Below are 56,560 nucleotides of genomic sequence, written 5' to 3'. Positions count from 1 at the left end.
GATACCCACCACGCTGGTCGGCCTGGTCGACGCCGGGGTCGGCGTCAAGACCGGCGTCAACCACGGGCAGGGCAAGAACCGGCTCGGCACCTACGCGCCCCCGGTGGCGACCTTCGTGGACCGCTCCTTCCTGAGCACCCTCGACGCACGGCACCTCTCCAACGGGCTGGCCGAGATCCTCAAGATGGCGCTGATCAAGTCGGCCGAACTCTTCGACCTCCTCGAGGACTTCGGGCCTCAGCTGATCGAGGACCGCTTCCAGGGCAGCACCCCCGCCCTGGAGACCGCCGCCCGCCAGGTGGTCTCCGAGGCGATCCACCTGATGCTGGAGGAGCTCCAGCCCAACCTGTGGGAGCAGACCCTCGAACGGTGCGTCGACTACGGGCACACCTTCAGCCCCACCATCGAGATGGAGGCGCTCCCGGAGCTGCTGCACGGTGAGGCGGTCGCCGTCGACATGGCGCTCACCACCGTGATGGGACGGATGCGCGGCGACGTCACCAAGCACCAGGCCGAGCGCGTCCTGGCCCTGATGGGCCGACTGCGCCTGCCGCTGTGGACCGACGTCCTGGCCCGCCCCGGAATCCTGGACGGCGCACTCGCCGACACCGTGCGCCACCGCGACGGACAGCAGCGGCTGCCGCTGCCGGTCGGCATCGGACACCACCGCTTCGTCAACGACGTCACCCCCGAGGAACTGGGCATCGCCCTCAAGGAACTCGACGCCGCCCAGCGCAACGGGGCGGCACTGCGGTCGGCCGCCGGGCTCGTCGGGGCCGGTGAGGCCGCGTGAAGTGGGACAACCTCTACATCGAGGGCTTCGGCTCCTACCTGCCCGAGGAGCGCGAGTCGGCCGCCGAGATGGTGGCGGCCGGACGGTACGACGAGATCGAGCACCAGAAGACCGGGCAGGTGTCGGTCGTCGTGGCGCGCCCCGAACGCGGCGAGAGCGCCCCCGAGATGGCGGTGACCGCCGGACGCGCCGCACTCGCCGACGCCGGCGCCGACCCCGCCGACATCGACCTCCTGGTCCACGCGGTGGTGCTGCACAACGGGCTGGAGGCCTGGAACTGCGGCGCCTACCTCCAGGGCGAACTCGGCATCGAGGACTGCCTGCCGATCGAGATACGCACCGCCTGCGCGGGCGCCGTCGTCGGGATGGAACTCGTCGGCCGCTGGTGCGCGGGCTCCGGCAAGGGCATGGTCACCGCCTCCGACGCCTGGCAGCTGCCGCTCTTCGACCGCTGGTCCTCCGACAGCGGGGTGGTCTACGGCGACGGCGCGGGCGCCCTGGTCCTCGGCCACGACGGCGGCCCCTTCCGGGTCCTGTCCACCTCCGTGGTGAGCGACCCGTCGCTGGAACGGATGCACCGGGGCGACGACCCGATGACGATGCCCCAGTACGGCTCCGGCACCCCCCTCGACCTGCCCCAGCGGGTCTCCGTGTTCGTCGGGGACCGCGGCACCGAGGAGTTCTGGACCAGGAACGCCGCCGCGCTGTCGCGCTGCGCCGAGACCGCGCTCGCCGACGCCGGCGTGAGCCACTCCGACATCGCCCGCTGGCTGGTGCCGAACTTCGGCCGGGTCCTGCTGCGCAAGCAGTGCTTCGTACCGCTGAAGATCGACGCCGACCAGACGCTCGCCGAACGCGGCTGGGAGATCGGGCACACCGGCGCCGCCGACCCGGTCATCGGCCTCGACCTGCTGCGCCGCTCCGGCACCCTCACCCCGGGCGACCTGGTGCTGCTCACCGGCATAGGCGTCGGGTTCACCTGGGGCTGCGCCGTCGTGGAGTACACCGGCGCCACCGCCCGCACCACCGAGAAGAACGAGACGACGGGAGCTGTCCGTTGACCGACACCATCAGGACCGAAACCGCCGCACCCGCTCCCGCGGCGAACGCCAACGCCAACGCCGCGGTGCTCTGGATGCTGCTCGCCGTCTTCGGCGTCGGCACCGTCGAGTACCTCGTGGCCGGCGTGCTGCCGGACATCGCGAGCGACGTCAAGGTGTCCGACGCCACCGCCGGCCTCCTGGTGACCGTCTACGCGGTCACCGTGATGATCGGCGGGCCGCTGCTCACCATCGTCACCACCCGGGTGCCGCGCACCCCGCTGATCATCGGCTCCATGGCGGTCTTCGTCATCGGCACGCTCGGCACCGCGCTGGCGGACAACTTCGCCCTCCTGGTCGTCTTCCGGATCGTCACCGCGCTGCCGCACGCCACCTTCTTCGCCCTCTGCCTGGTCCTGGCCACCTCGCTGGTGCCGCCGGAGTTCCAGGGCCGGGTCATCGCCCGGGTCTCGCTCGGCCTGAACCTCGCCACCGTGCTCGGCGTGCCGCTCGGCACCCTGATCGGCGGCCAGTTCGGCTGGCGGACCTCCTTCGTGGTGGTCGCGGTGTTCCAGACCCTGGCGACCGTGGGTCTCGTGGCCGTCACCCGGCGCGCCCCCGCCCGCCCGTCCGGGTCGATCTCCGCCGAACTCACCGTCTTCACCCGCCCCGCGGTGTGGGCCGCCCTCTCCCTGACGGCGCTCGGCCAGGCCGCCCTGTTCGTCGTCTTCACCTACATCGCGCCCTTCCTGCGCGACTACACCGGCTTCTCGGCCGGCCACGTCACCGTGCTGCTGTTCGTCTTCGGCGTCGGCTCGGTGGCCGGCAACCAGCTCGGCGGGCACTTCGCCGACCGCTCCATCGACCGCACCCTGCTCGTCGCGCTCGGCGCGCTCGCCGTCTCGCTCGGCCTGCTCGCGCTCTTCGGTTCGAGCACCTGGTTCACCGCACCCTGGCTGTTCGTCCTCGGCGCCGCGGGCTTCTCGATCATCCCCCCGCTGGCCTCCAAGCTGATCACCGCCGCGAGCGGGGCCCCCAACCTGGCGGCCACCGTCAACATCGCGGGCTTCCAGCTCGCCAACGCCGCCGGCGCCTGGATCGGCTCCCTCACCCTCTCCCTCGGCGGATCGCTGGTCTCGCTGCCGACGGTCGGCGCCGCGCTCGCCCTGGCCGCCGTCCTCGCCCTGGTCGTGGGCACCCGCCGCACCCCGGCGGCCGGAGAGGGGCGATGATGCGGGCCGCGGTCATCGACAAACCGCACACCACGAGCCTGGTGGAGACCGCCCGCCCGGACGCCGGGCCGGGTGAGGTCCTGGTCAGGATCGCCTACGTCGGCCTCTGCGGCAGCGATCTGGAGATCCTCCACGGCACCTCCGCGTACCTCGTCGACGGGCGGGCCGCCTTCCCGCACCGCTTCGGCCACGAGTGGGTCGGCACCGTCGAGGAGTCCGGCACCGGTGTCACCGGACTGCGCCGGGGCGAGGTGGTCACCGGCTCCACCATGATCCCCTGCCAGGCCTGCCGCTCCTGCGCCTCCGGCCACCGCAACCTCTGCACCGAGCTGCGCGAGGTCGGCCTGTACGGCTGGACCGGCGCCGCCGCCGAGTACCTGGTGATGCCCCGCCACGCCCTGGTCCCGTTCGGCCCGGGCACGGAGCGCCCGCGTCCGGAGCACGTCCTGGTCGAGCCCCTGGTCACCGTCCTGGAGGCGGTCGACGCGGCCGACCCCCGGCCCGGCGACCGGATCCTGGTCGTCGGCGCGGGAACCATGGGCAGCCTCGCCGCCGCCGTCCTCGCCCGCTACCCGGTCACCGTCGACATCGCCGAACCCGGCACCGTCGGCCACCTCCCGCCCGGCAGCTACCGCGACCGGTTCACCCGCACCGGCGAGGCCCCCACCGGCTACGACATCGTCGTGGAGTGCTCCGGCGCCCCCGGCACCCTCAACGCCGCACTGGACCGGCTGCGCCCCGGCGGCCTGTGCCTCCTGGTCGGCGTCCCCGCGCAGACCGAGACCGTCGAGCCCGGCCGGATCGCGCTCGAGGGCATCCGCATCGCCGGAGTCCGGCACGGCGTCGACCACTACGCCCGCGCCGTCGCGCTCGTCGACGAACTCGGCGCGGGCCTGGTCGACCGGGTGGTGCCGCTCGACGAGGTCGCCCACGCCTTCGAGGTGCTCCAACTCGGCCGCACCCGGCCCAAGGTGGTGCTGGGCGTTGGCTGATCTCCACACCGTCCTGATCACCGGCGCCAGCAGCGGCATCGGCCGGGCCGCCGCCCGGGCGCTGGCCCGCCCCGGCCACCGGCTGCTGCTCGGCTACGCCACCGGCGAGGACCGGATCCACCGGCTCGCCGGGGAACTGCGGCACGCCACCGGCGTCGAGTGCGTGCCGGTCCGGGCCGACCTGGGCGATCCGCGGGCCGCCGTCGACAGCTGCCTGGCCGCCGTCGAGCGGGCCGGGCGCATCGACTGCCTGGTCAACAACGCCGGCGTCAACGACCGCAGCGCCGCCGACGCCCTGGACCTGAAGCGGGCCGACGAGGTGTTCGCGGTCAACACCCTCGCCCCGATGGCCCTCGCCTCCGCGGTGGGCCACCGCATGATCCGCGACGGCGTCCGCGGCAGCATCGTCAACGTCACCTCCGTCCACGAGACCGTGCCCATCACCGGCGGCGCGCTCTACTGCGCCAGCAAGGCCGCCCTCGGCATGGTCACCAAGGTGCTCGCCCTGGAGTTCGGCCGGTACGGCATCAGGGTCAACTCCGTCGCCCCCGGTGAGACCGCCACCGCCATGAACGGCGTCCACGACGAGGACGCCTACCGGGAGATCCGCCGTCCCGACATCCCGCTGGGCCGCCCGGCCGGGGCCGAGGAGATCGCCTCGCTGATCGCCTTCCTGGCCGGACCGGACTCCGGCTACCTCACCGGCACCTCGGTCCTCGCCGACGGCGGACTCGCCCTGACCGCGGCGGAGGCCAACGCGCGCCACGCCTTCACCACCGTTCCTCCGAGGGAGAACCCACCCGCATGAAAGCCGTCACCTTCCACCGCACCGGCGACCCGGAGGTCCTGACCCTCGACGAGGTGCCCGAACTGCCCGTCGGGCCGCAGGACATCCGCGTCGTCGTCACCGCGGCCGCCGTCAACCCGGTCGACCTCAAGACCCGGTCCGGCTTCCTCACCATGAACCTGGCCTACCCGGCCGTCCCCGGCTGGGACGTCTCCGGCGTCGTCGCCGAGACCGGCGGCGAGGTCACCCGGTTCACCGTCGGCGAGCAGGTCGTCGGGATGGTCGCCCAGCCGGCCCACCGCTACGGCACCTACGCCGAACAGGTCGTCGCCGACGCCCGCCTGTTCGCCCCCGCCCCCGCCGGACTGCCGCTGGAGGAGGCCGCCGCGCTGCCGCTCGCCGGACTCACCGCCGTCCAGACCCTGGCCAAGCTCACGCTGCCGCCCGGCGCACCGGTGCTCGTCACCGGCGCCGCCGGCGCGGTCGGCCGGATCGCCGTCCAACTGCTGCTCGCCGACGGGCACCCGGTCGACGCCCTGGCCCGCGCCGGCGACGCCGAAGCGCTGCGGGCCCTCGGGGTCGGCACCGTCCACACCCGGCCGCAGGACCTTCCGGCCGCCACCCACACGGCCGTCGTCGACACCGCGGGCGTGGCCGCCGCGATCCGCGCGGTCGCCGACGGCGGCCAGTTCGTCGCCATCGACGACAACGACCAGCCGGCGCCCGAACGCGGCATCACCCCTCGCAAGAGCTACGTCGACGAGAACGGCGACCAGCTCCGCACCCTGAGCGAGCTGGTCACCGCCGGGCGCCTCACCGTGCCGACCGGGCGCCGCTACCCGCTCGCCGACGCCGCCCGCGCCCACCAGGAGTTCGGCGCGGGCGGCCTGCGGGGAAAGGTCCTGCTCCTGCCGTGACCCACCCGCACCCGCACCCCGCACCGGCCCCGCTCCACGGAGGAACCCCCGCATGACCACGACCCCGGACCCGATCCCGGACACCCGCCCGCCGGCCCACCGGATCACGGTGGCGGTGCCCGACGTCGCGCAGGCCACGGCCTTCCTCGCGGACCTGACCGGGCCCTCCACCGCGAACCGGCACGGCGGGGCCGGCACCGTGTCGTTCTCCGCCGGCGTCGAGGTGCGGTTCGTCCCCACCGCGCCGCTCGGCGCCCCCGAGGCGCCGCCCCGCCTGGTCGACATCGGCACCAACCACCTCTGCCTGCGGGTCGGCGACATCGAGGCCGCCGCCACCCACCTGGAGAAGGTCCCCGGCGTCGACCTCCTCGGCGACATCGTCACCATCCCCGAGGGCCCGATCCGCGGGAACCGCTGGATCTACTTCCGCTCCCCGTGGGGCACCCTCTTCGAACTCCAGCAGTGGCCCGACGTCCCCGGCTACGCCGACACGACCGCCGAACGGCTCCACCACGGCCAGCGGCCGGCCGACGACGCCGCCCTGCCCACCCTGCTCGGCCTGGACCACACCGGGTACAGCGTCCGGAGCCTCGACGCCGCCGTCGACCACCTGGTCGCCCACCACCGGGCACGGGTCGTCCTGCGCACCGAGATCGCCGCCGAACGGGCCTTCATGCGGCGCCAGTTCGACCTCGACGTCGAGGGCACCTCGGCGATGGCCATGCTCGTCGTCGACGACGCCGTCAACCTCGAACTCTTCGAACACGGGATCCCCGGCCAGCGGCCGCCACGCCCCCTCGACCGGCTCGGCGGCAACCTGCTCGAACTCCGGGCCGGGCCGAGCCCGGCGTCCACGGTCCACCACGCCCCCTTCGGCCTCACCCTCCCCGGGCCGGTGACCAGGTGAAATTCGGCATCAACCTGCCCAACTTCGGCCACCAGATGACCCCCGAGGGCATGCTCACCTGGACCCGCGAGGCCGAACGCCTGGGCTTCGACACCGTCCTGGTCTCCGACCACCTCGCCCTCACCGACGACGCCCACCGGCGCTCACCCGCGCCGTTCTACGAGAGCCTGGCCACCCTGTCCTGGCTCGCCGGGCAGACCGAGACCGTCCGGCTCGGCGCGGGCGTCCTCATCGCCTCGCACCGCCACCCGGTCGCGCTCGCCCGGGCCACCGCCACCATCGACCGGCTCAGCGGCGGCCGCCTCGTCGTCGGCTTCGGCGTCGGCTGGGCCCCGCGCGCCTTCAACGTCCTCGGCGTGGACTTCCACCGGCGCGGCGCCCTCACCGACGAGGTCCTGGACGTCCTGGTCGACGCCTGGACCTCCGACGTCATCACCCACCGCGGCCACCGGGTGCACACCGCGCCCCGGCCCGCGCAGGACCCGCACCCCCCGCTGTGGATCGGCGGCAACGGACCGCGGGCCCTGGAACGCGTCAACCGGATCGGCACCGCCTGGCACCCGCTCCACCCCAGCCGCCAGCTGTGCGCCCAGGCCGCCAAGGCCCTCGCGGAGGGCAAGCAGTTCGCGCCGAGGATCTTCTTCCTCCCCACCACCGCGCCCGTCGACCCGGACTCCCGGCCCCTCGGCTACGGCACACCCGACCAGATCCGGGCCGACGTCGCCCTGCTGCGCGACAGCGGCGCCGACCACGTGATCCTCGACACCGACCCCGGCGACCAGCGGCTGCGCCGGGGCTGGGAGCAGGACCTCGACCTGATCCGGCTCGCCGCGGACGTCCTGGAGATCGGAACATGACCGCCCCCCTCGCCGTGACGGCCCGCGCCCTGCTCTTCGACATGGACGGCACCCTGGTCGACTCCGCCGCCTCCATCGACCGCCTCTGGCGGGAGTTCGCCGCCCGCCACCGGCTCGACCCCGCCACCGTGCTCGCCGCGCTGCCCGGCCGCACCGCGCAGGACATCGTCGCCGGCTGCCTCCCCGCGGCCGGCGGCGACGCCGTCGCCGCCGAGGTCGCCTGGATCCGGGACCGCGAGGAGGCCGCCACCGACCCCGTCGACGAGATCCCGGGCGCCCGCCGACTGCTCGCCTCGCTGCCCGCCCACACCTGGGCCGTCGTCACCTCGGCCTCCCGCACCATGACCGAACGCCGCCTCACCGCCGCCGGACTCCCGCTGCCGGACGTCGCCGTCTGCGCCGGCGACGTCCGGGCCGGCAAGCCCGACCCGGAGGGCTTCCGCACCGCCGCCCGCCTGCTCGGCGTGGACATCGCCGACTGCCTCCTGTTCGAGGACTCCGCCCCCGGCCTGCTCGCCGCCCGCCGCTCCGGCGGCACCGCCGTCGCCGTCGCCGCCCCGGCCGCCGAGGCGGCCACGTACCGGGTCGACGACCTGACCGCCGTCACCGCGCGGCTCCGGGACGGCCGGATCCGGGTGGAGATCCGGCCCTCCCGGGCGCACGCCGTGGCCGCCGAGGGGATCCGGCGGTGACCCCTCTCAGCCCTCTCAGCCCTCCGAGTCCTCCGAGTCCTCCGGCTCCTCGGACGGTGCCGGGGGATCGCGACCGCCCGGTGCGCCCCGAGGTCGCCGTCGACCTCGGCGGGACCTGGCTGCGGATCCGCACCGGGTCGGGGGAGACCGTACGGCTCCCCGCGCCCAGCGTCCTCAACCGGCCCGGGGAGGATCCGGCCGTGCTGCTCGACCTGCTGGTCGAGACCCTGGCCGACGCGGTGCCGGCGGACGCCCGGGTGGCGATGTCCTGCGGTGCCGCGATGGACGAGGAGCACGGCGTGCTGCACGGCTCGGGCCCGCTCTGGGGCGGCGGCCCGGAGCGGCCCGTGCCGCTCCGCGCCCTGCTCACCGCCCGCCGCCCGGACGTCCGTTGGCACCTGTACAACGACGTCACCGCCGCGCTGGCGAGCTTCGTCGAGCGGTTCGCCCGGCCCCACCACCGCCGGGTCGTGTACGTCACGGTGAGCAGCGGCATCGCCCTGCGCACCGCCGACCTCACCGAACGCTCCGTCCCGGTCGACGCCCACGGCCTCCAGGGCGAGGTCGGCCACCTCCCGGCCGTCTCCACCGCGCCCGCCGCCGTCCGCGCGCTGAGCTGCCCCTGCGGCGGGACGGGCCACGTGGCCGCCGTGGCCGCCGGCCCCGCGCTGCCGCACGTCGCGGCCGCCCTCGGCATGGAGCGCCCGGCGGGGATCCGCGACGCCCTCCCGGCCCTGCTGCGCTCCGGGGACCGGGCCGCCCACCGCCTGCTCGCCACCGTCGTGGAACCCGTCGCGGAGATCGTGCGCACCGTGCGCTGCCTCGATCCCCGCACCGACCTGATCGGCATCGGCGGCGGCTACGCGGAAGGCCTTGGCGACCCCTACCGCACCGAACTGGTACGCCAGTTGGGCGAGGTGCGCAGCTACGCCGACCGCGATCCCGACCGGGCCGGACACGGCCTGCGGCTCTGCCGCCCCGGTGAGGTGGACCCGATGGCGGGCGCCCTCGCGCTCTCCCGCGGCGCGCTGACCGTCACCAAGCGCTGACGTCACACCGCACCGACGTCACACCGCGCTGACCCCCGCCAAGCACCGACCGCCGACTCCCCATCCCTTCGACGTCACCCTCCGGAAGGACCCCATGCCGGCCACGGCCACCCACCGCGCGATCGTCCGCCACGGCACCACCTGCCGCATCGAGGAGGTCCCCACCCCGGACCCGGGCGAGGGCGAACTCCTGCTCGCACCCGAGCACGTGAGCCTCTGCGGCACCGACATCCAGATCCTGCGCGGCGACCGCGACGACCCCTCGCCCGTCGTGGGCCACGAGGGCGCCGCCCGGGTCGTCGCCGCCGGTCCCGGCACCGACGGCTTCGCCTCCGGTGACCGGGTGGTGGTCAACCCGACCCACCCCGGCGACCCCTCCTTCCTCCTCGGCCACAACGTGCCGGGCCTGTTCCAGCAGCGCGTGCTGATCGGCGCCTCGGCCGTCCGCGGCGGCCTGGTCTCCCACCTGCCCGAGGACCTCCCCGCCGCCCGCGCCACCCTGGTCGAGCCGTACGCCGTCGTCCGCTACGCCCTCTCCTGCCTGGCCGCCTCGGCCCCCGACACCCTCGTCGTGCACGGGGACGGCCTGACCGGCAACCTCGCCGCCCTGCTCGCGCCCCGCTTCCTCTTCCCGACGGTCCGGGTCGTCGTGGTCCACCGGAGCAAGGCCGGCCTCCGCTGGACCCGGGACCACCTGCCGCACGCGGTGGGCGTCCTGGCCACCGAGCCGCTCGACCGGTACGCCACCGGCGCCGTCGCGCTCCTGGTCACCACCCATCGCGGCGGCACCGTCCCCGCCGTCGAGGCCGCCGTCGGCTCGCTCGGCGAACGCCTGGTCGCCGTCCACCCCCTCGGGGGCGTCCCGCCGCACGCCGGCACTCCCCTGCTGCCCGGCGTCGACCTCGACGGCGTCCGCCGCGCCAACACCGGCGGGCCGTGGCCTCCGGCCACCACCACCTTCACCCGCCCGGGCCTGCGCCTCACCCTGAGCGGCAACCGCGGCGTCACCAACGCCCAGCTCCTCGCCGCCGCCGAGGCCCTGCGGACCGACGCCACCGCCGACCCGCTGCTCACCCACGTCCTGGACCTGGAGCCCGGTGTCCGCCACCTCAACCGGATCATCGGCGACCGCACCCGCACCGTCGACGGCGAGCTCGTCGTCCGCCTGGTCATCGACCTGGGCAACGACCCGGCCCGTCCGGGCGCCCGGCTGCCGTAGCCGGGCCCCCGCAGCCTCCGGTCGGGCCGGACGCCGGCCGGATGCCACGCAGTTGCCGGTCGGCGTGCCCGGAACACCCGGACCGGCAACTGCGCGGAACCACAGGACGTGTGTGGGGCACGGCCATTGACCGGGAGTCAGCGGCTCCGAAAGGATGCGCGACCATGACTACGCGCGTAAACCTCCTGTCAGGACGGCTGGTCGCCTCCCTGCGGTGGGCGGCCCTGCTGTTGGTCCTGGTGTCGGTCGGCGTGTTCTTCGCCGGCGCCGGAGCGGCCCGGGCCGCGCCCGCCTGCGGGGTGCTCTCCACCGGCGCGGCGGCGCAGGCGGACGCCGCCGTCCGCTCCGCCTGCGGACTGATCGGCACCCCGTACTCGTGGGGCGGCGGCCACGGCTCGCAGCCCGGCCCGACGTACGGCCTCTGCGACCCCGCCAACGGCGCGCCGAACGACTGCCACGTCCGCGGCCTGGACTGCTCCGGCATGGTCCGCTACGCCTACGACCTGGCGGTCGGCGAGGACGTCGTCAACGGCACCACCCGCACCCAGTGGCCGACCTCCCGCGCGGTCGCCCGCTACTACCGGGCGGACGGCACCGCACCGCTGCTCCCCGGCGACCTGGTGTTCTTCGGCAACACCGCCTCCACCATCCACCACGTCGCGATGTACCTCGGGCAGGGCTGGATCGTCGAGGCCCCCTACTCCGGCGGCCACGTCCAGGTGGCGGCGCTCTCCTCGCACGGCGACTACTACGGCGCCGTCCGGCTGTACGGCCCCGGCGGCACGACCCCGCCCACCACGCCCCCGTCGGACAGCGGCCAGTACTGGGTGGACACCCTGGCCAACGCGCCGGTGTACGGCTCCCCGACCTCCACCACCAGCACCGGGACGCTGTACCAGGGCACGAACTACGTCTTCTGCAAGGCCTGGGGCCGCGAGGTCTCCAACGGCGGCGCCTACAACCACTGGTGGCTGAAGACGGACCCGGACGTGGGCCCCGGCGGCCAGTGGGTGTCGGCCTTCTACCTCTCCCGCTGGGGCAACGACGTGGCCAAGGACAACAACGGCACCACCATCCCCACCTGCGCGGGCGGCGGCACCCCACCCGCCACCGGCAAGTACTGGGTGGACACCTTCGCGAGCGCGAGCGTCTACGCCTCGCCGACCTCCACCGACGCCACCGGCACGCTGTACCAGGGCACGAACTACGTCTTCTGCAAAGCCTGGGGCCGCGAGGTCTCCAACGGCGACGGCTACAACCACTGGTGGCTGAGGACCGACGCGGACGCCGGCCCGGCCAGCCAGTGGGTGTCGGCCTTCTACCTCTCCCGCTGGGGCAACGACACGGCCAGGGACAACAACGGCACCACCATCCCCGACTGCTAAGGCGTGTCCGCCGCGACGAGGCCCGGCTCCCCGGCCGTGGCCCCGTCGCCGCGGGGGACCGCCGGGCGAGTCGGAGCAGCGCGGGACCGGTGGCCGACGCGGGAGCGGGTCAGCCCCAGAACTCCCGCAGGGCGGCGTTGACGGCGGCGGGCTCCTGGGTGTGCGGGTAGTACCCGGGCACCCGGAGGAGCCGGCCCGCGAGGGACTCCGCGAGGGACTCGGCCACGGCCATCAGGGGCAGCCCCACGTGCTCGCGGTACGCGGCGGGCGCACGCTCCCAGGTCCCGCAGATCACCAGGACCGGCAGGGCGGCCTTCCGGATCGTCTCCAGCGGGATCTCCGCCTCCCAGACGGGCCGCTCCCTCATGGAGGTGGCCACGGCACGGAGCCGGCGCGACGTGGGCTCGGGCGTGTCCATCCCCAGCCCCTCGGTGGACGCCCGCAGGTACTGCTCCGGCGTGACGTCGTCCGGGATGCCCGGGGCGCCGTCGCGCACCCGGTCGAGGAGGGCGGCGACGACCGGGTGGTGCGCGGCGGCGGTGAAGGCGGAGGGCTGGATGAGGGCGAGGGAGCAGACGAGGTCGGGCCGGCGCGCGGCGGCGATGAGCGCGGCGACGGCGCCGTTCCCGTGCCCCACGAGGTGGGCGCCGCCGGGCCCCGCGGCTCGGCGCCCGTCTTCGAGGACCTCCACGAGGTCCTGGGCGTCGACGTCGAAGTCGCTGCACGCGGTGTCCGGGCTGTCCCCGTAGCCCCTGCGGTCCACCAGGAGGAGCCGTCGGCCGTCCGCGAGGGGCCGCTGCCCGGCGAACCCGTACACGGGGTCGCTCCCCCAGGTGAAGATGTTGTGGACGAAGAGGGCCGGGGCCGCCGGGGCCCGGTCCTCTCCGGTCCGATCGCGGTCGTCCCACACGGTCACGTGCACGGCCACAGGTCACCCTCCCGACGCCGACGGACACCAACTCCCTTGAGACTAACGGATCGTCGCGGGTCGATCTGGTCCCACACCGCTGCGCCCGGTCGCCACGTCCGGCGCTGGGGGAAGTCACCGCGACGATCACCGCTCCCCCGGCGGCCGTGCGGACCGGTCAGGATTCGAGAAGCGCCCCGCCGGGGTGCGCGCCTAGCGTTGCAGTCATGAACGACATCACCATTCACTGGACCTTCCTCCCGCACACCGACCCCGAGGCCTCCCTCGCCTTCTACCGCGACCTGCTCGGCTTCGAGGTCCGCAACGACGTCGGCGGCGGCCCGATGCGCTGGATCACCGTCGGCCCGGTCGGCCAGCCCGACGTCTCCCTGGTGCTGGAGCCGGCCTCCGCCGACCCGGGCCGCACCGAGGAGGAGCAGCGGACCATCACCGAGATGATGGCCAAGGGCACCTACGCCCGGCTCGTCCTGGGCACCACCGACCTGGACGGCGTCTTCGACCGGCTGAAGTCCGGCGGCGCCGAGCTGGTCCAGGAGCCGACGAAGCAGCCGTACGGCGTCCGCGACTGCGCGTTCCGCGACCCGGCGGGCAACATGGTCCGCTTCAACGAGCTGGGCTGAGCCGGGCCCGGCCCGATCCGCGCCGGGCCCCGCGGGCACCACGGCCCGCCCCGCCCCGCCGTCGCCCCGTCCCGCCGTCGGCCGTACCGGAAACCCGTTCGATCCCGGCCGGATCGATGGTTGGATCGAGGGGTCCGAGCACACCGACGGCGGCCGCGGGGCGGGCCTGCCCGGCCCCCTCCACCCCAGACCGCCGAGAGCCAGGGAGCGAAGAGAACGATGCCCGAGCGGACGGACGCGCAGCCGCACGTCGCCGACAGCCACGACCTGATCCGCGTGCACGGCGCCCGCGAGAACAACCTCAAGGACGTCAGCGTCGACATCCCCAAGCGCCGGCTGACGGTGTTCACCGGGGTGTCCGGCTCGGGCAAGAGCTCGCTGGTCTTCGACACCGTCGCCGCCGAGTCCCAGCGGCTGATCAACGAGACCTACAGCGCCTTCGTCCAGGGCTTCATGCCCACCCTGGCCCGCCCCGAGGTGGACGTCCTGGAGGGCCTGACCACGGCGATCATCGTCGACCAGCAGCGGATGGGCGCCGACCCGCGCTCCACCGTCGGCACCGCCACCGACGCCAACGCGATGCTGCGCATCCTGTTCAGCCGCCTCGGCACCCCGCACATCGGCTCCCCCAAGGCCTTCTCCTTCAACGTCCCCTCGATCAGCGGCGCCGGCGCCGTCACCGTCGAGCGCGGCGGGAAGACGGTCAAGGAGCGGCGCAGCTTCAGCATCACCGGCGGCATGTGCCCGCGCTGCGAGGGCCGCGGCACCGTCTCGGACATCGACCTCACCCAGCTGTACGACGACAGCAAGTCGATCTCCGAGGGCGCGATCACCATCCCCGGCTGGAAGACGGACAGCTGGTGGACGGTGGGCGTCTACGCCAACTCGGGCTTCCTGGACCCGGACAAGCCGATCCGCAAGTACACGAAGCAGGAGCTGCGGGACTTCCTGTACCGGGAGCCGACCAAGGTCAAGGTCAACGGCGTCAACCTCACCTACGAGGGCCTGGTCCCCAAGATCCAGAAGTCCATGCTCGCCAAGGACAAGGAGGCGCTCCAGCCGCACATCCGGGCCTTCGTGGAGCGGGCCGTGACCTTCACCGCCTGCCCCGACTGCGGGGGCACCCGGCTCAGCGAGGCCGCCCGCTCCTCCAGGATCGCCGGGGTCAGCATCGCCGACGCCTGCGCGATGCAGATCAGCGACCTCGCCGACTGGGTCCGCGGCCTGGACGAGCCCTCGGTGGCGCCGCTGCTCGGCTCGCTCCGGCAGGCCCTCGACTCGTTCGTGGAGATCGGCCTCGGCTACCTCTCGCTCGACCGCCCCTCCGGCACCCTCTCCGGCGGCGAGGCGCAGCGGGTCAAGATGATCCGCCACCTCGGCTCCTCGCTCACCGACACCACCTACGTCTTCGACGAGCCCACCACCGGCCTGCACCCGCACGACATCGACCGGATGAACCGGCTGCTGCTGCGCCTGCGGGACAAGGGCAACACCGTGCTGGTGGTGGAGCACAAGCCGCAGACCATCGCGATCGCCGACCACGTGGTCGACCTCGGTCCCGGAGCCGGTACGGCGGGCGGCACGGTCTGCTACGAGGGTGACGTGGCGGGGCTGCGCACCAGCGGCACGGTGACCGGCCGCCACCTGTCCGACCGGACGCCGCTGCGGGCGACCGTACGGAAGCCCACCGGCGCCCTGGAGATCCGCGGCGCGAGCACCCACAACCTGCGGGACGTGGACGTGGACGTCCCGCTCGGGGTGCTCACCGTGGTGACCGGCGTGGCGGGCTCCGGCAAGAGCTCGCTGATCCACGGCTCGATCCGCGCCGAGGAGGGCGTGGTCTCCGTCGACCAGGGCGCGATCAAGGGCTCCCGGCGCAGCAACCCGGCCACCTACACCGGGCTGCTGGAGCCGATCCGCAAGGCCTTCGCCAAGGCCAACGGCGTGAAGCCGGCCCTGTTCAGCGCCAACTCCGAGGGCGCCTGCCCGACCTGCAACGGTGCCGGGGTGGTCTACACCGACCTGGCGATGATGGCCGGGGTGGCCACCACCTGCGAGGACTGCGAGGGCAAGCGCTACCAGCCGGCGGTGCTGGAGTACCACCTGGGCGGGCGGGACATCGCCGAGGTGCTGGCGATGCCGGTGACGGAAGCGGAGGAGTTCTTCGGCTCGGGCGAGGCGAAGCTCCCGGCCGCGCACCGCGTCCTGGAGCGGCTCGCCGACGTCGGGCTCGGGTACGTGAGCCTCGGCCAGCCGCTCACCACGCTCTCCGGCGGCGAGCGGCAGCGGCTCAAGCTGGCCACCCACATGGCGGACAAGGGCGGCGTCTACGTGCTGGACGAGCCGACCACCGGCCTGCACCTGGCGGACGTCGAGCAGCTGCTCGGGCTGCTGGACCGGCTGGTGGAGTCCGGCAAGTCGGTGATCGTGATCGAGCACCACCCGGCGGTGATGGCGCACGCCGACTGGATCATCGACCTCGGCCCGGGCGCGGGCCACGACGGCGGGCGGGTGGTCTTCGAGGGCACCCCGGCCGAGCTGGTCGCCGCCCGGTCGACGCTGACCGGCGAGGCGCTGGCCCGGTACCTGGGCTGAGCCGTACCCGGGCCGGGCCGGCTCGCGGCCCGGTGGGCCTCGCCGAACGCCGGGGGCGTGTCGAGGAGTCGGGCCGCTCCCCCGTCACACGGCACTGCCTCCGCCGCCGGTGGTCACCGGCGGCGGAGGCAGGACGGCCGTGGCCCGGTCCTACGGCTTGATGCGGACCACCTGCGGGTCGTGGTCGCTGGCCTGCTGGGCGAACTCGGCGTTGATGTGCACCACGTCGTACTTGGCGTAGCCGACCTCGGGGCTGACCAGGATGTGGTCCAGCACCTGCGAGTTGCCCTGGAAGACGTACGAGTACTGCTCGGTCTCCGGCAGCTCGTTCACCAGGTCGCGCAGCACGCCGTCCTTGGTGAGCGCGGCGAGCGCGGGCGAGAACTGGTAGTCGTTGAAGTCGCCGAGGGAGACGATCCTGGCCTCCTTGTCGGCGGCCAGCAGCCCGGCGACGAAGGCCTGTTCGACGGTGGCCTGCCTGGTCCGCTGCACCTCGGAGCCGCGGGTCGGCTGCTGGAACCGGCTGTCGATGCCCTGGTCGCCACCCTTGCTGTTGAAGTGGTTGGCGATCACGAAGACCTTCTTGCCGCGGAAGGAGAACTGGCCGACCAGCGGCTTGCGGCTGTTGGTCCAGGCCTCGTCGTTCGGCTCGATCCGGCCGGGCGAGGCGGTCAGCGCGGTGTCCGCGCCGGTGCCGGTCACGCCGACGGCGGTGGTGGCGGCGCCGCCGGGGATGTCGGTGAAGGACACCCGCTGCGGGTTGAACAGGAAGACCTGGCGGATGTTGCCGCCGGGCTCGCCGCCGTCCTTGCCGTCCTGCGGGTCGACCGAGCGCCAGTCGTAGGACGGGCCGCCGGCCGCCCTGATCGCGGCGGTGAACTTGGCGACGGTCTGGCTCGCGTCCACCGTGCCGTCGTTCTTGGCGCCGTTGTCGTCCTGGATCTCCTCCAGGGCGATGATGTCGGGCGAGCGCAGGTTGGTGACGACGCCCTGGGCCAGCGCGGCGAACTTGGCGTCCGGGTTGCCCGGCGCCAGGTTCTCCACGTTGTAGGTGGCGAGGGTGAGTTCGCGGTCGCCGGCCTGGGCGGTGACCTCGCGCTGGAGGTGGTTGTCCTTCAGCGTGCCCAGGGTGCCGGCGACCAGGGTGTAGCCGCCGAAGTTGTTGTAGTCCAGCGGGCCGGTGGTGGTGCCGGTCAGCTCGTCGCCGACGTTGGCCACCGGGAAGGGCTGCTGGGCGGCCGCGGCCTGCTGCTGGACCATCAGGCGGCCGACGTTGGGCTCGCGGTAGGACTCGTACAGCACGCCGCCGCGCTTGCTGCGCTGGTCCTGGCGGTCGGCGGCGACCCACAGCTCGTTGTACTTGTCGGTGGCCTGGATCACCCGGACGTCCTTGACCTGGACGAGCATGCCCTCCAGGGACTCGTAGAAGTCCAGGGTGTACTTCTCCGGGTCGAGCCTGACGCCGTCGATGGAGCCGTCCGCGCCGGCCGCCGGGCTGTAGGTGCCGGGGATGTTGCGGGTGTCCACGACCACCGGGGCGGGCAGCGGGTTGCCGGCCGACAGGACGGTGACGCCGGGGGCGGAGATCTCGGTGAGGGACTGCGAGCCGCCGTTGAAGTTCGGGTAGTACTCGGTGACCTTGCCGCTCACCAGCACCGAGTCACCGACCTTCACGGTCGGGTTGCCGCCGGTGAAGACGAAGACGCCCTCGCTGGTGGCCGGGTCGGCGTCCGGGTTCGGGTCCTGGATCCAGAAGCCCTTGGAACTGCCGTACGCGCGCACGCCGGTGACGATGCCGGGCACTCCGGTGACGGCCTTGCCGGCCTGCGGGGATATCCGGGTGCCGCCCTGGACGTCGTGGATCCGCAGCGGGCCGGCCTCGGTCGGGGCGGGGGTCGCGGGCGCGGCGGCGTTCGCCACCGGCAGCGGGACGAGCACCAGCGAGGCGGCCAGCGAGGCCGGGATCAGGGCGGCGCGCAGCAGGGCTCTGCGGGGGCGGGGAGCGGGGACGGTGGTCACCGGGGCAGGACTCCTAGCTCCGCCGTGCGGCACGGTCGTGGCACGGCGGTCCGGGCGGAGGCGCGCTTCGAGCGCGGCTACTCGCGTGGGGAGGAAGCGGGGGAACGGACACCCGCCCCCCGCGGCGCCCCTCAAGATACGCGCGTAGAAAACGACCCGACAAGACCTCGCCGGTGAACTGTCGGTTCCACCGGGGTGACGTGACTCACGGTCAGTCCGGGCTGCTCACAGCCCGCCCCCGGCGGACGCCCAGGAAGCCTCGATCCGCTCCACGACCAGCTCGCACAGCTCGTGGGTGCGCAGCGCGTCGTGGGCGTCCAGGGTCTGCCCGGCCCGGACGGCCGCGAGGAAGGCCAGCACGCACTGCTCGATGCCGCGCTGCCGGGCCACCGGCACCCAGTCGCCGCGGCGGCGGACGGTCGGCTGGCCGCGGTGGTCGATCACCTCGGCCAGGTTGCGCACCTCGCGCTTGGAGTCGCCGCCGGAGACCTCCAGCACCTCCTCGGTGGAGCCGGAGAGGCGGTTCATGATGCCCAGCGCGGTGAACCCGGCCCCGCCGAGGGTGAGCACCACGTGCTCGACCAGCCCGTCCCGGGTGCGGGCCCGGACGTCCACGTGCTCGATCTCGCCGGGGGCCAGGAAGCGCAGCAGGTCCACGACGTGGATGAAGTCGTCGTACACCAGGGTGCGGGCGGTCTCGGGCAGGCCCTCGCGGTTCTTCTGGAGCACGATCAGGTCGCGCGGACGCTCCTTGGCCTGGGCGTAGCCGGGCGCGTGGCGGCGGTTGAAGCCGACCATCAGCGAGCGGCCGGTGCGGTCGGCGAGGTCGACCAGCCGACGGGCGCCGTCCAGGGTGTAGTCGAGCGGCTTGTCGACGTAGACGTCCACCCCGGCGGTGAGCAGCTGCTCGACGATCGGGACGTGCTGGTCGGTGGCGGCGTGCACGAAGGCGGCGCGGATGCCGCTGCCGATCAGTGCGCCGAGGTCGGTGAAGCGGTGCTCGGGGGCGATCCGGTGGGTCTCGCCGAGCCGGTCCAGCTTGGCCGCGTCGCGGGTCATCAGCCGCAGGTCGAGCCCGGGCAGTGCGGTGAGCACCGGCAGGTAGGCCTTCTGCGCGATGTCGCCGAGGCCGATCACCCCGACCGGGAGCCGGGTGTCGGGTGCGGCTGTCGAACTCATGGGGACTCCTGTGGTGCGCGGTCGTCGGCCGCCCCCCACCCTATGCGTCGCCGTCCCCGCCCCGTGCGTCCGGCCGGGCGGCCAGCAGGGTCTCGGCGATGCCGCGGGCCCGGCGGGCGGCGTCCGGGGTGCCCTCGCGCAGGGCGGTGACGATGGCGCCGTCCATCAGGAGGGCGAACTGCCGTGCCCGCTCCGCGGGTTCGGGGATGTCGGCGGCCCGCATGAGCTGCTCGACCAGCTCGATGACGCGCCGTTTGTGGAGCGCCGCCATCTCGCGGGCCGGGCTGGCGGGGTCGGAGATCTCGGTCATCGTGTTGATGGCGACGCAGCCGCGGTAGTCCTGCGCCGCGAAGCGTTCGGCCAGTGCGTCGAAGACGGTCAGCGGATGGCCGCCGTGGGCCGCGACCCGCTCGGAGAGCCAGGCGCGCCACCGCTGGTCGCGGCCTTCCAGGACGGCCGTCACCAGCGCCTCCTTGCCGGCGAAGTGCCGGTAGAAGGAGGCCCGGCCGACGCCGGACTCGGAGAGGATGCGCTCCACGCCGACCGCGTGGATCCCGTGGGCGTAGAAGAGGGACTCTGCCGTGCTCAGCAGGCGCGCCCGTGCGTTGACTGCCATGACACCGATCCTAACCGCCCTTGACGCCAAACGGCACCGATCGGTACCGTTTTCGAGTCGGAACCGATCGGTACCGCCGGATCACCCTCGTCACCGGGTGCCCGGCGGCCGGACACCGGGCCGACCCCGAGGACCTGCGGCTGCCCGGCCGCCCGGGCCGGGACGCCACGCCGGCTGCAACGGCGCGGCCGCCCGACCCGGGACGCCGAGCAGCCGCACAGCCTTTTCCGGGCCTCGCCCGGGCAGCCGTCCGGCCCGCGCTACGCGGCCGCGGCCGCCTCGGCCAGGGAGTCCAGGACCGGCCGGATCAGCGGGTGCCCGTCCGCGCCCGCCCGGACGGCGGCGAAGACCCGTCGGGTGGCCAGCTCGCTGTCCACCGGGCGCACCGCGACCTCGCCGAGGTCGACGCCGCGCAGCGCCGAGCGCGGCACCAGCGCCACCCCGAGGCCCGCCGAGGCGAGCGCCACCACGGCGCGGAAGTCGTCCGAGGAGTGCAGCAGCCGGGGCTGGAACCCCGCGTGCTCGCAGGCCAGCAGCACCACGTCGTGGCAGGGGTTGCCCGGGTACGGCCCGATCCACGGCTCGTCGGCCAGCTCGGCGACGGCCAGCGGGCCGGACTCCCCGGCCAGCCGGTGGCCGAGCGGCAGCACGGCCTCGAACGGCTCGGCGTACAGCGGCACCCGGGTCAGCCGGGCGTCGTCGGCGCGCGGGGCGCCCCGGTACTCGACGGCCACCGCGAGGTCGGCGCGGCCGTCCAGCACCATCGGCAGGCTGGCGTCGCCCTCGGCGTCCAGCACCTTGAGCCGCACCCCGGGCGCGCGCCCGGCGAGCAGGCCGACGGCGGGGGCCAGCACGGAGGCGATGGCGGTCGCGAAGGAGGCGACGGTGACCTCCCCGGAGACGCCCGCGCTGTACGCGGCCAGGTCGGCCTCGGCGCGCTCCAGCTGGGCGAGCACCACGTCGGCGTGGCCGAGCAGGATCTCCCCGGCGGCGGTCAGCCGCACGCCCCGGCCCTCCCGGGCGAGCAGGTGGTGGCCGGTCTCCTGCTCCAGGGCGGCCAGCTGCTGGGAGACCGCGGAGGGGGTCAGGTAGAGGGCGGCCGCCGCGGCGGTCACGGTGCGGTGGTCCGCCACGGCCCGCAGGGTCCGCAGCCGTCGTGCGTCGATCACGGATCAATTCTGCCAGCGCGGCGCGGTGCGGCGGACCGGCCGCAGCGCGGGGTCCGGACCGACCGGAGCGGCGGCTTCGGCCGGAGGCACCGCCGGTGGCGTATTTCCGGACGAGATCGCCCCCCGCTCGTTGACCACCCGCCCGGCCCGGCGCTTGGCTCGTACCGACCGGGCCGCGGGGGCCGTGGGCCCGGCACCGTCATCAGGGGAGGACGATCCATGACCCACCCACGCACCCGGCACCGGCTCGCCCGTACCGCCGCCGTCCTGGCCGCCGCCGCCGTGGCCGCCGTCGCCGCGCCGCCCGCCGCCGAGGCCCGGCCGCCCAAGGGCGACACCGCCCGGGTCAGCGAGGGCTTCAAGGGCGAGCAGCTGAACGGCTACTCGTCCGCGCTCGGCCTGAGCGAGGACGGCCGCTGCGCCCTGTTCACCTCGACCGCGACCAACCTGCTGCCCGGCACCGGCACCCCGAACTCCGACGAGGTCTACGTCCGGGACCTGCGCAACGGGCACCTCGAGCTGGCCAGCGTCGCCGACGACGGCTCCCGGCTCAACGCCCCCACCACCGACGCCGCGATCAGCGCCGACGGCCGGTACGTGGCGTTCAGCACCGCCGCCACCGACGTGCTGCCCGGCCGGCCGACGCACGCCGCCGACGTCTACGTCCGCGACCGCTGGACCGGCCGCACCGAGCTGGTCTCCGCCGGGACCCTGCCGAGCACCGACGACCAGAGCATCCGCACCGCGACCAGCCCCAGCCTCAGCCGGGACGGCCGCTACGTCGCCTACGCCTCCACCCGCACCGACCTCGCCGCCGGGGTGAAGCGCGGCAAGTCCAACATCTACGTCACCGACCGCTGGACCCGCACCACCCGGCTGGTCACCGTCGGCACCGAGGGCGAGGGCGCCGACAACCACTCCTACCACCCGACCATCAGCGCGGACGGCTCGACCATCGGCTTCACCTCCCGCGCCGGGAACCTGCTGCCGCCCGGTCCCGCCGACCCGGCCCCGGACGACGCCGCCGACGCCGACGCCGCGGACACCGACGCGCCCGGGCTCACCGGCCCCCGCTACTACCCGTACTACGTCTGGAAGGCCGACACCGGCCGGATCACCGTCGGCAGCGTGGACGGCACCGGCGGCCGGCGCGGCGTCGGCCTGGCGGCCCGGATCAGCCCGGACGGCCGCTACGCGGTCTACGCCCTCCCGGTGTCCGGCGCCGGGATCCCCACCTCCAACCACGGCATCCGGCTGGACGTGTACGTCCACGAGCTGGCCACGGGCACGCTCACCAAGGTCAACACCGACCTGCCCGGCGCCACCACGAAGCGGTCCTCGGGGTCCGGCGTCATGACGGCCGACAGCCGCTGGGTCTACTTCGAGTCCTCCGCCGAGACCCTCGTCCCCGGCGACACCAACGACACCAGCGACGTCTTCCGCCGCGACCTGTGGACCGGCCGGATCGAACGGGTCAGCCTCACCGAGGACGGCGGGCAGAGCACCTCCACCTCCTACGGCCCGGTCGTGGACGCCACCGGCGGCACGGTGCTCTTCGACGCCGAGGACGGCAACCTGGTGCCCGGCGACACCAACGCCGCCACGGACGTCTTCCTGCGCCGCCTGTGACGCTCTGACCCCCCTCCGCATACGTCCGTTGACGTATTTTCCGCCGAGCTCACCCACGGACGTTGACCACCGGCCCTCCCGACGATTGGCTCTCCCGGAGGAGCCCGTCGCCGGGAGGGAGCCCGGCCGGGCGATCGGAGGGGGAACACCTCATGACACGTACCACCCGCAACCGGTGGCCGGCGGGCGGCGGCAGCGCCCTGGCCGCGGCCGCCCTGCTCGCCGTCACCGCTGCACCGGCCCACGCCGCCCCGCCGCCGCGCGGCACCACCCGGGTCAGCACCGGGCTGAACGGCGCCGTACCCGACAACCAGTCCTTCGGCCAGGGCGTCAGCGCGGACGGCCGCTACGCCCTGTTCACCTCCTGGGCCTCGAACCTGGTGCCCGGGACCCCACCGGGCTCGCGCGACGCCTACGTGAAGGACCTGCGCACCGGCCGCACCGAGCAGGTCGACCTGTCCGACTCGGGCGAGCGGCTGAACGGCTCGACCGAACAGGCCGCGATCAGCGCCAACGGCCGCTACGTCGCCTTCGAGAGCGACGCCGACAACGCGGTGCCCGGCATGCAGGTCAAGGGGCGCACCGAGGTGTACGTCCGGGACCTCAGGACCGGCCGCACCGAACTGGTCAGCGGCGGGCTCACCGCCACCGACACCGACCCCTACCACGCCTCGTACGCGCCCTCGATCAGCGCCGACGGCCGCTACGTGGCGTACGTGTCCTCCCGGACGGACCTGGACCCGGCCGTCGTGGACCCCGGGCCCGAGCCCGGGCCCGCCCCCGAGCCCTCGCTCGCCAGGCCCTACACCTGGAAGATCAACGTCTACCTCACCGACCGCCGGACCCACACCACCCGGCTGATCTCCCACGACGTGCAGGGCAGGCCGGGCGAGCTCACCTCCTTCCGCCCCACGGTCAGCGCGGACGGCCGCACCATCGGCTTCGGCTCCATCTCCGACCTGCTGCCGCCCGAGCAGGGCCCCGCCCCGGCCGCCGCGGCGGCCGCGGCCGACACCGAGCTCACCCCGAGCGCCGCCGAGGCCGCGCGCCGCGGCGTCCCGCGGTCGGTGGCGCAGTCCGTGGCGCAGCCGCTGCTGGCCCGCCCGACCTCCGCCGTCTACTACACCTACGACGTGCCCTCCAGGACGCTCACCCCGGTGAGCGTGGGCCCCGACGGCGCCGTCGGCAACTCCAGCTTCGAGGCCACGATCAGCCCCGACGGGCGGTACGCGATCTACACCCTGCCCGAGCCCGGCGGCTCGACCGGCGGCCACCGGTACCACACCGTGCTGCACGTCCGGGACCTGCGCACGGGGGCCGTGACGAGGGTCAGCGGCGGTCTGCCCGGCACCAGCTCGACCGGCTCGTCCGACCACGGCTCGATCACCGCCGACAACCGGTGGCTCTACTTCGAGTCCGCCGCCGACAACCTGGTCGCCGGGCCGCAGCACCCGGGCTGGGACGTCTACCGCCAGGACCTGCGCACCGGTCGCACCGAGCGGGTGGCCACCGCACCGGACGGCTCGTCGGGCAACGGCTCGTCGAAGCAGCCGTTCGTGTCCGCCGCCGGCACCACCGTGGTGTTCGACTCGACCAGCGGCAACCTGGTCGCCGGCACCGACGCTCCGGCGGCCGAGAACGACCAGGTCTTCGCCAAGCCCACCGGGCTCCACCGGGGCGACGGCGACGACCAGGGCGAGGACGGCGACGAGCGGTAGCCCGGAACCGCGACGGGGGCGGGACGTCGGCGGGGCCGGCGTCCCGCCCCCGCAGCGGGAGGGTGGGGCGGATGGTCTCTGGTCCGTGCGGCGGGGGCGAATCGGTTCGCCCCCGCCGCACGGGAGTTGTGAGCCCGTGGGCCGGTCCGGTTCCGAGCGGTCCGGCCCACGGGCGGCTGGTGGCCGGGGGTTACTCCCCCAGCGCGGCGCGCGCGTCCACGAAGGCCGCGACGGCGCGCTCGACGTCCTCGGTGGAGTGCGCGGCGGACAGCTGCACGCGGATCCGGGCCTGGCCGTGCGGCACCACCGGGTAGGAGAAGCCGATCACGTACACGCCGCGCTCCAGCAGCAGTTCGGCGAGCTTGCCGGCCTCGGCCGCGTCGCCGATCATCACCGGGGCGATCGGGTGGTCGCCGGGCAGGATCTCGAAGCCGGCCTCGGTCATCCTGGTGCGGAACAGCGCGGTGTTGGCCGCCAGCCGCTCGCGCAGTTCGTTGGACTGCTCGACCAGGTCGAGCACCTTCAGCGAGGCGGCCGCGATCACCGGGGCCAGCGAGTTGGAGAACAGGTACGGGCGGGAGCGCTGGCGCAGCAGGGCGACGATCTCCCGGCGGGCGGCGACGTAGCCGCCGGAGGCGCCGCCGAGGGCCTTGCCGAGGGTGCCGGTGATGATGTCCACGCGGTCCATCACGCCGTGCAGCTCGGGGGTGCCGCGGCCGCCGGCGCCGACGAAGCCGACGGCGTGCGAGTCGTCGACCATGACCATGGCGTCGTAGCGGTCGGCCAGGTCGCAGATCTCGCGCAGCGGGGCGACGTAGCCGTCCATCGAGAACACGCCGTCGGTGACGATCAGGCGGCGGCGGGCGTCCTGGGTGTCCTGGAGCTGCTTCTCCAGGTCGGCCATGTCGCGGTTGGCGTAGCGGTGGCGGCGGGCCTTGCTGAGCCGGATGCCGTCGATGATGCTGGCGTGGTTCAGCGCGTCGGAGATGACGGCGTCGCTCGCGTCGAGCAGGGTCTCGAAGACACCGCCGTTGGCGTCGAAGCAGGAGGAGTAGAGGATCGTGTCCTCCTGGCCGAGGAAGGCCGAGAGGCGGTCCTCCAGCTCCTTGTGGACGTCCTGGGTGCCGCAGATGAAGCGGACCGAGGCCATGCCGTAGCCCCAGCGGTCCAGGGCGTCCTTGGCCGCGGCGAGCACCTCGGGGTGGTCGGCCAGGCCGAGGTAGTTGTTGGCGCAGAAGTTCAGCACCTCGCCCGGGCGGCCGCCGCCGGTCACGGTGACCGCGGCGCTCTGCGGGGTGCCGATCACCCGCTCGGGCTTGAACAGGCCCGCCTCGCGGATCTCGTCCAGGGTGGCGGCGACGTCGGCACGCACGTTGTCGAACACTGCGGTCTCCTTCAGCAGTTCGGCGGGGGCTGTTCGGTGGGGCCCGGGCCGGGCTCAGGCGGTCCAGTCGAGGATGATCTTGCCGCAGTTGCCGCTCGCGGCGTCGTCGAAGGCGGCCTCGAAGTCGGCGGCGGCGTAGCGGCCGGTGATCACCGGGCTGAGGTCCAGGCCGCCCTCCAGCAGCACGGACATCGCGTACCAGGTCTCGAACATCTCGCGGCCGTAGATGCCCTTGATGGTGATCATCGAGGTGACGATCGAGGCCCAGTCCACCGGGAACTGCTCGGCGGGCAGGCCGAGCATGGCGATCTTCCCGCCGTGGGTCATGTTGGCGATCATCGACTGCATCGCCTCGGGGCGGCCGGACATCTCCAGGCCGACGTCGAAGCCCTCGCGCAGGCCCAGCTTCTGCTGGCCCTCCTCGATGGTGTGCTCGGAGACGTCGAGCGCCAGCGTCACGCCGACCCGGCGGGCCAGGTCGAGGCGGTACGGGGAGACGTCGGTGATCATCACGTTGCGGGCGCCGGCGTGCTTGGCGACGGCGGCGGCCATGATGCCGATCGGGCCGGCGCCGGTGACCAGCACGTCCTCGCCGACCAGCGGGAAGGACAGCGCGGTGTGCACGGCGTTGCCGAACGGGTCGAAGATCGCGGCCACGTCCAGGTCGACCGGCACCCGGTGCACCCAGACGTTGGAGGCGGGCAGGGCCACGTACTCGGCGAACGCGCCGTCGCGGTTGACGCCCAGGCCGACGGTGTTGCGGCACAGGTGGCGGCGGCCGGCCAGGCAGTTGCGGCACTTGCCGCAGACCAGGTGGCCCTCGCCGCTGACCAGGTCGCCGACCGCGATGTCCGCGACGCCGGCGCCGGTCTCGGCGACCTCGCCGACGAACTCGTGGCCGAGCACCAGCGGGGTCCGGATGGTCTGCTGGGCCCAGCCGTCCCACTTGCGGATGTGCAGGTCGGTGCCGCAGATGCCGGTCCGCAGCACCTTGATCAGCACCTCGCCGGGGCCGATCTCGGGCTTCGGGACATCGATCATCCAGAGGCCGGGCTCGGCCTGCTGCTTGACGAGTGCCTTCACGGCGACGGCTCCTGACGTACGCGGGGGACGGCCTTCGGGGGTCGGGCAGGCCGAGGTGGCCCGGTTCGGCCGCTCCTGACGGGCGCGCTCCGGGCAGGCAGCAATCTGCCTGGTCGGAGGCGGTGCGGTCCATCGAGGAATTCTTAAGGGCGGCCACAGCTGGGCTGAACGATCGTGCCCGAGCAGCGCCCGGCGGCGGGCGCGGCGTGCCGGTGCTCACCCGTCCGGCCGAGCGCGGGGCCGCTGCCACGACCCCGACCGACGGGCCGGCCGGGGTACCCGACAGCACCTCACCAGCCGGGCGGGGCACTCGGCTGACCCGCGCTCCCGTTCGGTCCAGTCGGGCCGCGACCCGCGCGCGGCCCTCCGGCGGCGGTGCTTACGGTGGCGGCGATCCCCCTCGCCCCGTGGAACGTCGCTCCGGCCCGGCCGAGCCGCCCTCCGGGGCCCTTCGCCACGGGGCCGTCCGCCCCAGAGAGGCCCGACTGCGCCGATGACCGACACCCGACGGCCCCGACCGGCCGTTCCCCGCTCCCCGCGCCCGGCCGTCCCCCGGTCCGTACGGGCGGCCTCCGCCGCCCTCGCGCTGACCGGACTGCTCGCCGTCTCCGGCTGCTCCGGTGACGCGAAGCCCGCGCGACAGGCCGGTTCGGCGGTCACCGCCGAACCGGCCGCGCTCAGCCCGACCGCCAAGCCGTCCGGCAGCCCCTCCGGCGGGGTGGTGCCGCTCACCCCGGACGTCGAGGCGCGGCTGGACAGCGCGATCAAGCAGGTGATGAGCGAGGCCGACATCCCGGGGGTGATCGTCGGCTACACCACCCCCGACGGCAGCTATCAGCGCACCTTCGGCGTCGCCGACCGGAGCGCCGGGACGGCGATGTCCCCCGACCTGTACATGCGGATCGGCAGCGTGACCAAGACCTTCACCACCACCGCCGTCCTGCGGCTCGTGGACCAGGGCAAGCTGCGGCTGGACGACCCCGTCTCCAAGTACGTCCCGAGCGTGCCCGGCGGCGACGGGATCACCCTGCGCCAGCTCGGCGAGATGCGCAGCGGACTGTTCAACTACACCCTGGACAACGACTTCCAGCAGGCGTTCTTCAAGGACCCGGACCGCCCGTTCACCCCGGACCAGCTGCTCGGCTACGCGTTCAAGCACCCGGCGGACTTCGCGCCGGGCGCCAGGTTCGAATATTCGAACACCAACCTGGTCCTGCTCGGCCTGGTCGTCGAGAAGGCCGGCGGGCAGCCGCTCCAGGACTTCCTCAAGCAGCAGGTGTTCACCCCGGCCGGGCTCTCCAGGACGAGCCTGCCGACCGACGCGGCCTTCCCGGACCCGCACGCCCACGGCTACACCGACCAGACGCTCAGCGGCGCGGTCGAGGACTCCACCGCCTGGAACCCGTCCTGGGGCTGGGCGGCCGGCGCCGCCGTCTCCAACCTCGCCGACCTCCAGACCTGGTCGAAGGCGCTGGCCACCGGCCAGCCGCTGCTCAAACCCGCCACCCAGGCGGAGCGGCTGAAGTTCAAGCCCGTCGGGGACTCCCCCGACCTCGGCTACGGCTTCGGCATCTTCACCACCCACGGGTGGATGGGCCACAACGGCTCGCTGCCCGGGTACGAGAGCGTGGTGCTCTACCTGCCGCAGGCCAGGGCCGGCCTGGCCATCCTGCTCAACACCGACATCACCCACGACGAGTCGGAACCCTCGACGTTCCTGGCCCGGGCGATCACCCGGATCGTCTCGCCGAACAACGTCTACACGCTGCCCACCCCGCCCGGCTCGGGCTCGCCGACGGCCTCGCCCACGGCCTCCCCGTCCCCGACGGTCTCGCCCACCGCGTCCCCCTCGCCGAGGGTCTCGCCCACGGCGACCGCGCCCGGCACGCCCACCGGCACCGCCACGCTGCACGTCTCCTGAGCCGCGCCTGAAGCACCTGAAGCCGCGCGGGAGGCCCGACCCGGCCGCCCGGGTCGGGCCTCCCGTACTCCGTCAGCCCCCCAGCACCTTGCCGAGGTCGTACGAGACCGGCTCCTCCAGCTGTGCGTAGGTGCAGCTCTCCGGTGTGCGGTCCGGCCGCCAGCGGCGGAACTGCGCGGTGTGCCGGAACCGGGTGCCCTCCATGTGGTCGTACGCCACCTCGACCACCCGCTCGGGGCGCAGCGCGATCCAGGAGAGGTCCTTGCCGCCGGTCCAGCGGCTGACCGCGCCGGGCAGCCGGCCCTCGGCGTGCGCGGCCTCGTCCGCCCAGCCGCCCCAGGGGTGCCGGGAGAGGTCGTCCATCCGCAACGGGGCCAGTTCCTCGACGAGTTCACGGCGGCGGGCCATCGGGAAGGCGGCGCAGACGCCGACGTGCTGGAGCCTGCCGTCGTCGTCGAAGATGCCCAGCAGCAGCGAGCCGACCACCGGTCCGCTCTTGTGCTCGCGGTAGCCGGCCAGCACGCAGTCGGCGGTGCGCTCGTGCTTGACCTTGAACATGGTCCGCTCCCCCGGCCGGTACGGCTGGTCCAGCGGCTTGGCGACCACCCCGTCCAGCCCGGCGCCCTCGAACTCGTCGAACCAGCTCCGGGCCAGGTCGAGGTCGGTGGCGGCGGGCGCGGTGAACACCGGGTCGGCGGCGCCCGCGAGCGCGGCCTCCAGCGCCGGGCGGCGCACCGCCAGCGGCTCGTCCAGCAGGGAGTCGTCGCCGAGGGCGAGCAGGTCGAAGGCGACGAAGGAGGCCGGGGTCCGCTCGGCGAGCAGCCTCACCCGGCTCGCGGCGGGGTGGATGCGCTCCAGCAGCTCCTCGAAGCGCAGCCGGCCGTCCCGGGCGATCACCACCTCGCCGTCCAGCACGCAGCGCGGCGGCAGCTCCCGCCGGAACGCCTCGACCAGCTCGGGGAAGTACCTGGTCAGCGGCTTGCCGGTGCGGCTGCCGAGCTCCACCTCGTCGCCGTCGCGGAACACGATCGAGCGGAAGCCGTCCCACTTGGCCTCGTACTGCATCCCGGGCGGGATCTTGGCCACCGACTTGGCGAGCATCGGCGCCACCGGCGGCATCACGGGCAGGTCCATGCGTCCGATCCTCGCCCGGTTCGCCTCGGGGCGCGCGCCGGGCGTACGGCGCTTAGCGTGTGGGGCATGGGCTCAGCCGTGGAACTGGATGTCGCCGGGCGCACCGTCCGGCTCTCGAACCCGGACAAGGTGTACTACCCCGAGCGCGGCTTCACCAAGCTGGACGTCGCGCAGTACTACCTGGCCGTCGCCGACGGGGTGCTGCGCGGGCTGCGCGAGCGGCCGACCACCCTGCAACGCTTCCCGGACGGGGTGGAGGGCGAGTTCTTCTACCAGAAGCGCGCGCCCAAGGGCCTGCCGGAGTGGCTGCCCACCGCCCGGATCGAGTTCCCGTCCGGCCGCTCCGCCGACGAGATCTGCCCGACCGAGCCGGCCGCCGTGCTGTGGGCGGCCAACCTGGGCTGCTTGACCTTCCACCCCTGGCCGGTGCGGCGCTCCGACACCGACCACGTGGACGAGCTGCGCATCGACCTCGACCCGCAGCCCGGCACCGACTTCCACGACGCCGTCCGCGCCGCCCACGAGCTGCGCGCCCTGCTGGAGGAGTACGGGCTGCGCGGCTGGCCCAAGTCCTCCGGCGGGCGCGGACTGCACGTCTACGTGCCGCTGGCGCCCGAGTGGACCTTCACCGACGGACGGCACGCGGTGATCGCGCTCGGCCGGGTGCTGGAGCAGCGGATGCCCGGGAAGGTCACCACCGCGTGGTGGAAGGAGGAGCGCGGCGAGCGGATCTTCGTCGACTACAACCAGATGGCCCGCGACCGCACCATCGCCTCCGCCTACTCCCTGCGCGCCCGCCCCCGCGCCACCGCCTCCACCCCGCTGCGCTGGGAGGAGCTGGACGACGCCGTCCCCGAGGACTTCGACCTGCGCACCGTCCCCGCCCGCTTCGCCGAAATCGGCGACCTGAACGCCGAGATGGAGCAGCACGCGTTCCGCCTGGAGGCCCTGCTGGAGCTCTACGACAAGCAGCTCCACGACGAGGGCCTCGGCGAACTCCCCTACCCGCCCGACCACCCCAAGGCCGCCGGCGAACCCACCCGGGTCCAGCCCAGCCGGGCGAAGAAGAACGCTTAGCCCCGCTACTGCCGCGCGCCGGCCGGGGCCAGCTCGGCGACGATGCGCACGGCCTCGGCGATCTGCCCGTCCGTCAGGTCCCCGCGGGCGGTCAGCCGCAGCCGGGAGACGCCGTCCGGGACGGACGGCGGGCGGAAGCAGCCGACGGCGAGGCCGGCCCGGCGGCAGTCGGCGGCCCAGGCGGCGGCGGCCTCGGGGCCGGGGGCGCGGACGGAGACCACGGCGGCCTCGGGCTCGCAGCTGTGCAGGCCTTCCGCGGTGAGCCGCCGGGCCAGGGTGCGGGCGACCTCGCGGGCGCGCTCGGCGCGGGCGGGCTCGGCGCGCAGCAGCCGCAGGGCGGCGAGGGCGGCGCCGGCGGCGGCCGGGGCGAGGCCGGTGTCGAAGATGAAGGTGCGGGCGGTCTCGGTGAGGTGGCGGATCACCCGGCGCGGGCCGAGGACGGCGCCCCCCTGCGAGCCGAGCGACTTGGAGAGGGTGGCGGTGGCCACGGTGTCCGGCTGCCCGGCGAGCCCTGCCGCGGCGAGCGCGCCGGTGCCGCCGGGGCCGAGCACGCCCAGCCCGTGCGCGTCGTCCACCAGTAGCGCGGCGCCGTGCGCGCGGGCGACGGCGGACAGCGCGGGCAGCGGGGCCGCGTCGCCGTCCACCGAGAACACCGAGTCGGTGACCACCAGCGCCCGCCGCCGCTCCCGCCCGGCGAGCGCCTCGGCGACGGCCGCCGGGTCGGCGTGCGGGGCGCGGTGGACGTCGGCCCGGGAGAGCCGGCAGCCGTCGATCAGCGAGGCGTGGTTGTAGGCGTCGGAGACGATCAGGGTGTCCGGGTCGGTGAGCGCGGTCAGCGCCGCGAGGTTGGCCGTGTAGCCGGAGGAGAACACCAGCGCGGCCTCCACCCCGCAGAACTCGGCCAGCTCCTCCTCCAGTTCGGTGTGCAGCGCGGTCGTCCCGGTGACCAGCCGCGAGCCCGTCGACCCCCCGCCCCAGCGCAGCGCCGCGTCGGCGGCCGCCCTGGCGACCACCGGATGCCTGGTCAGCCCCAGGTAGTCGTTGCCCGCGAGGTCCAGCACCCCGTCGTCCGCCGCCCGGCTGCGCAACGTGCGCGTCAGCCCGGCCTCCGCCCGCATCGCGGCCGTCTCGTCGAGCCAGTCGAACACGCGCGCGGGGGCGGCGGGGGCGGTGCGCGGCTCGGCCGCGAGCGGATGGTTCATGCCCGGCACTCTGGCACGCGTCGCGAACGGGGATCAATGTGCCTCTCGGCACATGATCGGCGCGCCCGGCTGGCCGGTCACCACAAGCCGGTCACCGGCGCCCGCCCGGCCGGGGCTTTGCCCGGGGTGGCGGCGAGCAGGCAAGATAGCCGGGTGACCCTCCTTGATCTGATGCCGAAGCCCGCCACCCCCGACGCGCTGTACGAGACGTTCGCAGCCTGGGCGGAGGAACGCGGGATCACGCTGTACCCGGCGCAGGAGGAGGCGCTGATCGAGCTGGTGTCCGGGAACAACGTGATCCTGGCGACGCCGACCGGCTCGGGCAAGAGCCTGGTGGCGGCGGGCGCGCACTTCGCGGCGCTGGCGGAGGGGCAGCGGACCTTCTACACCGCCCCGATCAAGGCGCTGGTGTCGGAGAAGTTCTTCGACCTGGTGAAGATGTTCGGCACCGAGCAGGTCGGCATGATGACCGGCGACGCGAGCGTGAACCCGACCGCGCCGATCATCTGCTGCACCGCCGAGGTGCTCGCCCAGATCGCGCTGCGCGACGGCACCCGGGCGGACATCGGCCAGGTGGTCATGGACGAGTTCCACTTCTACGCCGAGCCGGACCGCGGCTGGGCCTGGCAGATCCCGCTGCTGGAGCTGCCGCAGGCGCAGTTCCTGCTGATGTCCGCGACGCTCGGCGACGTCCGCCGCTTCGAGGAGGACCTGACCCGCCGCACGGGCCGGCCGACCACGGTGGTGCGCAACGCGACCCGCCCGGTGCCGCTGTTCTACGAGTACCGCCGCACCACGATGCACGACACCCTGGAGGAGCTGCTGCAGACCGGCCAGGCGCCGGTCTACGTCGTGCACTTCACCCAGAAGGAGGCGGTGGAGCGGGCCCAGTCGCTGATGAGCATCAACATGTGCTCGAAGGCGGAGAAGGAGGCCATCGCCGACCTGATCGGCAACTTCCGCTTCACCACCAAGTTCGGCCGCAACCTGTCCCGTTACGTGCGCCACGGCATCGGCGTGCACCACGCGGGCATGCTGCCGAAGTACCGCCGCCTGGTCGAACGCCTCGCCCAGGCGGGCCTGTTGAAGGTCATCTGCGGCACCGACACGCTCGGCGTCGGCGTCAATGTGCCGATCCGCACGGTGCTGTTCACCGCGCTGTCCAAGTACGACGGCAACCGGGTGCGCATCCTGCGCGCCCGCGAGTTCCACCAGATCGCCGGCCGGGCCGGCCGGGCCGGCTTCGACACCGTCGGCCAGGTGGTGGCGCAGGCGCCGGAGCACGTGATCGAGAACGACAAGGCGATCGCCAAGGCCGGGGACGACCCGAAGAAGAAGCGCAAGGTCGTCCGGAAGAAGGCCCCGGAGGGCTTCGTCGGCTGGACCGAGGAGACCTTCGACAAGCTGATCGGCGCCGACCCGGAGCCGCTGGTCTCCCGGTTCAGGGTCAGCCACGCGATGCTGCTGTCGGTGATCGGCCGCCCGGGCAACGCCTTCGAGGCGATGCGCAAGCTGCTGACCGACAACCACGAGGACCGGGCCGCGCAGCGCCGCCACATCCGCACCGCGATCGCCATCTACCGCTCGCTGCTGGAGGGCGGCGTGGTGGAGCGGCTGCCGGAGCCGGACTCCGAGGGCCGGATCGTCCGGCTCACCCTGGACCTCCAGGAGAACTTCGCGCTCAACCAGCCGCTGTCCACCTTCGCGCTGGCCTCCTTCGAGCTGCTCGACCCGACCTCGCCCTCGTACGCGATGGACGTGGTCTCCGTCGTCGAGGCGACCCTCGACGACCCGCGCCAGATCCTCGCCGCACAGCAGAACAAGGCGCGCGGCGAGGCCGTCGGCGAGATGAAGCGGGACGGCGTCGAGTACGAGGAGCGGATGGAGCGGCTCCAGGAGATCACCTACCCGAAGCCGCTGGAGGAGCTGCTCACCCACGCCTACGAGGTGTACCGCCGGGCGCACCCGTGGATCGGCGACCACCGGCTCCAGCCGAAGTCGGTGGTCCGCGACCTGTACGAGCGGGCGATGACCTTCTCGGACTACGTCGGCTTCTACGAGCTGGCCCGCACCGAGGGCATCGTGCTGCGCTACCTGGCCGGCGCGTTCAAGGCGCTGGAGCAGACCGTCCCCGAGGACGTGAAGACCGACGACCTCAAGGACGTCATCGCCTGGCTCGGCGAGCTGGTCCGCCAGGTCGACTCCAGCCTGCTGGACGAATGGGAGCAGCTGGCCAACCCGACCGAGCCGCAGGCCGCCGAGGTGCGCCTGGACGACAAGCCTGCGCCGGTCACCGCCAACGCCCGCGCCTTCCGCGTCCTGGTGCGCAACGAGATGTTCCGCCGGGTCGAGCTGTGCGCGCTGGAGCACTGGGACGCGCTCGGCGAGCTGGACGGCGAGTACGGCTGGGACGCGGACCGCTGGGCGGACGCCATGGACGGGTACTGGGAGGAGTACGACGACCTCGGCACCGGCCCGGACGCGCGCGGCCCGAAGATGCTGATCATCGAGGAGGAGGACTCCTCCTGGCGGGTCCGGCAGATCTTCGACGACCCGGAGGGCGACCACGACTGGGGCATCAGCGCCGAGGTCGACCTGTACGGCTCGGACGAGGAGGGCCGGGCGGTGCTGCGGGTGACCTCGGTGGACCGGCTCGGCGGCTGAGCCGGCGCCCGACCGTCACGGATCCCCCGGGCGCCCGACCGTCACGGATCCCCCGCAGGCCTCGGCCTCCGGGGGATCCGCGCGTTCAGCGGGTCGTCGTTCGGCGGGTCGTCACATCCAGACGAACGGCGAGCCCGCCGCGTAGGACAGCGCGCGGGTGGCCTCGTCCAGGCTCTGCTCGGGGCCGGGCGTCGCGCCGGCGGTCGGCGGGACCGGCGCGGTCGGCGCCGCGGTGCCGCCCGCGGGGGCGCCCGCCGGGCGGCCGTCGCCCGGCCGCGAGCTGGTGACGGTCACGTAGTGCCCGACCGCCTCGATCCGCGGCTCGCCACCCGGTTTGGTGCCGCCGGGGGGCGGGGTGGGGGCGGTGCTGGCGTCGGCGAGGATGAAGGCGACCGCGCCGGGCTTGGCCCGCAGCGCGTCGGCGGCCCTGGCGGCGGAGGGCTGGTCGGGGAAGCGCAGCAGGGTGACGCTGCTGAGCACCGGGCGGTCCTGGCCGCTGAAGCTGACGGCCAGGTAGCCCTGGCAGCCGGTCTCCTTCAGCGGGTCCTGGGTCCTGTCCTGGAGCGCCTCGACGCAGTTCTCGCCCTGCCGGACGCCGTTGCGCCGCGCCTTGTAGGCGCCGACCTCGACCGGCCGCTGGGCGGGGAAGAGGTTGTCGACGTTGAGGGCCTCGGGGTCGGTGAGCGGCGGCGGGGTGCCCACCACGCGCGGCGTCGCGGAGGAGTCCTTGCTGGACGGGCCCAGCCCGGGTATGTAGTCGCCGGGCATCGGGCGGGTGATGATCCATCCCCCGCCCGCGACCACTCCGACCACGACGATCCAGCCGGCCGCCCGACGGGCCGTCAGCCGTCGGCCGCGCCGCCTGCGGTCCGTCCCCCCGTCGACGTCGGCGCCCCCGCCGACCCGCTGTTCTGCCCGGCCTTCCCGGCCCTCTCCCGGAGTCGGGGTGCGCTCCCCCTGCGTGGTCATGGCGCAGATTCTAAGCACCCCCGGGGTGGCGTGGATCACTGGGTCGGGAGTTGTGGATCATCGCCCGCGGACGTTGTGGATCACCGTCCGCCGGAGCCGTCCGCCGGGCCGTCCGCCATCCGCTCACTACCCGCCGGTAACCGGCGCTCGGGCGCGACGTCAAGCGCGTGACCAGCGGCGGAGCCGTGAGCTTCGACACTGTGGCAATCGGCACATCCTCACCCGGATCTTCTGGCGGGTTTGCTCTGGCGCCGCCCGATCACCACCAGGCAGGATCACCCCATGGATCTGCTCGATACCCTCACGGCCAAGGGCCTGCGCGGCGAAGTCCCGACCCGCGAGGAGGCCCTGGCCGTCCTCGCCACCACCGACGACGAGCTGCTCGACGTGGTCGCCGCGGCCGGCAAGGTGCGCCGCCGCTGGTTCGGCCGTCGGGTCAAGCTCAACTACCTGGTGAACCTGAAGAGCGGGCTCTGCCCGGAGGACTGCTCGTACTGCTCGCAGCGGCTCGGGTCCAAGGCCGAGATCCTCAAGTACACCTGGCTCAAGCCCGACCAGGCCGCCGACGCGGCCCGCGCCGGGGTGGCCGGCGGCGCCAAGCGGGTCTGCCTGGTCGCCAGCGGCCGCGGCCCGACGGACCGCGACATCGACCGGGTCACCGACACCATGGCCGCCATCAAGGACGCCGACCCCGAGGTCGAGATCTGCGTCTGCCTCGGCCTGCTCTCCGACAACCAGGCGGAGCGGCTCAAGGCGGCCGGCGCCGACGCCTACAACCACAACCTCAACACCTCCGAGGGCACCTACGGCGACATCACCACCACCCACACCTACGCGGACCGGGTGGACACCGTGCGGAAGGCGCACGGCGCGGGCCTGTCCGCCTGCTCCGGACTGATCGCCGGCATGGGCGAGAGCGACGAGGACCTGGTCGACGTCGTCTTCGCACTGCGCGAGCTCGGTTCGGACTCCGTCCCGGTCAACTTCCTGATCCCGTTCGAGGGCACCCCGCTCGCCAAGGAGTGGAACCTCAGCCCGCAGCGCTGCCTGCGCATCCTGGCGATGGTCCGCTTCGTCAACCCGGACACCGAGGTGCGGATCGCGGGCGGGCGCGAGGTGCACCTGCGCTCGATGCAGCCGCTCGGCCTGCACATCGCCAACTCCATCTTCCTCGGCGACTACCTGACCAGCGAGGGCCAGGCCGGACAGGCCGACCTCGACATGATCAAGGACGCCGGCTTCGAGGTCGAGGGCGCCGGCGAGGCCACCCTGCCGCGCCACCGCGCGGACGTCGCCGAGGCCGCGGCCGGTGGCGGCTGCGGCACCGCGGCCTCGGCCTCGGCCTCGGCCTGCGGCAGCGGCGGCGGCGGCTGCGGGCCGTGCGGCGGGCACGCGCACGGCTCCTCCCCGGCCGAGGAGTCCTCGGTCGAGGAGTCCTCGGACGACGAGCTGCGCAGCGACCTCGTGAAGGTCCGCCGCCGCGGCGCCGGCACCGAACTCGCGCCCAACGCCTGACAGTTCCGACCCTCCGGAGAACGCACCATGCTCCAGCCGTCCGCGGCCGCCCTGCTCGCCCTCGACCGCGCCCACGTGTGGCACCCGTACGGGCCGATGCCCGGGACCGTCACGCCGTACGTGGTCGAGTCCGCCTCGGGGGTGCGGCTGCGCCTGGCCGAGCCGGTCGCGGGCGGGCGGCGCGAGCTGGTCGACGGGATGTCGTCCTGGTGGGCGGCGATCCACGGCTACCGGCACCCGGTGCTGGACGAGGCGGTGCGCGACCAGCTGGGGCGGATGAGCCATGTGATGTTCGGCGGGCTCACCCACGAGCCCGCCGTCCGGCTGGCCGCCACGCTGGTGGAGATCACCCCGGAGCCGCTGCGGCACGTCTTCCTCGCCGACTCGGGCTCCGTGGCCGTCGAGGTCGCGATGAAGATGTGCCTCCAGTACTGGCAGTCCGTCGGGCGGCCGGCCAAGCGCCGGCTGCTCACCTGGCGCGGCGGCTACCACGGGGACACCTTCCACCCGATGTCGGTCTGCGACCCGGACGGCGGGATGCACCACCTGTGGGGCGGGGTGCTGCCCGGCCAGCTGTTCGCCCCCGAGCCGCCGGCCGGGTTCGACGCCCCGCTCGACCCCGAATACGCCGTGCGGTTCGAGGAGTTGATGGCCCGTCACGCGGACGAGCTGGCCGCCGTCATCGTCGAGCCGGTGGTCCAGGGCGCGGGCGGGATGCGCTTCCACTCCCCCGCCTACCTGCGGATGCTGCGCGAACTGTGCGACCGCCACGGGGTGCTGCTGGTCTTCGACGAGATCGCCACCGGATTCGGGCGCAGCGGCGCGCTGTTCGCCGCCGACCACGCGGGCGTCTCGCCCGACGTGATGTGCCTGGGCAAGGCGCTGACCGGCGGGTACCTCACGCTGGCCGCCACGCTGTGCACGAGCGGGGTCGCCGACGGCATCAGCCGCGGCGAGGTGCCGGTGCTCGCGCACGGGCCGACGTTCATGGGCAACCCGCTGGCCTGCGCGGTCGCCAACGCCTCGCTGGAGCTGCTGCTCGGGCAGGACTGGTCGGGCGAGGTGAAGCGGATCGGGGCCGGGCTCGCCGAGGGCCTCGCGGCGGCCGCGGACGTCCCCGGCGTGCTCGACGTACGGACCCAGGGAGCCATCGGCGTCGTCCAGTTGGACCACCCGGTGGACGTCCCGGCGGCGACCGCGGCGGCGGCGGCGGAAGGCGTCTGGCTGCGGCCGTTCCGGGACCTGATCTACACCATGCCGCCCTATGTGACGGAGGACGAGGACGTGGCGCGGATCGCCGCCGCCGTGACCGCCGCGGCGGTGGCCGGATGAGCGCCCGCATCCTGTTCGTCACGGGGACCAACACGGACGTCGGCAAGACGGTCGCCACCGCGGCGGTCGCCTCGGCGGCGCTGCGGGCCGGCCTGAAGGTCGCGGTGCTCAAGCCCGGGCAGACGGGCGTGTCGCCGGACGAACCGGGCGACGCCGCCGAAGTGCGCAGGCTCGCGGGCGATCTGACGGTCCGTGAGCTGGTCCGCTACCCCGAGCCGCTGGCGCCCGACACCGCCGCCCGGCGGGCCGGGATGCCGTACCTCTCGCCCGGCGAGGTGGTGTCCGAGGTCGCCGACCTGGCTTCCACCCACGATCTCGTCCTGGTGGAGGGCGCGGGCGGGCTGCTGGTCCGCTACGACGACGAGGGCCGCACGCTCGCCGACCAGGCCCGGGCCGTGCTCGACGCCGGGCTGCCGGCCGAGGTCCTGCTGATCGCCTCGGCCGGGCTCGGCACCCTCAACATCGTCGCCCTCACGGCGGAGGCCCTGGCCCGGCGCGCACTCCCCCTGGCCGGCGTCCTGGTCGGCTCCTGGCCCGCCGACCCGGGCCTCGCCGAACGCTGCAACCTCGCCGACCTGCCCCGCTCGGCCGGCGCCCCGCTGCTCGGCGCCCTGCCGGAACGGGCGGGCGGCGCCGAGGACTTCGCCGCCCTCGCGTACGCCTCGCTCGCTCCCGAGCTGGGCGGCGGCTGGGACGTGGAGCACTTCGCGCACGTCCATCGGCCGGAACCGGCCCCGCTTCGCTCGAAGGGGTGATCCCGGCGCCCGGGCCTGTCGGAAGCCCGGGCGGCTCAATACCGTTCCTTCCATGACAGACGGGCTGACCGTGGACGAGGCCCTGCGGGCCCTGGCCGCCCTGGAGGCGGCGTGGAAGGACGACGACGAGGCGCTGTCCGCCCTGGCGGTGGGCGGCACCGGTGAACGGCCGCTGCCGGCGCTGGTCGCCGCGTACGGCGAGCACGCGATGGACACCCTGATGGCGCTGGCCTTCGGGTTGCGCGCCACCATGAGCGACGAGGAGATCGCCGAGATCTCCGACGCCGTCAGCTCCAACATCGGCGCCCGGATGAGCGCCCTGCTCACCCAGACCCTGAAGGCCTGGGGCACCCTCGCGCCCTCGGACGACCTCTCCGTCACGAAGATCATCGCCCACACGGTGATCGACGCGATGCGGGCCGTCACCGACGACCCCGGCAAGACCGAGGTGCTGCCACTGCTGGCGACCTTCCGCAGCTACGCCCTCAACGAATCCTGAGGTCGAGGTGGGGAATTCGGCGCGGGCTTCGAGAATTCCTCGAAGCCCGCCCGGCTGTGTGCACGCCCTCATCCACCCTGCGGCGAAGGCGAATCCGCCCGCCGAGGAGGCGAGGAAGAGGAGGACGTGGACCATGGCACTCGCCGGAGGGCGAGTTCGGGGCCGTCTGAACTCCCCGCCGCTCAGCGGCCTTCCCTGACCAGGAAGCGGCCGGAGCGCCACTGCACGCTCGCCGGGCCGCCGGTGGGCCAGTCGTGGTTCAGGTGGCGGCGGTCGCGGCCGAGCCCTCCGAGCTGCTGCGGGCGCAGGGTTCCGGTCCTCAGGCCGGTGGCCTCTTCCGCGGTCACCGGCATGATCGTCACGTACTGGGCGTCGTCCCCGCCCATCCAGTCGACGACCTCGCTGAAGATCCACACGAACCGCTGCGCACACTCCCGGCAGCGCCGCAGATCGACCGAGAAGTGCGAGCCGTCCACCACCTCCGTCTCGTGCTCGAAGCCCTCCCGCTGCCGCCCCCACACGGCCTTCTCGTCCTCCCCGTAGCACTTCGCGCAGCCGAACTCCGCCCTCGGCCTTCCCATCGGTCGACTCCCTGGTCCGCGACGTCCCGGTCGCGGCCCATGATGCCCGCAGGGCCCGGCGGCCGGCCGGGGAGTCCACCCGGAGCGGGAACAATTCACGGCCCGTTCCCGCCCCGTTCGCGCCCCAAGGCGTAAACGCCCGCCGTCGGTTGACGAAGCCCCTGGGAACCGCCGCTGCGGCCTCGGGGTCGTCCCGCTCCCAGGCGACCCCCGCGGCCTGGGCCAGGGCTTTCGGCAGGGGGACGCTCAGTCGACCTCCAGAAGCACCGCCGGCAGCGCGGCCTCCCGCACCAGGGCGCGCGGGAGGGCCAGCCCGAAGTGGCGGCCGAGCACCTCCAGGCAGGCGCGGTGGAGGTCGTCGTCGTCGCGGTCGTGGTCGGGCAGACCGGCCGCCGCCAGGGCGGCCGTCAGGGCGGCGGCGGTGGCCGGCTCGCCCGCGACGCCGTCGGGGCCCCAGCTGCCGTCCAGGTGGAGGTTGAGGAAGCAGATCTCCCGCCCGTCCCGGTAGCCGTGGAAGAACGGCGGCACCGGCTTGCCGTTCTCCTCCTCGAACTCCAGGTGGAAGACCTCGGCGCCGCCGCGCGAGGCGGCCGGCGGGACGCTCAGCTCGCCCTGCCAGTAGCCGTACGCCACCGCGAAGGCGAGGTCCCCGGTGCGCCCGTGGTGCAGTGCGATGTCCTCGAACTCGCCGGGGAACTCGAGTTCGTACTCCTCGACCAGGTCCCGCGCGGTGAGTTCGCCGAGCGGGCGCGCGCTGCACCTCGGGAACCCCGCGGCGATCTGGGCCACCAGCTCCTCCGGCTCCAGGCCGCGGGCCAGCACGACGCTGTAGCCGCCGAAGGCGATCGACTGGGGTTCGGCGAGCCACGTGAGTGTGTCCGTCATGCCGGTCATCCTGCCGCACGGCACCGACAACCGGCCGGGGCGGCCCGTCCGGTCAGCTCCGGGCGGCGGGCGCCGGCCTCCTCCCGATCTGCAGCAGTGCCGGGGCCTGGGCCGGGCGGTCCATCGCCGCGTACGGGCAGTGCACCGCGTTCTCGTCACCGGCCGCCCAGCCTCGCACCCACGGGGCGAGGCGCTCGTTGTCGATCCGCAGTGTGCCGTCCGGCAGCAGCCGGCCGATCGCGTTGGCGGGGTCGGTGAGTGCCACCGTGCACTTGCCGACGGTGCCGTCGGCCCGGATCACCAGGGAGTTCGGCCGGGCGGCGTAGCAGACGGGCAGCTCGTCGGGTTCCGGCGCAGCCGGGAGCCCCTCGTACGCCACGGCGGTCAGCTCGTCCAGGACCCGCGGTCGCAGCCCCTGTTCGAGGATCTCCATCGTCCGGTCGTTCGGCCCGCCCATCCGCTCGACCGGCTTGAGGTGGAGCGTGAACCGCTCGTCCCGCAGGAAGGTGTCGCGCAGCCGGGCGAGGAACCCGGGCATCAGGGGCAGGTTGGCGGGGGTGAGGTGGACCCGCAGCAGCACGCGGACGGGCAGTGCGCTGTCCCGGATCGCCAGCAGGTTCCGCCAGATCCGGTCGAACGAGCCGCGGCCGTCCGCGCGCAGCCTGGTGGTGTCGTGGGCCTCGGCCGGGCCGTCCAGGGAGATCTGGAACCGGTCGACGCCGAGGTCCGCGAGCCTGCGGGCGGTCCCGGTGTCGAGCAGGTAGCCGTTGGTGGTCATGTCGGCCCGGTAGTGGAGGCCGGGCCGGGCGGCGGCCAAGTCGGTCAGGTGGGCGGAGAGTTCCTCGACGATCGGGCGTGCGAGCAGTGGCTCCCCGCCGAACCAGGAGACGTCCAGGCGCCGCAGGTCCGCGGCGCGCCGGTCGATCAGCCGCTTGATGCCGCCGACCACGGCTTCGTCCATCCGCCCGACGGTGAAGTCCTCGTAGCAGTAGGTGCAGCGGAAGTTGCACTGCTCGGTGGGGAGGACGATCAGGTGCAGGGCCCGGTCGGTCAGGGACTCCGCGAGCTGCGCGCGGAACGCCGGGGAGGTGCTCCCGCCGGTAGCGGGCGCGGTGAGGGTCTGCGTCATGGGTGCGGTTCTCCGTCGGACGGGTCGGTTCGACTACTCGGTCGGGTCGGTCCGACTACATCGGAACGCCGCAGCCGGCCACCATGTTGGGGCAGACGTTGGTGACATGGCTGCGCATCTGGGGGTCGAAGGGCATCTCGCCCCCGGTGCTCACGAAGCTCGCCAGCTGGGGCGAGACGACGATGCGGCCCTGCTCGTCCAGCTTGACGTCGACGCCGCTCGGGCTGTTCTGCGGACCGTTCTGCGGAGCGCTCATGGCGACTCTCCTCGAGGGTGGGCGCGAGGGTTCGGTCCCCTCGCCGTGCCGAGGACTCTTCCGCACACCACCGACCGCTGCCACTCCTGACGGCCACCCGGAGGAGCTGCCGCGCCGGCCGTCCTGCCAGGCCCCCTGTTCGGCAAACCGAACGGCGGTGAACCACCGGGCTCAGTGCCCGTGCCCCGCCGGGCGACCGGGCGACGGCTCTTCGCCCACCGGGTCGCCCATCGCGCCGGCGAGGTGGAGGTGCTGCTCCGCTCGGTGCTGCAACAGCAGCACCGAGCGCACCGGCTCGCCGCTCACGGCGGTGTAGCTGTGCGGCAGAGCGGCGTCGAAGCCGATGTAGTCGCCCGGGCCGAGTTCGACCTCGCGGCGGCCCGCCCGCACCCGTAGCCGGCCGGTCTGGACGACGGTGTGCTCGGTACCGCCGTGGCCGCCGGAGATCTGGGTGCCGTCGATCCGCACCACCTGGTCGTAGATCTCGAACACCGCGTCCCCGGACTCGATCCGGCGCAACGGACGCAGGTCGACGCCCCGTCCGCTGAGCACCTCGGTGTCGGCCGCGCGAACCACTGTGACCTCGTCGGCGGGCCGGGCCTCGACCAGGTCGGAGATCGGCACGCCGAGCACCCGGGAGAGCCCGAGCACCGTCTCCAGGGTGGGGTTGCCGGCCCCGGACTCCAGCTGGGAGAGCGTCGCCTTGCCGACCCCGGCCTGCCGGGACAGCTCGGACAGCGACAGTCCGCGCTGGGCCCGCACCCGCTTCAGGTTGGCGGCGAGGACGCCCCGGACGGATTCCTCGGCATCGTTCATGCTGGACCTCTTCTCTCCCCGCACTGTTCGGTATACCGTACGGGACGCACACCGACGGACGGGGCAGCGTAGCGAAGCACCGCACCTCCCTCACCCTCACCTGGAGACCGCAGTGACCGAGCCCGCCGAGACCATCAAGTACCGGAAGAACGGCCTGACCCGCGGCGTCACGGACGAACTCGCCGAGAGCATGACGCGGGGCTGGGCCGACACCGAGCGCACCGCCCTGGAGCCGGTCCCGCAGGCCGCGCACACCGCCCGCCGCCGCGCGGAGCTGTCCGCCGCCTTCCCCGGCGAGCTGCTGGTGGTGCCGGCCGGCAACCCCAAGGTGCGGGCCAACGACACCGACTACCCGTTCCGCCCCTCCTCCGACTACGCCTACCTGACCGGCGACCAGTCCCAGGACGGCGTCCTGGTGCTCACGCCGACCGGGGAGAGCGGCCACGAGGCCGTGCTCTACCTGCGCGGCCGCTCCCGCACCGACAACGGCGAGTTCTGGCTGGACGGCCACGGCGAACTGTGGGACGGCCGCCGCAACAGCCTGACCGAGAGCGAGCGGCTGTTCGGCCTGCCCTGCCGGGACGTGCGCACCGTCGGCGCCGACCTGCGCGCCGCCACCGGGCCGGTGCGCGTGCTGCGCCGCCACGACGCGGGCGTGGAGGCGGCGCTCGCGGACCGGGCGGTCGCCGAGCGGGACGAGGAGTTCGAGGTCTTCCTGTCGGGGCTGCGCCTGGTCAAGGACGAGTGGGAGATCGCCGAGCTGCGCTTCGCCTGCGAGGCGACGGCCCGCGGCTTCGAGGACGTGGTGCGCGTCCTCGGCACCGACACCGAGACCGCCGAGCGGCTGATCGAGGGCACCTTCTTCGTCCGCGCCCGGATCGAGGGCAACGACGTGGGCTACAGCACCATCGCCGCCGCCGGCCCGCACGCGACCACCCTGCACTGGGTGCGCAACAACGGCCACGCCCGGCCCGGCGACCTGCTGCTGCTCGACGCGGGCGTGGAGACCAACCACCTGTACACCGCCGACGTCACCCGCACCCTGCCGGTCAGCGGCCGCTTCACCGAGATCCAGCGCAAGGTCTACGACGCCGTGTACGCGGCCCAGGAGGCCGGCATCGCCGCGGTGAAGCCGGGCGGCCGGTTCCGCGACTTCCACCACGCCGCCCAGCGCGAGCTGGCCGAACACCTCACCTCCTGGGGCCTGTTCGGCGACCTGGGCGCGGACAAGGTGTACGAGCTGGGCCTGCACCGGCGCTTCACCCTGGCCGGCACCGGCCACATGCTGGGCATCGACGTCCACGACTGCGCCCACTCCCGCACCGAGGAGCACGTCGACGGTCCGCTCCGGCCGGGCATGGTGCTCACCGTCGAGCCGGGCATCTACTTCCAGGAGAACGACCTGACGGTGCCGGAGGAGTACCGGGGCATCGGGGTGCGGATCGAGGACGACATCCTGGTCACCGAGGACGGCAACGAGAACCTCTCCGCCGACCTCCCGCGCCGCTCCGACGAGGTCGAGGCCTGGCTGGCCCGGCTGCGCGGCTGAGGACCCCACCGACACGGCCCCTGCTCCCGTCCTCGTCAGGACGGGAGCAGGGGCCGTGGAGATCAGTCGGTCCTGAGATCAGCCGGTCCTGAGATCAGCCGGGCCGGCCGGGCAGGCGGAACGACGCCGATCGCGGAGCGACCGTCAGAAGTGGCGGCCGGCGTCGCGGTCGGCCTTCTCCAGCGCGTCGATCCGGCGCTGGAGCGCGTCGGCCTGGGCGCGGGCCCGGCGTGCCGCTTCCTTCTCGCCCTCGTGGTCCATCCGCTTCGCCTTCTGGCGCAGCTCGTAGACCTGCTGGCGCATCTGGTTGAGATCGGCGGTGACCGAGGCGGCCGCCGCGGGCTGGGCGGTGGCGACCTGCGCGACCGTCGCCAGGGCTCCGCCGGCCAGGGCGGCGGTCAGGACCAGGGCGGGAATGCGTCGACGCACTTGGGTGACTCCTTGCTGGGGTGCGTGGTTCGGTGACCGGACGTCAGCTGACTACCAGTCGGTAACCATGATCGCACGAACGTTCGCCACCGGCGGCACCCCACCTTGTGCTCCTTCTTCCCTCGTGCGTCAGGCGCCCACGCGTCAGGCCGGCAGCGGCTTGACCCAGCGGCTCCACTGCGGCTCGGGCGCGTAGCCGGCCGCCTGCCAGGTGCGGTGGCCGAGGGCGTTGTCGTCCAGCACCATCGCGTCGGCGCGTCGGCCGCCGAGCGCGGCGAAGCGCTCCTCGGCGGCGGCCAGCAGCGCGGCGCCGATGCCCCGGCGCCGGTGCCCGGGGTCGACGGCGAGGCGGTACAGGTGGCAGCGCCAGCCGTCCCAGCCGGCGATCACCGTGCCGAGGACGGTCGCCGGGTCGTCAGCGGGGGTGGCCACGATCAGGCAGTCCGGGTCCCGGGTGAGCAGGGCGGCGACCCCCGCCTCGTCGTCCGTGATGCTGGTTCCCTTGGCGGCCCGGGCCCAGAGGGCGAGCAGGGCGGGGATCTCGTCGGGGACGGCGGCGCGCAGGGCGATCTGGTCGGTCATGCGCGCCTGTCTACCAGCCGTTCCCGCCGCGCCGCCGGGAATTCCGCAGCCCGGACGGCCACTGCGCGGCCCGACGTCCCGTCAGCCGAGCCGCCACACCGTGGTGGTCTTGACCGCGGTGTCCTCCAGGTCCGCGACCACCGGCACCCGGTACGCCGCCACCGCGGTGAACCGCTCCCGGGGCAGGTAGGCCCGGCCCGGGTCGCCGACGACGACGGTCGCGCCGCGCGCCGCGGCCCGCTCCAGGAAGGGCAGGAAGCGGGCGGCCATGGCCCGTTCGTAGAAGACGTCGCCCGCGAGCACCACCTCGGCGGGCCCGCCGTCGCCGTCCACCAGGTCCACCAGGGCGCCGTCCACCCGTACCCCGTTGGCCTCGGCGTTCAGCCCGATCGCGGCCACCGCGTAGGCGTCGATCTCGGCGGCGCGCACCTGCGTCGCCCCGCGCAGCGCGGCGGCCACCCCGACCAGCCCGGAGCCGGACGCGACGTCCAGCACCGTTCGGCCCGCGACCAGTTCGGGGTGGTCCAGCACGTAGCGGGCGACCGCCACCCCGCCCGCCCAGGCGAAGGCCCAGAACGGCGGCGGCAGCCCGGCCTCGCCGCGCGCCCGCTCGGTGGTCTCCCACAGGGCGATGGCGTCCTCGGCCATGTGCAGGCTGATCTCGGGCACGAAGGGGACGGGCTTCAGCTCGGTCTCCCGCCGGACGAAGGCGAGATCGTCGGCCGGCTGAAGAGTGGGCAGCTCACTCGGCATGCCCCGCAGCATAGGGCCCGTACGGGGGTGCTCCCGGCCCCCCGCGATCCCGGGAGCCGAGTTCCCGGCGGCCGCGGTCCCTGGGGCCGCGGTCCCGGGGGGGCCGTGGGAGGAGCGGCCGTCATCCCCGCTCGTCCACCACCCGCCTGATCTTCCCGACCGAGCGCTCCAGCGTGTACGGGTCCACCACCTCGGCCGCGACCGTGATCCCGACACCGTCCTTCACCGCGCGGACGATCTCCGCCCGCGCCGTCTCCCGCTGCTCGGCGGAGGCGTCCGGCCGGGCCTCCACCCGGACGGTCATGTGGTCCAGCCGCCCCTGCCGGCCGAGCCGCAGCTGGAAGTGCGGCGCGACGGCCGGGGTGCGCAGCAGGATCTCCTCGATCTGGGTCGGGAAGACGTTCACCCCGCGCAGGATGATCATGTCGTCGCTGCGCCCGGTGACCTTCTCCATCCGCCGGAAGGCCGGCCGCGCGGTGCCCGGCAGCAGCCGGCTGAGGTCGCGGGTGCGGTAGCGGATGATCGGCAGCGCCTCCTTGGTGAGCGAGGTGAAGACCAGCTCGCCGCCCTCGCCCTCGGGCAGCACCTCGTCGGTGAACGGGTCGACGACCTCCGGGTAGAAGTGGTCCTCCCAGATGTGCAGCCCGTCCTTGGTCTCCACGCACTCCTGCGCGATGCCGGGGCCGACCACCTCGGAGAGGCCGTAGATGTCGACGGCGTGCAGGTCGAGCCGTTCCTCGATCTCGCGCCGCATCTCCTCCGTCCAGGGCTCGGCGCCGAAGATGCCTACCCGCAGCGAGGTGCTGCGCGGGTCGACGCCCTGCTTCTCGAACTCGTCCAGCAGGGTCAGCAGGTAGGACGGGGTGACCATGATGATCTCGGGCTCGAAGTCCAGGATCAGCCGCACCTGGCGGGCCGTCATGCCGCCGGAGGCCGGGATGACGGTGCAGCCGGCCCGCTCGGCGCCGTAGTGCGCGCCCAGGCCGCCGGTGAACAGCCCGTAGCCGTAGGCGATGTGCACCTTGTGGCCGGGTCGGCCCCCGGCCGCGCGGATCGAGCGGGCGACCACGTCGGCCCACATGGAGAGGTCGTCGTCGGTGTAGCCGACCACGGTCGGCAGCCCGGTGGTGCCGCTGGAGGCGTGGATCCGGCGGACCCGGTCCATCGGGACGGCGAACATGCCGAAGGGGTAGCCCTCGCGCAGGTCGGCCTTGGTGGTGAAGGGGAAGCGGGCGAGGTCGTCCAGGGTGCGGCAGTCCTCGGGGCGGATCCCGGCGGCGTCGAACTTGCGGCGGTAGAGCTCGACGTTGTCGTACGCGTGCCGCAGGGTGGCCCGTAGCCGGGTGAGCTGGTGGGCGCGCAGTTCGTCCGGACCCATCCGTTCGCCGGCGTCCAGGAGCTCCGGTGGGAGCGGCTCCCCGAGGTGTCGGCGCGGGACGGGTGCGGTGCCGGTCATCATCGCTCCTTCGCTGCTCTCTCCGTGCGGGGCCACCTACCGATCGTTCGGTCAGGCCCGCTCCGCTCCATTGATCCAGTACCCGAACCACCTGTCAAGGGATCGCACAGACCTCCGGAATGTGCGGTTCCGACCGCTTCCGGGGCACTTCGTCTCGACAGCTTGGCTGTCCGATATGAAAATCATTACAGAAACTTGACTTGGCACCGGCCTTCCCCGCCCCGGCCCCGTGGTTCAGTAGTGCGGTTTCCGCCCGCACCCCGGAGTGATCACCGTGCCCACGACTTCCGCCCTGGTCAGCGCGCTGCGCGAACTCGGCGACCGACCCGCCGTCGTCGCCGACGGGCGCGCGATCAGCGGCATCGGCCTGCTGCTCGGCGTCTCCCCGCCGGGCGGCCTGCCCCGGGCCCTCGCCCAGCGCGTCGCCGAGCACGCCGCGCTGCCGCCCTCCGCCGCCCGCGCCGCCGAACAGCGGCTGCGCCACTGGGCCGGCGTCCTCGGCACGCCCCCGATCCGGCACACCGTGCTGCACCCGGTCACCGACCTCGCCGTGGACCTCGCCCTCGCCACCCTGCTGGCCGGCGGCACCGTCCACTGCGGCGACCCCGAGCAGCACCCCGAGCAGCAGCTCGCCGCCGTCGCCGCCGCCCGGACCACCCACCTCAGCCTGCCCTCCGCCCTGCTCTGGCGGCTCAGCCGGCAGCCCGGCCTCGGCGTCGGCGGCCCGGGCGCCTACGACCTCGGCTCGCTGCGCCTGGTCCTGCACGTCGGCCCCGAACCCCGGCAGGAGGACGTGTACGCCGCCGTCGACGCGCTCGGCGCCGTCCTCGCGCACGTCCGCGCCCCGGACAGCAACGCCGAGGCCGCCGACCGCCGGCTGCGCGCCGACGCCGAGAGCGCCTCGGCCGCCGCCTGGAAGCACGGCATCGGCGTCACCGCCGAACGGGTCCGCGACTTCGGTGCCCGGCTCGACCGGGCCGTACTCGCCGCGCTGCTGCACACCCTCCAGCAGAGCGGCGTGCTCACCGACCCCGCGCGCGGCCACCCCGAGGCCGAGGTGCTGGCCACGGCCATGGTCACCCCCGCCCAGCGCCCCCGGGTCTCCCGCTGGCTGGACGCGCTCGCCCGGCACGGCCTGATCACCCGCCAGGACGGCGGGGCCCAGGGCCCGGTCTACCGCGGCGGCCCCGGACCGGACGCCGCCGAGGTCCGGGAGGCCTGGCGCCCGGCCGTCGAGGCCTGGGCCGACGGGCTCGGCCCGGCCGCCGCCCTGGAGCGGGTCCGGCGCGGCGCCCTGCGGCTGACCGGGCTGATCACCGGCCAGGACGCGCCCCGGCCGGCCGCCGCCCCGGTCCGCTGGGCCGCCGCCCGCGACTTCCTCGACGCCGCCCTCGACACGCTGGTGCGCGGCGCCGCCGAGGCCCACGACGGGCCCGGGCCGCTGCGCGTCCTCGAACTCGGCCCCGAGGGCGGCGAGCCCGCCGTCGCCCGCGCCCTCGCCACCCGGCCCCGGCAGACCACCGAGCACCACCCCGCCCCCGACGGCGGCCGCTACGACCTCGTCGTCGCCACCGTGACCGGACGCTCGGAGCGGGAACTCCCGGCGCTGGTGCGGCTGCTCTCCCCCGGCGGCCGGCTGCTGCTGTTCGCGCCCACCGCCGAACAGCTCGACCTGCTGATCACCGGCGACGCCCTCGGCCCCACCGCCCGACCGGCGGAGCACTGGCGGGCGGCGCTGGCCGCCGCGGGCTGCCCGACGGTGCTGACCCTCCCCGAGGACGGGCACCCGATGGGGCTGCTGGGGCAGCGGCTGTTCGCGGCCCGGGTGGACTGACCCGCGGATGGCCTGAGCCGACGGGAGCAGCACGTACCGAGCAGCGGCCGGTGGAGCCGCTGGCTACGATCGGGGTCATGCCCCGGATTCTCCGCACAGTGGACGCGCTCGCGTCGATCGGCTCGAACCTCTCGATCGGGTCCGTCGGCTCCTTCCTCTCGATCGGCTCGGTGGGCTCGTTCCTGTCCATCGGCTCGATCGGGTCGTTCACGTCCATCGGCTCGATCGGGTCGGCCGCTTCCATCGGTTCGATCGGCTCGTTCGCGTCCATCGGCTCGATCGGCTCCGCGATGTCCGCCCTCTCCGTGGGCTCCTGGCGCGGTGTGGGCTCGTTCAGGTCGTTCGGCTCGTTCGGCTCGTTCGGTTCGTTCGGCCCGGCCCGCTCCCGCCGGTGCGCCGCGTCCGGTCGGTGACCCGACCCGTCACACCGGCCCCGGCCACCGCCCGGCGCGGGCCGTCCGTGCCCGAGCGGTGAAGCCCGGATCACGCACCGCCACCCGATCCGTACCATTTCGATACCGAAGCCGGGATGAGCTGCGATGATCCTCGCCGCCCGGGCCCGTCCCCGGGTAGGCTCCGCTTGTCCTCCGGCCCTCGCGCAGGCGGCCCCCTGCCGCCGTGCCGCGTTCTCCGGGGGCGCTCCCCCGCGGGCCATTCGGTGGGCACCGCGCACTCGACACGCGCGCCAGGGCAGTCGCGCGAACGGCGAAGGGCATCGCATTGGCGGATCGGCTCACCGGAGGAGACTCCTCGCTGCTGCGGCGGATCAACGCGGCGGTCACGCTCCGGGCGCTGCGGAACGGCCACTCCGTGACCCTCACTCAGCTCGTCGGGGAGACCGGGCTCTCCCGGCCGACGGTCGAGGGCGTGATCGAGGGCCTGGTCGAGACCGGGCTGGTCGCCGAGGTCGAGCAGCCGAGGGAGGACGGCCAGCCGGGCCCCGGCCGCCGCGGCCGCCCGGCCCGCTGGTTCCGCTTCCGCGCCGAGGCCGGGCACATCCTCGGCATCGAGATCGGCGTGCACGACATCCGGGTCATCCTGGCCGACCTCACCGGCGAGGTGGTGGGCAGTCACTTCAAGCCGGTGGACGAGACCCTCGACGCCGAGGACCGGCTCGCCGCCGTCCGCACCGCCGTCGCCGAGGTGCTGCGCAAGGCCGGCATCTCCCGCGACAACCTGTGGGCGGTCGGCATCGGCACCCCCGGCATCGTGGACCGCGAGGGCACCGTCCAGCTGGGCACCGCGATGCCCGGCTGGACCGGGCTCGACCTCGGCGCCAAGCTGCGGCGCTCCTTCCGCTGCCCGGTCATGATCGAGAACGACGCCAACCTGGCCGCCATCGCCGAGCACTGGCAGGGGTCGGCGGTCGGCGCCGACGACGTCGTCTTCGTGATGGCCGGCCTCAGCCCGGGCGCGGGCTCCCTCATCGGCGGCAGGCTGCACCGCGGCTTCGGCGGCGCGGCCGGCGAGATCGGCGCCCTGCACCTGCTCGGCCAGGAGGTCACTCCCGAGCGCCTGTTGTCCACCACCGGCAAGCCCCTCAACCCGCTGGACGAGGCGGCGGTGGCCCGCGTGCTGCGGCTGGCCCGGGAGGGCGACGAGGTCGCCAAGGTCGCCATGGACCGCTTCCTCACCCGCCTCGTCCAGGGCGTGGCCGCGCTCGTGCTGGCCATCGACCCGCAGCTGGTGGTGATCGGCGGCTGGGCGGCCGGCCTCGACGGCGTCCTGGACCCGCTGCGCGAACGCCTGGCCCAGTTCACCCTGCGCGCGCCCGAGGTCGCCCTGGCGGCCCTCGGCTCGGAGGTGGTGGCGATGGGCGCCCTGCGCGTCGCCCTCGACCACGTCGAGGAGCAGCTCTTCGCGGTGGACCCGCCCCGGGCCTGACCCCCGGCGCCCGGGCGGCCGCCGGCACCCACCCCGCGGCCGCCTGGCCCATCACCGCCCCATCACCGCCCCATCGCCACTCAACGGCAAAGGCCCGGACGCCAGTTGGCGCCCGGGCCTCGGCCTGAGGGTTTCCGGAGGATGGTTCAGGAGGCGGTGCGGACCTCGGCCGTCGCGCCGACCGGGGTGACCTCGACGAGTCCGGCCTCGCCGAAGGTCAGCTTGCAGGTGTCCGCACGGTAGGTGGAGACCGCCAGCGCCACCAGCCGGCCGGCCGAGGCGTACTGGGTGGTCATCACCAGGACCGGCGAGCCGGGCGGGCGCTCCAGCAGGGCGGCCTGCTCGGCCTCGGCGACACCCAGCTCGACCGAGCGGGACTCGCCGTCCACCTCCAGGCGCTCCAGCTGACGCAGCACCGAACGGGCGCGGTCGCTCTCGGCGCGGAAGCCCGGCAGGTGCGGCAGGGCGGCGGCCGGGACGTGCAGCGACTCGGTGGCCACCGCGCGGCCCTCCACCATGCGGACCCGGCGCACGGTGTGCACCGTGGCGCCCTCGGCGATGCCGAGGCCCTTCGCCAGCTGCGCGGCGGCGGGGGCGGTGGTGCAGTCGACCGTCCGCCAGGCCTGGCTGCGCGCGGTGCCGGGCCAGCCCTCCTCCTGCCGGTTGACCGGGACGCCGACCCGCGGGGCGGCGATCAGGGTGCCGATCCCCCGGCGGCGCACCAGGCGGCCCTCCAGCTCCAGCTGGTCCAGCGCCTGGCGCAGCGTGGCCCGGGCGACGCCGAAGCGGGCCGAGAGCTCGCGCTCGTTGGGCAGCACCTGCCCGGTGGAGAACTCCGAGTCGATGGCCCGCAGCAGCACCGTGCGCAGGTGCCAGTACTTCGGCTCCGGCACCGCAGAAAGCTGTCCTGTCGTTCCCACCGCGTCCTCCACCCTGCTGTTCGTCCGCCCTGCGACAAGGAGGGCGGACCCCGGGCCCGCTGTCCGCTGTTGCGGCAGGTGGGAGAGCGGGCCTTTATCCGTCCTTCTTTATTAAAGGTCCTTGCAGTAAGCGACCCTAGGTGCTCTGTCCGGAGATGGTCAAGACCAATGGCGCGGCTCGATGGGACTGCCGCCCATATTCATGCCGCGTTCACGACAGCTCCTGTCAGCCACTGTCACCAATCCGCCGCGGACGGCCGGTCCGCGCGTCACCGTTCGGCCCGGCAACGGCCAGTCGGTAGGCTTCCCGAGTGATCGTGGTGACGAGTGTGAACGTGAACGGAATCCGGGCAGCGGCCAAGAAGGGCTTCGTCGAATGGCTGGCCGGCACCGAGGCGGACGTGGTCTGCCTGCAGGAAGTGCGCTCCGAACCCGGACAACTACCCGTCGAACTGCGCGACCTGGACGGCTGGCACGCGGTCTGGGCCCCCTCCGCCGCCAAGGGCCGGGCCGGCGTCGCCGTCCTCTCCCGCCAGGAGCCGCAGCGCACGGCCATCGGATTCGGTTCCGATGAATTCGACAATTCGGGCAGGTACGTCGAAATCGACCTTCCCGGCCTGACCGTCGCCAGCCTCTACCTCCCCTCCGGCGAGGTCGGCACCGAACGCCAGGACGAGAAGGAACGCTTCATGGCGGAATTCCTCGTCCACCTCACCGCCCTGCGCGCCCGCGCCGCCGCCGACGGTCGCGAGGTCGTCGTCTGCGGCGACTGGAACATCGCCCACCGCCCCGAGGACCTCAAGAACTGGAAGGCCAACCAGAAGTCCGCCGGCTTCCTCCCCGAGGAACGCGCCTGGCTCTCCCGCGTCTACGACGAGGCCGGCTACGTCGACGTCGTCCGCGCCCTCCACCCCGACCGCACCGGCCCCTACACCTGGTGGTCCTACCGCGGCCGCGCCTTCGACAACGACTCCGGCTGGAGGATCGACCTAGTCGTCTCTACTAGAAACCTCGCTGAGAAGTGCGTCGAGGCCTACGTCGAACGAGCGGCCTCCCATGCCGAACGCTGGTCCGACCACGCACCCGTCACAGCGGTATTCGACCTGCACAACTAGTCTACGGAGAAGGGCAGTTCGAAAGGATCAAGAGGCTGCCCTGACGTGCAGCATTCGACACGTCGGGGCTGCCTCCGACGGCATGTAGGCCAGCGGCAACGGAAGTCACACCGCGCGGCACTCCCAGAGTAGATTGTTCGACAAAGCGAACCACATGGTCCGGCTTCCCCAAGCAAAAACACCCGTCTGCCCCAGACCAGCCCCCCGACAATCCAGTCTCGCGCTTCCCTCCAGGTATCCGCGGTTTGACCTTGCCATCGGTGAGCACCTCCAGCGTCTATCACCCCGTCAGGCCCGCCTTCGGGAGGGTCGTTCCACTTGGTTTGGTTCGGAGGCATCGCAGTCTCGTCCCCAGCTCCACGAGGAGCCGGCAAGAGGCACGCATGCGCGGCCTACCTCGCGGCATCGACGTACTGGACAATCTGGGCAGCAAGCACGATGACTGCCAACGCTTCCAGAACGGAGAGAATGGTCGGCAGAGCCGCCCCCGCGCCGTAGACCCAGAACGCAGCAAGAGATGCAGCCGGAACCGCAGCGAAGGCGGTGAGATCGACTGCGCACTGGATGATCTTCCGTTGTCTCCGGTGGCCATCATTCCGGTGTGTTGATTCCCATCCGAAGACGCTCTCAGGCTCGCCAGCGAGTGCCGCCAGGCGAGACCCTAGATCAGTACGAACATAGAGGCCGATCGCACTAATCTTCTGATCATTCGCCAGGTAGGTCCATCCGAGAACGGAGGTCGCCGCAGGCAGCGCCAGCAACAAGGCGGGCTGGCGTGTCTGCGCCGCGCCGATCAGCACCGTCACCATCGCAGCCAATGTGATGTAGAGCAGATTGTCCCGGAAGCCTATTCGGGTCTTCTGTTCCTCCTTCACTCTCTCGTACTCGGCCAGGAGCAGCTTGCCAACAGTGATGTCATCCGTCGCAGTCACGGCTGTTTCCCCGGTGCTGAGAGTCAAGGTTCCGTCCGGACAGTCTGGCCCAGCCGACGAGTCGGCGGAAGGCCGTCGCTGGGCCGCAAGTTGTTGCTGCCTTCTGGACACGGCTCGCGGTGAGTCGGGACTGTCGGCGGGCGGCGGTACGCTCGATGGAAGTCCCAATCCTGGAGGTAAGGTCCCTTGCTGGAAGGCGAGTTCGGCTCGGCCAGGCCAGTCGTCGTGCTGACGGCGATCAGCCTTGAGTACAACGCGGTACGCGAGCACCTGCGCGACCCGCGTCGCGTGATCCACGAGGGCACGTGGTGCGAGGTCGGTACGGTGACCGGATCGGAACGCCAGGTCGTCATCGCGGAGGTGGGACCGGGAAACCTCCGGACGGCCGTAGTCACAGAGCAGCTCAGGGCGGCCTTCGCACCTCTGGCGATCATCTTCGTCGGGGTGGCAGGCAGCCTGAAGTCCGATGTCAGGCTCGGTGACGTCGTGGTCGCGGACAAGATCTACGCGTACGACGGGTCCAAGCACGGACCCAACGAGCAGTTCGCCCGGCCGGCGGCCTGGAGCCCTTCGCACGCGCTGCTGCAAACCGCGCTGCACAGTTTGCGCGGCTCCGCCTGGCAGGAACGGATCCGCCTGGGTGCGTACCAGCCAGACCGGCTACCGGAGGTCCACATCAAGCCGGTCGCCGCCGGTGAGACCGTCCTCAACTCGATGGACTCCCCGCTGCGTGAACGGCTTGTCCTGGTCTTCAACGACGCGGTTGCCGTGGAGATGGAGAGCGCGGGGCTCGCCACGGCAGCCGCCCTCGGCAAGGTGGACTCACTGACGATCCGGGGCATCAGCGACCTCGCCGACGGTGCCAAGGCATCAGCAGATGCCCGCGGCAGCCAGCAGATCGCGGCATCCCATGCCGCAGCCGCTGCGATGGCTGTCATCGCCGCGTTGCCGGGCGACCTCGTGGAGGTCACCCCGGCCGGCGGATCCGAGCACGCGGACGGCCCGCTCTCCCCCGCGCCGCCGACGCTGCGGCAGATCAACAAAGCGGACCGTAAGGGAGTCGTCAATGCCGTACAGAACGGCAACCAGTCCATCACCAATGGACCGCGGCCAACTCCGAGGTGAGTAACGACGAGAGGCCGGCGGACGAGGCACAGTCCGGGCTGGCTTCCCCTTCCCGTGTCCAGCCGACCACACAGACCAACCGCGCGGACGCAGGCGGCACCGTCAACGCGGTGCAGAACGGTGACCAGTTCAACCAATACTTCGTCGGACCGGACGGAAAGCTACTCTTCACCCAATGGGAGAGGAGCCTTCGGCGAATCCCGGGAACACTACGCATCGGACCGGACCAGGAGCTGACCGTCGACCGGCCGGCAGCACTCGCCGACCTCATCGAGGCACTCGTCAGCGACCGTCCGGAAGAAGTCATCATCGTCCGCGGGGCGCCTGGTGTCGGCAAGTCCGCTCTAGGGCCTGTGTGAGGTTGTGATCAGTCTTCGGGTTCTGCCTTCGTCCGAGGGTGAAACCCGGTACGACTGTGTCTGTGACGCGTAGGCAA

At 73.6% G+C, this 56,560-nt stretch carries 51 protein-coding genes (1 of these 51 cut by a window edge); 30 read left to right on the top strand and 21 right to left on the bottom strand.

Annotation, left to right across the window (positions count from 1 at the left end; translation table 11 throughout):
- The 12 genes from ACZ7RU_RS35155 to ACZ7RU_RS35100 form a co-directional block, all read left to right on the top strand.
- A protein-coding gene (locus tag ACZ7RU_RS35155) for a sedoheptulose 7-phosphate cyclase (RefSeq protein WP_470345066.1) crosses the window boundary here: on the top strand, positions 1-793 show its 3' portion. Its footprint begins 455 nt before the window's first position; 793 of the gene's 1,248 nt are visible here — the last part of the coding sequence; the start codon falls outside the window, past its left edge; its stop codon occupies positions 791-793.
- Positions 790-1,854, top strand: a complete 1,065-nt coding sequence (locus ACZ7RU_RS35150) for a 3-oxoacyl-ACP synthase III family protein (protein WP_470345065.1) — start codon at positions 790-792, stop codon at positions 1,852-1,854. The genes ACZ7RU_RS35155 and ACZ7RU_RS35150 overlap by 4 nt, the downstream gene beginning before the upstream one ends.
- The gene (locus ACZ7RU_RS35145) at positions 1,851-3,065 is read left to right on the top strand and encodes an MFS transporter (protein WP_470345064.1); all 1,215 of its coding nucleotides are present in this window, start codon (positions 1,851-1,853) and stop codon (positions 3,063-3,065) included. The genes ACZ7RU_RS35150 and ACZ7RU_RS35145 overlap by 4 nt, the downstream gene beginning before the upstream one ends.
- The gene (locus ACZ7RU_RS35140) at positions 3,062-4,057 is read left to right on the top strand and encodes a zinc-dependent alcohol dehydrogenase (protein ID WP_470345063.1); all 996 of its coding nucleotides are present in this window, start codon (positions 3,062-3,064) and stop codon (positions 4,055-4,057) included. The genes ACZ7RU_RS35145 and ACZ7RU_RS35140 overlap by 4 nt, the downstream gene beginning before the upstream one ends.
- A complete protein-coding gene (locus ACZ7RU_RS35135) occupies positions 4,050-4,865 on the top strand; it encodes an SDR family oxidoreductase (protein WP_470345062.1) in 816 nt (271 codons plus the stop codon). Before ACZ7RU_RS35140 ends, ACZ7RU_RS35135 begins: the two co-directional genes overlap by 8 nt.
- The gene (locus ACZ7RU_RS35130; RefSeq protein ID WP_470345061.1) at positions 4,862-5,761 is read left to right on the top strand and encodes an NADP-dependent oxidoreductase; all 900 of its coding nucleotides are present in this window, start codon (positions 4,862-4,864) and stop codon (positions 5,759-5,761) included. Before ACZ7RU_RS35135 ends, ACZ7RU_RS35130 begins: the two co-directional genes overlap by 4 nt.
- 52 nt (positions 5,762-5,813) lie before the next feature.
- Complete coding sequence (locus ACZ7RU_RS35125) at positions 5,814-6,668, top strand: VOC family protein (protein WP_470345060.1); 855 nt, start codon at positions 5,814-5,816, stop codon at positions 6,666-6,668.
- Positions 6,665-7,525: a TIGR03619 family F420-dependent LLM class oxidoreductase gene (locus ACZ7RU_RS35120; protein ID WP_470345059.1), complete on the top strand. Its 861-nt coding sequence runs from the start codon at positions 6,665-6,667 to the stop codon at positions 7,523-7,525. Before ACZ7RU_RS35125 ends, ACZ7RU_RS35120 begins: the two co-directional genes overlap by 4 nt.
- Positions 7,522-8,217 carry an HAD-IA family hydrolase gene (locus ACZ7RU_RS35115; protein WP_470345058.1) on the top strand — a complete coding sequence of 232 codons (696 nt, stop codon included), beginning with the start codon at positions 7,522-7,524 and terminating at the stop codon, positions 8,215-8,217. The genes ACZ7RU_RS35120 and ACZ7RU_RS35115 overlap by 4 nt, the downstream gene beginning before the upstream one ends.
- Positions 8,218-8,273: 56 nt before the next feature.
- The gene (locus ACZ7RU_RS35110; protein ID WP_470345057.1) at positions 8,274-9,266 is read left to right on the top strand and encodes an ROK family protein; all 993 of its coding nucleotides are present in this window, start codon (positions 8,274-8,276) and stop codon (positions 9,264-9,266) included.
- Between the two features lie 94 nt (positions 9,267-9,360).
- Positions 9,361-10,485 (top strand): alcohol dehydrogenase catalytic domain-containing protein, encoded by a 1,125-nt coding sequence (locus tag ACZ7RU_RS35105; RefSeq protein WP_470345056.1) that lies wholly within the window; start codon positions 9,361-9,363, stop codon positions 10,483-10,485.
- 164 nt (positions 10,486-10,649) lie between these two features.
- Positions 10,650-11,870, top strand: a complete 1,221-nt coding sequence (locus ACZ7RU_RS35100; protein ID WP_470345055.1) for a C40 family peptidase — start codon at positions 10,650-10,652, stop codon at positions 11,868-11,870.
- A 109-nt stretch (positions 11,871-11,979) separates the two neighbouring features.
- Here ACZ7RU_RS35100 and ACZ7RU_RS35095 read toward each other — a convergent pair whose 3' ends face one another.
- Complete coding sequence (locus ACZ7RU_RS35095) at positions 11,980-12,798, bottom strand: alpha/beta fold hydrolase (RefSeq protein ID WP_470345054.1); 819 nt, start codon at positions 12,796-12,798, stop codon at positions 11,980-11,982.
- Between the two features lie 206 nt (positions 12,799-13,004).
- Between ACZ7RU_RS35095 and ACZ7RU_RS35090 the strand changes: the two genes are divergently transcribed.
- Positions 13,005-13,418 (top strand): VOC family protein, encoded by a 414-nt coding sequence (locus ACZ7RU_RS35090; protein WP_470345053.1) that lies wholly within the window; start codon positions 13,005-13,007, stop codon positions 13,416-13,418.
- 219 nt (positions 13,419-13,637) lie between these two features.
- A complete protein-coding gene (locus ACZ7RU_RS35085; RefSeq protein WP_470345052.1) occupies positions 13,638-16,013 on the top strand; it encodes an ATP-binding cassette domain-containing protein in 2,376 nt (791 codons plus the stop codon).
- A gap of 150 nt (positions 16,014-16,163) precedes the next feature.
- Here the strand turns inward: ACZ7RU_RS35085 and ACZ7RU_RS35080 are convergent, their stop codons facing one another.
- The 4 genes from ACZ7RU_RS35080 to ACZ7RU_RS35065 form a co-directional block, all read right to left on the bottom strand.
- Positions 16,164-18,032, bottom strand: a complete 1,869-nt coding sequence (locus ACZ7RU_RS35080) for an endonuclease/exonuclease/phosphatase family protein (RefSeq protein ID WP_470345051.1) — start codon at positions 18,030-18,032, stop codon at positions 16,164-16,166.
- 225 nt (positions 18,033-18,257) lie between these two features.
- A complete protein-coding gene (locus ACZ7RU_RS35075) occupies positions 18,258-19,211 on the bottom strand; it encodes a Gfo/Idh/MocA family protein (RefSeq protein WP_470345050.1) in 954 nt (317 codons plus the stop codon).
- 40 nt (positions 19,212-19,251) lie between these two features.
- Positions 19,252-19,827, bottom strand: a complete 576-nt coding sequence (locus ACZ7RU_RS35070; protein WP_470345049.1) for a TetR/AcrR family transcriptional regulator — start codon at positions 19,825-19,827, stop codon at positions 19,252-19,254.
- A gap of 260 nt (positions 19,828-20,087) precedes the next feature.
- On the bottom strand, positions 20,088-20,996 hold the full coding sequence (locus tag ACZ7RU_RS35065) for a LysR family transcriptional regulator (protein WP_470345048.1): 909 nt from the start codon (positions 20,994-20,996) through the stop codon (positions 20,088-20,090).
- 219 nt (positions 20,997-21,215) lie between these two features.
- Here ACZ7RU_RS35065 and ACZ7RU_RS35060 point away from each other — a divergent pair, with 219 nt between their 5' ends.
- Complete coding sequence (locus ACZ7RU_RS35060; protein WP_470345047.1) at positions 21,216-22,625, top strand: TolB family protein; 1,410 nt, start codon at positions 21,216-21,218, stop codon at positions 22,623-22,625.
- A gap of 152 nt (positions 22,626-22,777) precedes the next feature.
- On the top strand, positions 22,778-24,343 hold the full coding sequence (locus ACZ7RU_RS35055; RefSeq protein ID WP_470345046.1) for a TolB family protein: 1,566 nt from the start codon (positions 22,778-22,780) through the stop codon (positions 24,341-24,343).
- A gap of 190 nt (positions 24,344-24,533) precedes the next feature.
- Here ACZ7RU_RS35055 and ACZ7RU_RS35050 read toward each other — a convergent pair whose 3' ends face one another.
- Both ACZ7RU_RS35050 and tdh read right to left on the bottom strand, forming a co-directional pair.
- The gene (locus ACZ7RU_RS35050) at positions 24,534-25,727 is read right to left on the bottom strand and encodes a glycine C-acetyltransferase (RefSeq protein WP_470345045.1); all 1,194 of its coding nucleotides are present in this window, start codon (positions 25,725-25,727) and stop codon (positions 24,534-24,536) included.
- A gap of 54 nt (positions 25,728-25,781) precedes the next feature.
- Entirely contained in the window at positions 25,782-26,810 is a 1,029-nt protein-coding gene (gene tdh, locus ACZ7RU_RS35045) for an L-threonine 3-dehydrogenase (RefSeq protein ID WP_470345044.1), read from the bottom strand.
- A gap of 493 nt (positions 26,811-27,303) precedes the next feature.
- Here tdh and ACZ7RU_RS35040 point away from each other — a divergent pair, with 493 nt between their 5' ends.
- Positions 27,304-28,731, top strand: a complete 1,428-nt coding sequence (locus ACZ7RU_RS35040; protein WP_470345043.1) for a serine hydrolase domain-containing protein — start codon at positions 27,304-27,306, stop codon at positions 28,729-28,731.
- A 72-nt stretch (positions 28,732-28,803) separates the two neighbouring features.
- Here ACZ7RU_RS35040 and ACZ7RU_RS35035 read toward each other — a convergent pair whose 3' ends face one another.
- A complete protein-coding gene (locus ACZ7RU_RS35035; RefSeq protein ID WP_470345042.1) occupies positions 28,804-29,865 on the bottom strand; it encodes an ATP-dependent DNA ligase in 1,062 nt (353 codons plus the stop codon).
- A gap of 66 nt (positions 29,866-29,931) precedes the next feature.
- On the opposite strand from ACZ7RU_RS35035, the gene ligD reads away from it, so the two are divergent.
- Entirely contained in the window at positions 29,932-30,942 is a 1,011-nt protein-coding gene (gene ligD / locus ACZ7RU_RS35030; protein ID WP_470345041.1) for a non-homologous end-joining DNA ligase, read from the top strand.
- A 5-nt stretch (positions 30,943-30,947) separates the two neighbouring features.
- Here ligD and ACZ7RU_RS35025 read toward each other — a convergent pair whose 3' ends face one another.
- Complete coding sequence (locus tag ACZ7RU_RS35025; protein ID WP_470345040.1) at positions 30,948-32,144, bottom strand: 8-amino-7-oxononanoate synthase; 1,197 nt, start codon at positions 32,142-32,144, stop codon at positions 30,948-30,950.
- 171 nt (positions 32,145-32,315) lie between these two features.
- Between ACZ7RU_RS35025 and ACZ7RU_RS35020 the strand changes: the two genes are divergently transcribed.
- Entirely contained in the window at positions 32,316-34,808 is a 2,493-nt protein-coding gene (locus ACZ7RU_RS35020) for a DEAD/DEAH box helicase (protein ID WP_470345074.1), read from the top strand.
- A 111-nt stretch (positions 34,809-34,919) separates the two neighbouring features.
- Here ACZ7RU_RS35020 and ACZ7RU_RS35015 read toward each other — a convergent pair whose 3' ends face one another.
- Positions 34,920-35,777, bottom strand: a complete 858-nt coding sequence (locus ACZ7RU_RS35015) for a hypothetical protein (RefSeq protein WP_470345039.1) — start codon at positions 35,775-35,777, stop codon at positions 34,920-34,922.
- Between the two features lie 282 nt (positions 35,778-36,059).
- Here ACZ7RU_RS35015 and bioB point away from each other — a divergent pair, with 282 nt between their 5' ends.
- The 4 genes from bioB to ACZ7RU_RS34995 are packed head-to-tail and all read left to right on the top strand — an operon-like array spanning position 36,060 to position 39,878.
- Positions 36,060-37,292, top strand: a complete 1,233-nt coding sequence (gene bioB / locus ACZ7RU_RS35010; RefSeq protein WP_470345038.1) for a biotin synthase BioB — start codon at positions 36,060-36,062, stop codon at positions 37,290-37,292.
- Between the two features lie 27 nt (positions 37,293-37,319).
- A complete protein-coding gene (locus tag ACZ7RU_RS35005) occupies positions 37,320-38,624 on the top strand; it encodes an adenosylmethionine--8-amino-7-oxononanoate transaminase (RefSeq protein ID WP_470345037.1) in 1,305 nt (434 codons plus the stop codon).
- Positions 38,621-39,379: a dethiobiotin synthase gene (gene bioD / locus ACZ7RU_RS35000; RefSeq protein WP_470345036.1), complete on the top strand. Its 759-nt coding sequence runs from the start codon at positions 38,621-38,623 to the stop codon at positions 39,377-39,379. The genes ACZ7RU_RS35005 and bioD overlap by 4 nt, the downstream gene beginning before the upstream one ends.
- Positions 39,380-39,431: 52 nt before the next feature.
- Positions 39,432-39,878, top strand: coding sequence for a hypothetical protein (locus tag ACZ7RU_RS34995; RefSeq protein ID WP_470345035.1), 447 nt, complete (start codon positions 39,432-39,434; stop codon positions 39,876-39,878).
- 182 nt (positions 39,879-40,060) lie between these two features.
- Here ACZ7RU_RS34995 and ACZ7RU_RS34990 read toward each other — a convergent pair whose 3' ends face one another.
- The 5 genes from ACZ7RU_RS34990 to ACZ7RU_RS34970 all read right to left on the bottom strand — a co-directional run bounded on the left by ACZ7RU_RS34990 (position 40,061) and on the right by ACZ7RU_RS34970 (position 43,545).
- On the bottom strand, positions 40,061-40,459 hold the full coding sequence (locus ACZ7RU_RS34990) for a hypothetical protein (RefSeq protein WP_470345034.1): 399 nt from the start codon (positions 40,457-40,459) through the stop codon (positions 40,061-40,063).
- Between the two features lie 246 nt (positions 40,460-40,705).
- On the bottom strand, positions 40,706-41,344 hold the full coding sequence (locus ACZ7RU_RS34985; RefSeq protein ID WP_470345033.1) for a hypothetical protein: 639 nt from the start codon (positions 41,342-41,344) through the stop codon (positions 40,706-40,708).
- A 52-nt stretch (positions 41,345-41,396) separates the two neighbouring features.
- On the bottom strand, positions 41,397-42,473 hold the full coding sequence (locus tag ACZ7RU_RS34980; protein WP_470345032.1) for a radical SAM protein: 1,077 nt from the start codon (positions 42,471-42,473) through the stop codon (positions 41,397-41,399).
- 55 nt (positions 42,474-42,528) lie between these two features.
- Positions 42,529-42,729: a hypothetical protein gene (locus ACZ7RU_RS34975; protein WP_470345031.1), complete on the bottom strand. Its 201-nt coding sequence runs from the start codon at positions 42,727-42,729 to the stop codon at positions 42,529-42,531.
- A gap of 171 nt (positions 42,730-42,900) precedes the next feature.
- Positions 42,901-43,545: a helix-turn-helix domain-containing protein gene (locus ACZ7RU_RS34970; protein ID WP_470345030.1), complete on the bottom strand. Its 645-nt coding sequence runs from the start codon at positions 43,543-43,545 to the stop codon at positions 42,901-42,903.
- 112 nt (positions 43,546-43,657) lie between these two features.
- Between ACZ7RU_RS34970 and ACZ7RU_RS34965 the strand changes: the two genes are divergently transcribed.
- Positions 43,658-45,094, top strand: coding sequence for an aminopeptidase P family protein (locus ACZ7RU_RS34965; protein WP_470345029.1), 1,437 nt, complete (start codon positions 43,658-43,660; stop codon positions 45,092-45,094).
- A 144-nt stretch (positions 45,095-45,238) separates the two neighbouring features.
- On the opposite strand, the gene ACZ7RU_RS34960 is transcribed toward ACZ7RU_RS34965, so the two are convergent.
- The 4 genes from ACZ7RU_RS34960 to paaK form a co-directional block, all read right to left on the bottom strand.
- The gene (locus ACZ7RU_RS34960; protein WP_470345028.1) at positions 45,239-45,523 is read right to left on the bottom strand and encodes a hypothetical protein; all 285 of its coding nucleotides are present in this window, start codon (positions 45,521-45,523) and stop codon (positions 45,239-45,241) included.
- A 144-nt stretch (positions 45,524-45,667) separates the two neighbouring features.
- A complete protein-coding gene (locus tag ACZ7RU_RS34955) occupies positions 45,668-46,105 on the bottom strand; it encodes a GNAT family N-acetyltransferase (protein ID WP_470345027.1) in 438 nt (145 codons plus the stop codon).
- 81 nt (positions 46,106-46,186) lie between these two features.
- Positions 46,187-46,858 carry a class I SAM-dependent methyltransferase gene (locus ACZ7RU_RS34950; RefSeq protein ID WP_470345026.1) on the bottom strand — a complete coding sequence of 224 codons (672 nt, stop codon included), beginning with the start codon at positions 46,856-46,858 and terminating at the stop codon, positions 46,187-46,189.
- Between the two features lie 121 nt (positions 46,859-46,979).
- Entirely contained in the window at positions 46,980-48,314 is a 1,335-nt protein-coding gene (gene paaK / locus ACZ7RU_RS34945) for a phenylacetate--CoA ligase PaaK (protein WP_470345025.1), read from the bottom strand.
- A gap of 274 nt (positions 48,315-48,588) precedes the next feature.
- Here paaK and ACZ7RU_RS34940 point away from each other — a divergent pair, with 274 nt between their 5' ends.
- The 3 genes from ACZ7RU_RS34940 (at position 48,589) to ACZ7RU_RS34930 (ending at position 52,032) form a co-directional block, all read left to right on the top strand.
- Positions 48,589-50,148, top strand: coding sequence for a hypothetical protein (locus tag ACZ7RU_RS34940; protein ID WP_470345024.1), 1,560 nt, complete (start codon positions 48,589-48,591; stop codon positions 50,146-50,148).
- Between the two features lie 77 nt (positions 50,149-50,225).
- Positions 50,226-50,561: a hypothetical protein gene (locus ACZ7RU_RS34935; protein ID WP_470345023.1), complete on the top strand. Its 336-nt coding sequence runs from the start codon at positions 50,226-50,228 to the stop codon at positions 50,559-50,561.
- A 307-nt stretch (positions 50,562-50,868) separates the two neighbouring features.
- Positions 50,869-52,032 (top strand): ROK family protein, encoded by a 1,164-nt coding sequence (locus tag ACZ7RU_RS34930; protein WP_470345022.1) that lies wholly within the window; start codon positions 50,869-50,871, stop codon positions 52,030-52,032.
- 146 nt (positions 52,033-52,178) lie between these two features.
- Here ACZ7RU_RS34930 and ACZ7RU_RS34925 read toward each other — a convergent pair whose 3' ends face one another.
- Complete coding sequence (locus ACZ7RU_RS34925; RefSeq protein WP_470345021.1) at positions 52,179-52,952, bottom strand: GntR family transcriptional regulator; 774 nt, start codon at positions 52,950-52,952, stop codon at positions 52,179-52,181.
- Between the two features lie 311 nt (positions 52,953-53,263).
- Between ACZ7RU_RS34925 and ACZ7RU_RS34920 the strand changes: the two genes are divergently transcribed.
- Positions 53,264-54,067, top strand: coding sequence for an exodeoxyribonuclease III (locus tag ACZ7RU_RS34920; protein ID WP_470345020.1), 804 nt, complete (start codon positions 53,264-53,266; stop codon positions 54,065-54,067).
- 392 nt (positions 54,068-54,459) lie between these two features.
- Here ACZ7RU_RS34920 and ACZ7RU_RS34915 read toward each other — a convergent pair whose 3' ends face one another.
- The gene (locus ACZ7RU_RS34915) at positions 54,460-54,999 is read right to left on the bottom strand and encodes a hypothetical protein (protein ID WP_470345019.1); all 540 of its coding nucleotides are present in this window, start codon (positions 54,997-54,999) and stop codon (positions 54,460-54,462) included.
- A gap of 186 nt (positions 55,000-55,185) precedes the next feature.
- Here ACZ7RU_RS34915 and ACZ7RU_RS34910 point away from each other — a divergent pair, with 186 nt between their 5' ends.
- Positions 55,186-56,124 carry a 5'-methylthioadenosine/S-adenosylhomocysteine nucleosidase family protein gene (locus ACZ7RU_RS34910; RefSeq protein ID WP_470345018.1) on the top strand — a complete coding sequence of 313 codons (939 nt, stop codon included), beginning with the start codon at positions 55,186-55,188 and terminating at the stop codon, positions 56,122-56,124.
- On the top strand, positions 56,121-56,483 hold the full coding sequence (locus tag ACZ7RU_RS34905; RefSeq protein WP_470345017.1) for a hypothetical protein: 363 nt from the start codon (positions 56,121-56,123) through the stop codon (positions 56,481-56,483). Before ACZ7RU_RS34910 ends, ACZ7RU_RS34905 begins: the two co-directional genes overlap by 4 nt.
- The last annotated feature ends 77 nt before the right edge of the window (positions 56,484-56,560 follow it).

The sequence above is a fragment of the Kitasatospora sp. NPDC114501 genome (genome assembly GCF_055633695.1).
The sequence above is the reverse complement of the archived record's forward strand: the minus strand, read 5'-3'. Positions and strand labels throughout refer to the sequence as shown.

Coding starts and splice junctions, on each gene's coding strand:
- ACZ7RU_RS35140 (WP_470345063.1), top strand. CDS start 3,062: ATGATGCGGGCCGCGGTCATCGACAAACCGCACACCACGAGCCTGGTG.
- ACZ7RU_RS35130 (WP_470345061.1), top strand. CDS start 4,862: ATGAAAGCCGTCACCTTCCACCGCACCGGCGACCCGGAGGTCCTGACC.
- ACZ7RU_RS35125 (WP_470345060.1), top strand. CDS start 5,814: ATGACCACGACCCCGGACCCGATCCCGGACACCCGCCCGCCGGCCCAC.
- ACZ7RU_RS35115 (WP_470345058.1), top strand. CDS start 7,522: ATGACCGCCCCCCTCGCCGTGACGGCCCGCGCCCTGCTCTTCGACATG.
- ACZ7RU_RS35105 (WP_470345056.1), top strand. CDS start 9,361: ATGCCGGCCACGGCCACCCACCGCGCGATCGTCCGCCACGGCACCACC.
- ACZ7RU_RS35100 (WP_470345055.1), top strand. CDS start 10,650: ATGACTACGCGCGTAAACCTCCTGTCAGGACGGCTGGTCGCCTCCCTG.
- ACZ7RU_RS35090 (WP_470345053.1), top strand. CDS start 13,005: ATGAACGACATCACCATTCACTGGACCTTCCTCCCGCACACCGACCCC.
- ACZ7RU_RS35085 (WP_470345052.1), top strand. CDS start 13,638: ATGCCCGAGCGGACGGACGCGCAGCCGCACGTCGCCGACAGCCACGAC.
- ACZ7RU_RS35075 (WP_470345050.1), bottom strand. CDS start 19,211: ATGAGTTCGACAGCCGCACCCGACACCCGGCTCCCGGTCGGGGTGATC.
- ACZ7RU_RS35070 (WP_470345049.1), bottom strand. CDS start 19,827: ATGGCAGTCAACGCACGGGCGCGCCTGCTGAGCACGGCAGAGTCCCTC.
- ACZ7RU_RS35060 (WP_470345047.1), top strand. CDS start 21,216: ATGACCCACCCACGCACCCGGCACCGGCTCGCCCGTACCGCCGCCGTC.
- ACZ7RU_RS35055 (WP_470345046.1), top strand. CDS start 22,778: ATGACACGTACCACCCGCAACCGGTGGCCGGCGGGCGGCGGCAGCGCC.
- ACZ7RU_RS35040 (WP_470345043.1), top strand. CDS start 27,304: ATGACCGACACCCGACGGCCCCGACCGGCCGTTCCCCGCTCCCCGCGC.
- ACZ7RU_RS35035 (WP_470345042.1), bottom strand. CDS start 29,865: ATGGACCTGCCCGTGATGCCGCCGGTGGCGCCGATGCTCGCCAAGTCG.
- ligD (WP_470345041.1), top strand. CDS start 29,932: ATGGGCTCAGCCGTGGAACTGGATGTCGCCGGGCGCACCGTCCGGCTC.
- ACZ7RU_RS35025 (WP_470345040.1), bottom strand. CDS start 32,144: ATGAACCATCCGCTCGCGGCCGAGCCGCGCACCGCCCCCGCCGCCCCC.
- ACZ7RU_RS35020 (WP_470345074.1), top strand. CDS start 32,316: ATGCCGAAGCCCGCCACCCCCGACGCGCTGTACGAGACGTTCGCAGCC.
- ACZ7RU_RS35015 (WP_470345039.1), bottom strand. CDS start 35,777: ATGACCACGCAGGGGGAGCGCACCCCGACTCCGGGAGAGGGCCGGGAA.
- bioB (WP_470345038.1), top strand. CDS start 36,060: ATGGATCTGCTCGATACCCTCACGGCCAAGGGCCTGCGCGGCGAAGTC.
- ACZ7RU_RS35005 (WP_470345037.1), top strand. CDS start 37,320: ATGCTCCAGCCGTCCGCGGCCGCCCTGCTCGCCCTCGACCGCGCCCAC.
- bioD (WP_470345036.1), top strand. CDS start 38,621: ATGAGCGCCCGCATCCTGTTCGTCACGGGGACCAACACGGACGTCGGC.
- ACZ7RU_RS34995 (WP_470345035.1), top strand. CDS start 39,432: ATGACAGACGGGCTGACCGTGGACGAGGCCCTGCGGGCCCTGGCCGCC.
- ACZ7RU_RS34990 (WP_470345034.1), bottom strand. CDS start 40,459: ATGGGAAGGCCGAGGGCGGAGTTCGGCTGCGCGAAGTGCTACGGGGAG.
- ACZ7RU_RS34985 (WP_470345033.1), bottom strand. CDS start 41,344: ATGACGGACACACTCACGTGGCTCGCCGAACCCCAGTCGATCGCCTTC.
- ACZ7RU_RS34980 (WP_470345032.1), bottom strand. CDS start 42,473: ATGACGCAGACCCTCACCGCGCCCGCTACCGGCGGGAGCACCTCCCCG.
- ACZ7RU_RS34975 (WP_470345031.1), bottom strand. CDS start 42,729: ATGAGCGCTCCGCAGAACGGTCCGCAGAACAGCCCGAGCGGCGTCGAC.
- ACZ7RU_RS34970 (WP_470345030.1), bottom strand. CDS start 43,545: ATGAACGATGCCGAGGAATCCGTCCGGGGCGTCCTCGCCGCCAACCTG.
- ACZ7RU_RS34955 (WP_470345027.1), bottom strand. CDS start 46,105: ATGACCGACCAGATCGCCCTGCGCGCCGCCGTCCCCGACGAGATCCCC.
- ACZ7RU_RS34950 (WP_470345026.1), bottom strand. CDS start 46,858: ATGCCGAGTGAGCTGCCCACTCTTCAGCCGGCCGACGATCTCGCCTTC.
- paaK (WP_470345025.1), bottom strand. CDS start 48,314: ATGACCGGCACCGCACCCGTCCCGCGCCGACACCTCGGGGAGCCGCTC.
- ACZ7RU_RS34935 (WP_470345023.1), top strand. CDS start 50,226: ATGCCCCGGATTCTCCGCACAGTGGACGCGCTCGCGTCGATCGGCTCG.